Origin of the sequence: Streptomyces sp. NPDC089424 (assembly GCF_044749345.1) — a bacterium.
GTDB lineage: Bacteria > Actinomycetota > Actinomycetes > Streptomycetales > Streptomycetaceae > Streptomyces.
The window spans coordinates 571,181-623,335 of sequence record NZ_JBIVHU010000004.1; the positions used below are offsets into that span (position 1 = coordinate 571,181).

A 52,155-nucleotide genomic window follows, 5' to 3' on the forward strand; every position below is an offset into this window, starting at 1 on the left:
GAACTGTGCAACATCGTCGCGCTGGTCGAGGCGTACGCCGACGGCGCGTGCGAGCGCCGTGCCGCCTACCTGTCCACCCTGCTGCGGCTGCTCTCCCCCTGCCTCCACCGCGGCGGCCGCATCCCCGAGATGGAACTGCTCGGGCGGGCCGCGCTCCAACTGGCGCGGCGGTTCGGGGACGCGGCGGCGGAGGCGACCGCGCTGGTCGACCTCGCCGGGATGCACTTCCTCACCGGCCGGCACAGCGAGGCGCTCGCGCTGAACGACGAGGCGCTGGGCATCTGGCGTCGCCTCGAAGCCGTCTCCTGGGTCCGGCGCTGCCTCAACAACCGGGGGCTGCTGCTCGAAGGCCTGGGACGGTACGCGGAGTCGGAGGACGCGTTGCGCCAGAGCCTCGGGTACTCACGCCGGCTGGACGATCCCTACGGCGAGGCCGTGACGTACAGCCATCTCGGCAACCTGCACGAGCACACCGACCCTCGCGTCGCCGTCGAGCACCACCGCCGTTCGCTCGCCCTCGGCGTCGCGATCGGCGCCGTCATCGTGCAGCACACGGCGCACTGCAACATCGGCTACGCCCGTCTCACCCTCGGAGAACCGGCCGCCGCCGCCGAGCACTTCGAGGAGAGCCTGCGCATCCTCGGCGGGCACGGCGACTGGCACGGCGAGTCGCAGAGCCGGCTCGGCCTGGTCCGCGCGCTGCGGCAGCTGGGCCGTGCCGGGCGCGCCGAGCGTGAGTGCGCGGAGCTGCTGCGCCGCGCGGACGCCCGCTCCGACCGCTACACCGGGGGACTCGGCCGTCACCAGCACGGGCTGCTGCTGCGCGACCAGGGCCGCGAGGACGAGGCGCACCAGGCGTGGCGCACCGCACTCGCCGACCTGGACGGCACGGACGAGCGGGCGGTCGTCACGGAACTCCGGTCCCTGATCCCGCGCTCCTCCTGATCACTTCGCGTCGGCGTAGCAATCGACCACGGCCGTCGAGAACGGGAACCGCACCGGTGTCTGGCCGAACGTCAGCCGGGCCGCCAGCGCCCCCGCCTCCCGGATCGCGGCCACGACCGTCTCGGCCTCCTCCTGCGGACAGTGCACGATCACCTCGTCGTGCTGGAAGAAGACCAGTTCGGCGGCGAGGTCCGCGCAGGTGCGGCGCAGCGCGGCGAGCAGCAGCAGGGCCCAGTCGGCGGCGCTGCCCTGGACGACGAAGTTGCGGGCGAAACGGCCGCGGGCGCGGGCGTTGGTGGAGGCGTAACCCGGCACCCACTGCGGGGAGTCCGGCTCGTCCTCCGTCGCGGTGACGGGGATGCCGGCCTCCTCCGCCGCGTCCTCGCCCGCCCCGGCGGCCGGGGGACAGGTGCGACCCAGCCACGTCCGCACCAGGCGCCCCTCCTCACCGGCGCGGGCCGCGTCGTCGACGTACGCCACCGCCTTGGGGAAGCGGCGTCTGAGGGCGGCGAGGTTCTTCAGCCCGTCGCCGGAGGTCTGCCCGTAGACCGCGCCGAGCACGGCGAGTTTGGCCTGGGCGCGGTCGCCGGAGAAGGCGCGGTCGGAGACGGACTGGTACAGGTCGCTCTCCCGGCCGGCGACCTCCATCAGACCCGGGTCGCGGGAGATCGCCGCCAGCACGCGCGGCTCCATCTGGTCGGCGTCGGCGACGACCAGCCGCCAGCCCGGGTCGGCGACCACGGCACGCCGGATGACCTTGGGGATCTGCAGGGCGCCGCCGCCGTTGGTCACCCAGCGGCCGGTGACCGTGCCGCCGGCCAGGAACTCCGGCCGGAACCGCCCGTCCCGCACCCAGTCCTGGAGCCAGGACCAGCCGTGCGCGACCCGGATGCGGTACAGCTTCTTGTACTCCACCAGCGGCTTCACCGCCGGATGGTCCAGGCTCTCGATCTCCCAGCGCCGGGTGGAGCCGACCTTGATGCCGGCCTGCGCGAAGGCCTTGATCACGTCGGCCGGCAGATCGGGCCGCACCCGGCGCCCGAACGCGGCGGACACCTCGTCCGCGAGCTCGGCCAGGCGGCGTGGCTCGCCACCGCCCGCGTACCGCTCGCCGAGCAGTTCGTGCAGGACCTCGCGGTGCGCCTCGGCGCTCCAGGGCACCCCGGAGCGGTTCATCTCGGCCGCCACCAGCATCCCCGCCGACTCGGCGGCCGTCAGCAACCGCATCCGGTCGGGGTGCGCGGCCCGGTCGTGCCGCCGCTGCTGCTCGGCGTAGACGGCGAGCAGGTCGTCGAGGGGTACGTGCCTGCTCCGGGGCTCGAACAGCGGGGACTGGGCGCCCGGTTCCGCGGCGCGCTGCGGGGGATCGGGGGGTACGGGCCCACCGCGCAGGCGGGCGAGTGCGGCGGCCGCCGAGCGGGGTTCGCCGTACCGCCCCTCGTGGCCGAGGAGGAGGGTCTCGGCGTCCTCGATGTCGTAGCACCGCTCCACCCGCACCCCCGCGGCGAGCAGGCGGGGATAGATCTCGGCGGTCGACCGCCACACCCACCGCGTGACCTGCGGCCGGCTGCGCACGGCGGCCGCCGGGTCCTGCTCCCGCAGCACCGGCCCGGCGGGCAGCCCGTCGGGACCGAGGGGGGCGACGTCCACGCCACCGTCCTCGGCCGGAGCGAGCGCCCACCGGTCGGCCACGCCTGCGAGTGTCGCACCAGGGTCTGACAACACCGCCCCACGCCGACCCCCGGCCTTCGCGCGAAGCGCCCCCGCACGACGCCGGGCATTGCCCCCCGCCTGGACGTCCGCGGGTACGGATTCCCGGGCACCGACTACCGGTCACGGCCTCCCGGTCACGGCCACTCGGCACGGAGCTCTCCGCGGACGGCCCCCGGCACGGACGTCGGGCCTGGCTCTCCTTGCGGGGGGCGCCTCCCGGGTACGGATGCCCGGGCATGGACTCCCGGGCACGGTCCACCGGGCATGGACCCTCCACGGGTGCGGACTTCCGGGCGTGGGCCCAGCAGGGACTCCCGGGCAGGGTCCACCGGGCATGGACCCCTGACGGGTGCGGACTTCCGGGCGTGGGCCCCGCATGGACTCCCGGGCAGGGTCCACCGGGTATGGACCCCTGACGGGTGCGGACTTCCGGGCGTGGGCCCCGCATGGACTCCCGGGCACGGTCCGCCGGGCATGGACCCCCACGGGTACGGACCCCGGGCATGCCCTCCCGGCACGGGCTCCCGGGTCGGCCACTCCGGCACGTCTCTGTCACAGGGCTCGCCCAGCACGGACCCCCGCCACGGAGCCCGCCCGGACCAGAGCCTCACCGCACAGACCCCCCGCACGGATACCCCGCACAGACCCCCCGCACAGACCCCCCCCGCACGGAGCCCCCCGGCAGGGACCCCCGCGCACACCCCCCTCAGCTCCCCCCAGCAGCCTCCCCCGTCCCCCCCTCGTCCGCGTCCGCGCCCTCGCCCTCCCGCTCGCGCATCAACTCCTCCAGCGCCTCCGTGACGTACTGCTCCACGCCCGCCTTCGTGATGCCGAGTCCGTACAGCAGGCCCGCGCCGTTCTCGAACTCCAGGAGGGCCAGCAGGATGTGCTCCGTGCCGACGTAGTTGTGGCCGAGGCGGAGGGCCTCGCGGAAGGTGAGTTCCAGGACCTTCTTGGAGTCCGAGGCGTACGGGACGAGTTCCGGCCCCTCCTCCGCGGCCGGCGGGAGCGCCGCGGTGGCCGCCTCGCGGACCGCGTCCAGGGTGACGCCCTGTGCCGTGACGGCCCGTGCGGCGAGCGCCTCGGGTTCCGTGAGCAGCCCGAGCACGAGGTGTGCGGGCAGCCCCTCGGCGTGGTGCGCCGCCTTGGCCGCGTCGTGCGAGGCGACGACCACCTTCCGCGCGCGGGGGGTGTAGCGGCTGAAGCCCTGGCTCGGGTCCAGGTCCATGGACTCCTTCGGCACGAACCGCTTCTGAGCGGCCTGCCGGGTGACGCCCATGCTCTTGCCGATGTCGCTCCAGGAGGCGCCGGAGCGCCGGGCCTGGTCCACGAAGTGGCCGATCAGGTGGTCCGCCACGTCCCCCAGGTGCTCGCCGGCGAGGACCGCGTCCTGCAGCTGGTCGAGGGGTTCGTTGTGGACCTTCTTGATGGCCGCGATGAGGTCGTCGAGACGGATGGATGACGTGAAGTCGGGGTTCTTCGTCATGCGTCAACCGTAGGTTGACACCCCCTGGGCGTCAACCCTGAGTTGACAGTCGCCCGCATGGCACGATCCCCCCGTGGACACCAGCACCGTCGACCGGGCCTTCCAGGCCGCTCTCTACGCCCCCGCCGACGACCACGCCGCCCTCGACACCGGCGCCTCCCTCCTCGCGGCCGACCCGGCGGCCGACCCGGAGGTCACCCGACGGGGCGTCGAGTTCGTCGCCGGTGCCTGGCGCCGCGGCTGGCAGCCCGCCGACGTCGTACGGATCGTCCGCCGTGACCTCGACGACGTGCACGAACGCCTCGTGGCGGCCCTGATCCTCGACCAGGCGCCGGACGACCGCCCCCGCGGGCCCCGCTGGGCCGCTCAGCTCGCACAGCTCGCCGAGGAGGCTCCCGCCACCTCCGCCCGCAGCGACCGCTTCACGCACGCCACCGCCGTCCTGGAGCTGTACCGCCTCCTGCTGCGCCTCCCCACCCTCGAAGACCTCGACGAGCCCCCGACCAGGACGGGCGCGCGCCCCCGGACGGAGACCGGCGCGCCGGCACCGTCCCCCGAGTCCCGGATGCTGACCCGCATCCGTGCCCTGCTCGCGAAGGCCGAGGCCACCGGCTTCCCGGAGGAGGCAGAGGCCCTCAGCGCGAAGGCGCAGGAGCTGATGGCGCGGCACAGCATCGACGCGGCGCTGCTCGCGGGCCGGACGCCGCACGGGACGGGCCCGACCGCCTGGCGGATCGGCGTCGACCAGCCGTACGAGCAGGCCAAGGCCGTGCTGCTGGACGCGGTCGCCACCGCCAACCACTGCCGCGCGGTGTGGAACGAACCCCTCGGCTTCTCCACCGTCGTCGGTTTCGCACCCGACCTGGAGGTGGTCGAACTCCTGCACACCTCGCTCCTCGTGCAGGCCACGACCGCGATGACCAAGGCCGAGGCCGCCCAGCGCGCGGGCGGGCGCCGACGCACCAAGACCTTCCGGCAGTCCTTCCTCGCGGCCTACGCGCACCGCATCGGCGTCCGTCTCGCCTCCGCCGCCGAGGAGACCGCGAGGCATGCGGCCGAGGAGGCCCAGGGCGAGGCCGCCGGACGCGACGGCGGCGAGGGCGCCGCGGCCGGCGGGCTGCTCCCGGTCCTGGCCTCGCGCGAGGCCGCGGTCACCGAGCACGCGGAGCAGATGTTCCCGGAGACGACCACGACCCGGCTCCGCGCGGTCACCGACGCGGCGGGCTGGACGGAGGGCGCACGCGCCGCGGACCGGGCCGAGGTCCGATCCCGTCGCCGGCTCGACTGATCCTCAGTCGCCCGCCTGCTGGAACGCCCCGACCGAGGCGTCCGGCACGCCCCCCGCGCCGAGCGCGACAGGGCCGTACGACCAGGCGAAGCCCCGCGTCTCCGACGCTCCGGGCAGACCGATCTTCACCCTGGTGGCATCGAGGCTGCCGCCGACACCTGCCTCACCCCGGACGTACGTGATCGTGAACGTCGCCGCCGTGCCCTCGGCGAGCGTCAGCCTCTGCGGCCGGGCCGCCTCGTCCTCCGTAACGGTCGCGGAGGTGGCGTCGGCCTGGAGGCCGACCGTGGGGAAGCCGTCCAGCGTGCACGCGGCGCCCTGGTTGGTGACGGTGACGGGGATGTTGCCGGTGTCCCCGGCGAGGGGCGCGGCGTTGGCGGGGCCGACCTCCACGCCGACCTCGTCGAGTACGCAGGCGGAGGTGTCCTGGCCCTCGTCCTCGCCCTCACCGTCGCCACCGCCCCCGCAGGCGGTCAGCAGCAGGGCGGCGGCGAGTGCGGCGGAGCCGACGGTGAGAGAAGTAGCGCGCATGAGTGGGTCCCCTGGGTTCGTGTCGATGCCCCTGGATCATCACGTACGCCGGCTCCGCACGGTCACCCGGCCCGCCTCACCGGCGTCACCTCACGAGCCGGTCCCCGTGGTGGGCAGCCCCGTGGTCGGCAGCCCCGGGGGCAGTTCCCCGCCCTCGGACCTGGTGAACGTCTCCTCGCCGAGACCGCCGTCCCACGTCACCTTCAGGCTCGTGGCGCCGACGGAGCCGACGGTGCCGGTGCCGCGCTCGTCCTTGCCGTTCGAGCAGGTGAGCCGGATCGTCCGGGTGCCCGACGCCTCGCCCACGCGCCCGCTGCATACGGTCCCGCCGGTCGCGAACAGCCCGGCGGTGTCGCCGGTGACGACGAGCGCGACCGCCTCACCCCCGCTGGTGGCGAGCCAACTGCCGTCCAGTTCCCCGGCGGCCGCCCCGGACGGCGAACCGTCGTCCCCGCCGGTCGCCGCCGACGACGTGACCGGGCTGGGAACGGCACCGGCCGAGGAGCGGTCCGGATCCGAGTCCGAGCCACCGTCTCCACTGCAGGCGGTCAGCGCGACCGCCCCCACCACGGCCAGGGCCGCGATCCGCACCCGCCCGCGCAACGCACCGCGCGCGTGCGCCACCGAAGTCGTCGCCGAAGTCACTGCATGCCCCCAGGGGTGAGCCGGTAGCCGATGGGCCACGCGAGCCGCGTGGCCGTACGGGCGGACAGTCGCACAGCGGTACAGCCGTACCGACGGATGACAGCACAGCCGGACCGTCCGACAACAGCACAGCCGGACAACAGCACAGGCGGACGATCACAGGGAACTACGACCTGACAGCCCGACAACCGCATGGCCGGACGGTCGCACCGCCCTACGACCGGAATGTCGTAGGGCCCTACGAGCGGGACGTCGTACGGTCCCACGACCCCACAGCAGTACTGCCCGACGACCCGAAAGCCGTACAGCCCGACCACCCGACAGGCCTACGGCCCTACAGCCGGACGATCCGACGGGCCTACGGCCTGAAAGCCGCACAGTCCCACCGCATGACAGCCCGACGACCCGACAGTCCCACAGCACTACGGACCGACAGCACTACGGACCGACAGCACTACGGCCCTACGAACGCGGCAAGCCGCCCCCCGTGCCCCGCCTACCACGAGGACTTCCGCACCCCCGGCAGATGCCCCGCGTGCGCGTGCTCCCGCAGACCCACCCGCGACAGCCCGAACGCCCGGAAGTACCCGCGCGGCCGTCCGTCCACCTGGTCCCGGTTGCGTACGCGCGTGGCGCTCGCGTCCCGCGGCTGCCGGCGCAGCTCCCGCTGGGCGGCGAGGCGTTCGGCCTCCGTCGACGACGGCCGCCGGACGATCTCCTTCAACTCGGCCCGCCGGGCGGCGTACCGCGCGACGACCTCCCGCCGCTTCGCGTTCTTCGCGATCTTGCTCTTCTTGGCCATCAGACCTTCACCCCCCGCGCGCGGACGCGGGCCACCGCCGCCTCGACGCCGATCACGTCGACCGTCTTGATCCCCTTGGCGCTCAACCGCAGCCGGACGTACCGGTTCTCGCCGGGCAGCCAGTAGCGCCTGGTCTGGATGTTGGGGTCGAAACGGCGTGAGGTGCGGTGGTGGGAGTGGGAGATGCGGTTGCCGAAGCCCGGCCGGGCGCCGGTCAGCATGCAGTGGGCGGACATGGGTGACGTACCTCTCCGTAGGCGTTGTCGTAAATGGAATTCATTTTCAGTAAGGTACCAGCATGGCACGCAACGAACTCCGCCCCGTCATCAAGCTCCGGTCCACGGCCGGTACCGGATACACGTACGTCACCCGCAAGAACCGTCGTAACGACCCGGACCGCGTGACCCTGCGCAAGTACGACCCGGTCGCCGGCCGCCACGTCGAGTTCCGAGAGGAGCGCTGAGCCACCGCCATGCGCAAGGGAATCCACCCGCACTACGGTCCCGTCGTCTTCCGCGACCGGGCCGCGAACTACGCGTTCCTCACCCGCTCCACGCTCACCGGCACGCTCACCGGCGAGAAGACGGTCGTATGGGAGGACGGCGCCACCTACCCGGTCGTCGACGTCGAGATCTCCCACGTCAGCCACCCCTTCTACACCGGCACGGCACGCGTCCTGGACACGGCCGGCCGCGTCGAGCGCTTCGAGCGCCGGTACGGGAAGCGGGGCTAGTCCATGCCCGAGCTCCCCGTCGTGGTCGTCGGCGGACTGCACGCCGACGCCCGCAAGGCCGCCGTCGGGCATCTGCTCGCCGAGGTGCCCGGCAGCGTCGTACTGCACCACGACCTGTCCACCGCCGCAGGCGGCACGGTCGTACGCACCGTCCGGGACGCCGGCGGACTCCGGGACGCCGGCGAGACACCGCTCGTCAACGACTGCGCGTGCTGTGCGCTGCGCGCGGACCTGGTCCCCGAGCTGCGGCGGCTCGCGGACGCCGGTGACACCCCGCTCGCGGTCGTCGAGCTGTGGGACTCCGTGGAGCCGAAGGCGATGACGGAGGTGATCGCCTCCGGCGGGCTCACGGTCACGGGCGTGATCACCGCAGTCGACCCCGCGCTGCTGCTGCCTTACCTCGGCAACGGCGACGACCTCGCCGAGCGCGGCCTCGCCGCGGCCGCCACCGATCAACGGACCGTCGCGGACACCTTCGCGCGGCAGCTGGAGTACGCCCCGGTCCTCGCCGTCCTGGACTCCCCGGACGCCGACGACGAGGACCGTGAGCTGCTCGCGCAGCTGCATCCGACGGCACGTCAGGTCCCCGTCCACCGCGCCGGTCCCGCGGACGCCCGGACCGCCCGTCCGGACCGGCGGATCCGGATGGACAACGAGGTCCGGATGGACAAGGCGGCCCAGGTGGACAAGGCGGCCCGGTCCGACAACGAGGTCCGGGCGGGCCGGGGGATCAGGGCGGGTCGAGGGGTCCCGGGCGCGGCGGGAGTGCCCGACGCGCACTCGCCCCTCGCCCACGCCGCACTGGCGGGCTTCGACGTGGAAGCGGCCGCCGCGGCCCAGCATCCCGCGTGTGCGCTGCTGCCCACCGAGGCGGACGCGCACGGGGTCACGACGCTCGTCTGGCACCGGCGCCGCCCCTTCCATCCCGAGCGGCTCTTTCAGGCGCTGGAGGATCTGACCTGCGCGGCGGCCCGCAGCCGGGGCCGGTTCTGGCTCGCCGACCGGCCGGACACGCTGCTGCACTGGGACGCCGCCGGCGGTGCCCTGTGCGTGGAGAGCGCCGGCCCCTGGCTCGCCTCGCTGCCGGACGCGGCGTGGGACCTGGTGCCGCCGGTGCGCCGCGCCGCCGCCGCGCTGGACTGGCACCCGGAGCACGGCGACCGCGGTCAGCACCTCGTGTTCACGTCCCCCGGCCTGGACCGGGAGGGGCTCGCGCACCTGCTGGAGTCCTGCCTGCTCACCGACGCCGAGTACGCCGCCGGGCGCGCCGCCTGGAAGCGGCTGCCGCCTGCCTTCGACGCCTTCCTGGAGGTCTGATCCCGTCATGCCCCGCAAGCCCGATCGCAAGCCCGTCCGGAGCCGGCCCAATCCGCTGGACCGGGCCGGGATCACGTACATCGACTACAAGGACACCGACCTGCTGCGGACGTTCGTCTCCGACCGCGGCAAGATCCGCGGCCGCCGGGTCACCCGGGTCTCGGCCCGGCAGCAGCGGCAGCTGGCGCGCGCGATCAAGAACGCCCGGGAGATGGCCCTGATGCCGTACTCCGGCCGGTGACGGCCTCCGGCTGACAGGTAGGCGTTTCCCTACGTTTGACGCGTAGGGAAACGCCTACCTATTCTGTGCCTCATGAACATCACCCACGCCTCCTTCGTCACCCTCCCGGTCGCCGACCAGGACCGGGCCCTGCGCTTCTACACCGAGGTGCTCGGCTTCGAGGTCACCGCCGACCTCCAGATGCCGCCCGGGCGCTGGCTCCAGGTCGCCCCGCGCGGCGCGCAGACCACGTTCACGCTGTCCGGGCCCCGGATGGGCGGTTTCACACCCGGCTCCACGCGGGGGATCATGTTGGTCACGACCGATGTCGACGCGGACTGCGCCCGGCTCACCGAAGCGGGCGTCGAGGTGCAGGGGCCGGACGACCACCCCTGGGGGCGCATGGCCGCCTTCCGCGACCCCGACGGCAACGGTCTGATGCTGCTGACGGAGAAGGAAGGCTTCTGACGACGCCATGACCAGCACCGGGGCCGGGGCGCGTGCCGCCGACACCGCCGAGGCCGCCGACCGCGTGTTCGCCGCCCTCGCCAACGCCACCCGCCGCGAGGTGCTGCGGCTGCTGCGCGACGGCGGCCCGCAGCCCGTCCAGGCCCTGGCCGACCACTTCGACATGCGCCGGCCCAGCCTCTCGGAGCATCTGAAGGTGCTCCGGGACGCCGGGCTGGTCTCCGAGCAGCGCTCCGGACGGCAGCGCATCTACCGTCTGGAGGCGGCCCCGCTCGCCGACGTACAGGACTGGCTCCATCCGTACGAGCGGTTCTGGCGCGAGCGGCTGAGCGGCCTCGGTGATCTGCTCGACCGCATGCCCGACGACGAACCGACATGAGCACCTCACCCGGCGCCGCGGACGACGACCTCACCGCGATCCGCGTCGACCAGTTCTTCCCGCATCCGCCCGCGAAGGTCTGGCGGGCGCTGACCGACCCCGAGCTGCTGGCGCAGTGGCAGATGCCGGGCTCCGAGGACTTCCGCCTGGAGGTCGGCCACCGCTACCGGATGACCTCCGTGCCGCGCCCCAACACCGGCTTCTCCGGTGTCGTCGAGGTGTCGGTGCTCGGCTACGAGGCGGAGCGGATGCTGCGCGTCCGGTGGGCGGACGCCGCTCGCGCCGGCGCGGCGGACTGGACCATCACGTGGACCCTGGAACAGGAAGGGCGCGGAACGCGTCTGTTCCTAGTGCACGAGGGATTCGATCCGGACGATCCGGCGCAGTCGATGGCGCGGAGGATCATGGACGGGGGCTGGCGGTCGCATGTCATGCGGGCCCTGGGGCAGACGCTGGAACGACTTCGGTAGCGCGGCCGTCCAAGCTGTAACCGCAGGAACACCCCCCGTGCACGTGCATCTGCCCATGCATCTGCACATGAACAAGGTTATGATCCGCCTCAGTTGACCACTGCATCCATGGCCATAGCAGCCAGTGCACCACCGGGGAGCGACCTGTGGATCACGACGTGTACGACGGTGACGTGTACGACGGTGACGTGCACCACGGCGCCGGCGCGTCCGGCGTGTACAACGGCATGGCCGCCACGAACCTGTGCGGGGTGGCCTGGCAGAAGAGCCGGCACAGCAACTCGCAGGGGTCCTGCGTGGAGTTCGCGCGATTGCCGGGCGGGAGAGTGGCGGTACGCAACTCGAACTTCCCGGACGGGCCGGCGCTGGTCTACACGCGCGCGGAGATCGAGGCGATGCTCGCCGGTGTGAAGGACGGCGAGTTCGACCATCTGATCGCTGGCTGAACCCGCGGGGCGCGCGACGGCGGGTGAGCCTGTGCTGACTCGCGGTGACGCGCGTAGAACCTCGGCACCAGGAGGTGCCGAGGTTCCTCAGCCTTCGGGCTGGAGCCGGAACATGGCCCAGACGACCTTGCCGCTGAGCGTGCCGGCCAGCGGGTGCCACCCCCAGCTGTCGCAGAAGGAGTCGACGAGGAACAGCCCGCGACCGGACTCCGCCGCGAAGTCGTCGGCCTCGCGCGCGACCGGACTGTCGTTGCTGGGATCGCGTACCGCGCACACCAGCCGCTCGGTCCAGCGCATCAGGTGCAGTCGCACCTGGGGCGGGGTGTGGTCGCCGTCCCGGGCCGGCGGGCGCGGGGCGACGGACGGCAGGCCGTGCCGCAGCGCGTTGGTGACCAGTTCGGAGACCACCAGGCAGACGTCGTCGAAGCGGTGGCCGACATCCCACTGGTCCAGCGTTCTGCGGGTGAACTGCCGCGCCTCACGCACCGCTTCGTAGCGGGCCGGCAGGGCGCAGGAGGCGGCGTTGGACACGGCCGTGGGGTCCAGCGGCGGAAGGCCCTGCCGTAAAGGCTCGAGCATGGTCGATCCATTCGTCCCCATGCGAGGCACTCCCCCGGGAATTCGCGGTCGTGGCGATGCAGCGGTGGCGCGGGACCATGGTTTCGGATGCGTACAGCAGATGCAAGGGCAGATGCACGTGCACGCGACCGAATTGGACCCTCCCGTACCACTTGTTGGCCATTTTTTCCGCCATCTTCACGCCGTCTCCTGGCCTTCTCCTTCCCCCGGCGTTCCCCGACGGATCCGGAATCTTTGGCTTCTTTCCATCTGTGTAATCGGACGAGTACAGCTCGGAGTGTTTTAGTGGCAGACTGCGGGCCCTGAAGACGGTTGGGGAGGCTGGAACGTGAGCGCGGGAGAGCCCGGATCGGTGGTGCGGCGGATGCTGCTCGGCTCGCAACTCAGGAGACTGCGAGAGGCACGGGGCATCACGCGCGAGGCGGCGGGTTATCACATCCGCGCCTCCGAGTCGAAGATCAGCCGGATGGAGCTGGGCCGGGTGAGCTTCAAGACGAGAGACGTGGAAGACCTGCTGACCCTGTACGGAATCGTGGACGAGACGGAGCGGACGTCGCTGGTGTCCCTCGCCCGGGAAGCCAACGTCGCGGGCTGGTGGCACAGTTACTCGGACGTCCTGCCGAGCTGGTTCCCCACCTATGTGGGCCTGGAGGGCGCGGCGTCCCTGATCCGCGCCTACGAGGTGCAGTTCGTGCACGGCCTGCTCCAGACCGAGGCGTACGCGCGTGCCGTCGTGCGGCGCGGGATGAAGGGGGCCGGCGAGGCGGACGTCGAGAAGCGGGTGGCGCTGCGCCTGGAGCGGCAGAAGCACCTCGTCTCCGAGAACGCCCCCGACTTCCACATCGTGCTCGACGAGGCCGCCCTGCGCCGGCCCTACGGCGACCGTGAGGTGATGCGCGGCCAGCTCCAGCACCTGATCGAGTTCTCCGAGCGGCCCAACGTACGGCTCCAGATCATGCCGTTCGGCTTCGGCGGGCACTCCGGCGAGTCCGGCGCCTTCACCATCCTCGGCTTCCCGGAGTCCGACCTGTCGGACGTGGTGTACCTGGAGCAGCTCACCAGCGCGCTCTACCTGGACAAGTCGGAGGACGTCGCCCAGTACGAGAAGGCGCTGGGGGAGCTCCAGCGGGACAGCCCGGGGCCCGACGAGAGCCGGGACCTGCTGCGGGGGCTGCTCCAGCTCTCCTGAAGGGTTCCCGGAGAGTTACTCCAACTCTGTTGCATCACAAGTACGATGACGTGTGATCAGGCACTGCTTCACCGGCAGGGATTGAGGAGTCGCATGTCGTCCTACTTCACCGACCTGGCACAGCAGTACATCGACGGCGAGTGGCGTCCGGGCACGGGTTCCTGGGACATCATCGACTTCAACCCGTACGACGGTGAGAAGCTGGCCGCGATCACCATAGCCACGGTCGACGAGATAGATCAGGCCTACCGCGCCGCCGCCCGCGCCCAGCGGGACTGGGCCGAGGCCGGGTCCCACGCCCGTCGCGCCGTGCTGGAGAAGGCGCTGCGGCTGGTCGAGGAGCGCGAGCCCGAGCTCACCGAGGCGATCGTCGCCGAGCTGGGCGGCACGCACGTGAAGGCCGGCTTCGAACTGCACCTCGCCAAGGAGTTCCTGCGTGAGGCCGTGAGCCTCACGACGCGCGGCGAGCACCGGCTGATCCCCTCGCCGGACCCCGGCAAGGAGAACCGCCTCTACCGCGTCCCGGTCGGCGTCGTCGGCGTGATCAGCCCCTTCAACTTCCCCTTCCTGCTGTCCCTGAAGTCGGTCGCCCCGGCCCTCGCCCTGGGCAACGCCGTCGTCCTCAAGCCCCACCAGGACACCCCCGTCATGGGCGGCACGGCCCTCGCGCGGCTCTTCGAGGACGCGGGACTGCCCGCCGGTGTGCTCAACGTCGTCGTCACCGACATCGCGGAGATCAACGACGCCTTCCTGGAGCACCCGGTCCCCAAGGTCATCTCCTTCACCGGCTCCGACAAGGTGGGCCGGCACGTCGCCACCGTCTGCGCCGGGCACTTCAAGCGCGCGATCCTCGAACTCGGCGGCAACAGCGCCCTGGTGGTCCTCGACGACGCCGACCTCGACTACGCGGTCGACGCGGCCGTCTTCAGCCGGTACGTGCACCAGGGCCAGGTCTGCATGGCCGCCAACCGCATCCTGGTGGACCGCTCGGTCGCCGACGCCTTCACCGAGAAGTTCGTCGCCAAGGTGCGCGGCCTGAAGGCCGGTGACCCGAGCGACCCGGAGACGGTCATCGGCCCGCTGATCAACTCCTCGCAGTCGGAGGCGATCACGTCGGTCGTCGACCAGGCGGTCGCCGAGGGCGCCACCGCGCTGCTGCGCGGCGCCACGCGCGGCAACCTGGTCGAGCCGTCCGTCCTGACCGACGTGCCGGCGGACTCGGGGCTGCTGCGCCAGGAGATCTTCGGCCCGGTCGCGCTCCTCGTCCCCTTCGACGGCGAGGAGGAGGCAGTGCGCCTCGTCAACGACACCCCGTTCGGCCTGAGCGGCGCCGTGCACACCGCCGACGTCGAGCGCGGCGTCCGCTTCGCCCGGCGCATCGACACCGGCATGTTCCACGTCAACGACGGCACCGTGCACGACGAGCCGCTCGTGCCGTTCGGCGGCGAGAAGGACTCGGGCCTCGGCCGGCTGAACGGCGAGACCACGCTGGACGCCTTCACGACACTGAAGTGGATCTCGGTACAGCACGGCCGCAGCACGTTCCCCTTCTGAGGCCTCGGGGTCCGTGGACGGGCCCCCCGGGGTGGTCCCGGGCGGGCCGCCGCCGCGGCCTAACCTGGACGGCATGTCAGCGATCCGTCTCCTGGTGCTGGGTGCCGTCCGCCAGCACGGGCGGGCCCACGGGTACCAGGTGCGCAACGACCTGGAGTACTGGGGCGCCCACGAGTGGTCCCACGCCAAACCCGGCTCGATCTACCACGCCCTGAAGCAGATGGCCAAGCAGGGCCTGCTGCACGCGCACGAGGTCGCCCCGTCCACCGCGGGCGGACCGCCGCGCACCGAGTACGAGATCACGCCGGCGGGCGACGAGGAGTACTTCGCCCTCCTGCGCGACGCGCTGACCTCCTACGACCAGAAGGTCGACGTCAAATCGGCGGCCATCGGCTTCATGGTCGACCTGCCGAGGGCCGAGGCGGTGGCGCTGCTGGAGGAGCGTATCCGGCGCATCGAGGAGTGGCGCGCCGCCGTCACCGACCACTACGTGCCCGAGGAGGGCCCGGCGCAACTGGGCCACATCGGCGAGATCATGAACCTCTGGATCCACACCGCCGACGCCGAGGCCGAGTGGGCCAGGGGTGTGATCGGCCGTATCGAGGGCGGCGCCTACACCTTCTCCGGCGAGGGCGAGCCCTTCGTCGGCGTACTCGCCGAGGGCGAGGAGAACCCGTACGCGACGCCGCGGCGGCATCCGGGCGACAGCCGTTAATCAAGTTTGACTAATCGCCGCGCCGGGTACTAGCGTCCCGCCAGTAATCAAGTTTGATTAGCGAGGGGGCTCAGTGGGCGACACGGCGATCACCGTCGTAGGAGCACGCAAGAAGTACGCCAACGGAAAAGACGTCAAGCACGCGCTCGACGGGCTCGACCTCTCGGTCGCGCGCGGCGCCGTGCACGGAGTGCTCGGGCCGAACGGCTCGGGCAAGACCACCCTGGTCCGGATCCTGTCCACCCTGCTGCGCCCAGATGCCGGCCGCGTGGAGGTGGCCGGGCACGACGTCGTGCGGGCGGCGTACGAGGTGCGGGTGCGGATCGGGCTGCTCGGCCAGCACGCGGCCGTGGACGAGGGGCTGAGCGGCTACCAGAACCTGGAGATGTTCGGCCGCCTCCACCACCTGGGCACCCGCCGCGCGCGCGTACGCGCCGGTGAACTCCTGGAGCGCTTCGGCCTCGAGGACACCGGCCGCAAGGCCGTCAAGCAGTACAGCGGTGGCATGCGGCGCCGCCTCGACCTCGCCGCGTCACTGATCACCGAACCGGAGGTGCTGTTCCTGGACGAACCCACCACCGGCCTCGACCCGCGCGGCCGCGCCGAGGTGTGGGCGTCGGTCCGCACCCTGGCAGGCGGCGGTACGACGGTCCTCCTCACCACGCAGTACCTGGAGGAGGCCGATCAGCTCGCCGACCGGATCTCCGTCGTCGACCACGGCCGGGTCGTCGCCGAGGGCACCTCGGACGAGCTGAAGGCCCTGACCGGCGGCGACCGCATCGACGTCGTCCTGCGCGACGCCGGCCAACTGGGCACCGCCGTCGCGCTGCTGCCCGTGGCGAAGGACGGCATCACCGTCGACGCCGACCGACGGCTGCTCAGCGCGCCGGTGACCGACCGGATGGCCGCGCTCGCCGGGGTCGTACGGGCGCTGGAGGAGGCCGGGATCGAGGCCGAGGACGTGGCACTGCGCCGCCCCACGCTGGACGAGGCGTTCCTGCACCTGACCGCCGACCGCGCGAAGGAGGCCGTATGACCACCCACGCCCTGACCGACTCCTGGACCATGACCCGCCGTGAGCTCTCCCACTGGGCCCGGCAACCCGTCCAGGTGGCCGTCAACGTCGCCTTCCCCGTGATGCTGCTGGTGATGTTCGGCTACCTGATCGGCGGCGGCCGGGCCGTCGACGGCGCTTACATCGACTACCTGCTGCCCGGGATGCTCGCGCTCACCATGGCCTTCGGCCTGGAGGGCACGATGATCGCCGTCACCGAGGACCTCAACAAGGGGGTGATCGACCGCTTCCGGTCGATGCCCATGACCAACGGCGCGGTCCTGGTGGGCCGTTCGGCCGCCGACATGCTCCAGTCGGCGCTCGCGCTGGTCGTCCTCGTCGCCGTCGGCCTCGCCCTCGGCTGGCGCGCGCACGGCGGGTTCATGGCCTTTCTCGGTGGCGTCGGGCTGTTGCTGCTGTTCCGGTTCGCGATGCTGTGGATCGGCATCCACCTGGCGATGGTCGCCGGGAAACCGGAGCTGGTGCAGGCCGTGCAGATCCTGGTCTGGCCGATCGGTTTCCTGTCCAACGCGTTCGCGACACCGCAGGCCATGCCCGGCTGGCTCGGCACGGTCGTCCAGTGGAACCCGATGTCCCAGACCGCGACGGCCGTACGCGACCTGTTCGGCAACCCGGGAGGTGAGCCCGGACACGTGTGGGCCGCGATCGTCTGGCCGCTGGTACTGCTCGCGGTCTTCTTCCCGCTGGCGGTACGCCGTTTCGCCCGCCTGAGCCGATGAGGCCGTCGCACGCGGCTTGCACCTGACGTGGCGTGAGGGCTCAGCGTGGAGGCGTACCGAGAGAAGGAGCGGAAGTGAGCTACTCCGTGGGACAGGTCGCCGGGTACGCCGGAGTCACGGTGCGCACCCTGCACCACTACGACGGCATCGGCCTGCTCGCACCCAGCGAGCGCAGCCACGCGGGCCACCGGCGTTACAGCGACGCCGACCTCGACCGGCTGCAGCAGATCCTGTTCTACCGCGAGCTCGGCTTCCCGCTCGAAGAGGTCGCCGCACTGCTCGACGACCCGGCCGCGGACCCGCGTGCGCACCTGCGCCGCCGGCACGAACTGCTGACCGCCCGGATCGAGAAGCTGCAGAAGATGGCGGCGGCCGTGGAGCACGCCATGGAGGCACGCGCGATGGGCATCGATCTCACGCCCGAGGAGAAGTTCGAGGTGTTCGGGGACCACGACCCGGACCAGTACGAGGACGAGGTGCGCGAACGCTGGGGCGGCACGGACGCCTACCGCCAGTCGCGCGAGCGCACCTCCTCCTACACCAAGGAGGACTGGAAGCGCGCCACCGAGGAGTTCGACGCGATCCACCGGCGCATGGCCGACCTCATGGCCGCCGGCACCCCGGCCGACTCCGAGGCGGCCACCGACACCGCCGAGGAGCACCGCCTGTTCATCACACGGTCGTACTACGACTGCTCCCACGAGATGCACAGCTGCCTCGGCGAGATGTACGTCTCCGACCCGCGGTTCACGGCGACGTACGAGAAGATCCGCCCCGGTCTCGCGGTCTACCTGCGTGACGCGATCAAGGCCAACGAGGCCCGGCGGACCTCCTAGGGCCTTCTAGGACCCTGGCCCGGGAGCCCGCTCCCGGGCCAGGACCGCCGCCGCCCACCGACCCCACGGTTCTGGGCGGTGCGCGCACAGTGCATCCTGGGAACCCCGGTGGAACCCGGGCCGGACACTTTCCGTTGATAGCTTTGTCCGGCCGTATTGGACGCCGTACTTCCCGACCTCTCAGGAGCCCGGAACCGTGACGACGCTTGCCCTCGGACCGAGCTGGCTGGATCCGAACTATCTGCTGGACAGCTTCGGAATCTGGGGCCTGCTCCTCATCGTGTTCGCCGAGTCGGGGCTGCTCATCGGCTTCTTCCTGCCGGGCGACTCGCTGCTCTTCACGGCCGGCCTGCTGATCACGTCCAACCAGCTGGACTTCCCGCTGTGGGCGGCCGTCGTGCTGATCTGCCTCGCCGCGATCCTCGGTGACCAGGCGGGTTACATGTTCGGCAAGAAGGTGGGCCCCTCGCTGTTCACCCGCCCCGACTCCCGCCTGTTCAAGCAGGAGAACGTCACCAAGGCCCACGAGTTCTTCGAGAAGTACGGCCCGAAGTCCCTGGTCCTGGCCCGCTTCGTGCCCATCGTGCGCACGTTCACGCCGATCATCGCGGGCGTCAGCGGCATGCGGTACCGCTCGTTCCTGGTCTGGAACGTCATCGGCGGCATCCTGTGGGGCGCGGGCGTGACCATGCTCGGCGCCTGGCTGGGCAACATCGGCTTCGTCAAGGAGAACATCGAGGCGATCCTGATCCTGATCGTCCTCGTCTCGGTCCTGCCGATCATCCTCGAGTTCTGGCGCGCCCGCTCGAAGAACAAGAAGAACCAGTCCCAGCAGTCCCAGCAGCCGCAGCAGCCGCAGGACGGGCAGCCCCGGTTCCAGCAGCAGCCCGTGATGGACGACGCCACGACCCAGCTCCGCCGCATCGAGCCGGACCACCCCGCCGACCGGGGCTACGGACAGCAGCAGGGCTACGGCAACCAGGGCTACCCGCAGCAGCAGGGACACGGCCGCCAGGGCAACGGCCGACAGGACCACGGACAGCAGCAGGGGTACGGACAGCAGGGCTACGGGCAGCACGGGTACGGACAGCAGCAGGACTACGGGCAGCAGGGGCACGGGCAGCAGCAGGGCCACCCGCAGCAACAGGGCTACGGCAACCAGGGCCACCCGCAGCAGTACCCGCCGCAGCAGCAGCCGTACCCCCAGCAGCAGGAGCCCTACGACCCCTACCGGCAGTACTGACCCGCCCCGGCGGACGTGAGGGCGGGCTAGGGGAACGGGGGCGGCCTCAGAACCCGCGCGTCCGCTTCGCGGCCCGCCGCCCGCCGGTCGCGGCGCCCGGCAGCCGCAGGAACAGCCGGGAGATCTCCGACCCCAGGTTGACCCCGATCGCGATGGCCATCGCCAGCGCCGCCGCCTTGCTCAACGAGCCGAGCCCGGAATCCACGTCGTTCCCCGCGATCGACAACAGCCCGAAGTACGTCGCGGAACCCGGCAGCAGCGGCCCGATCGCCGCCGTCGTGTACGGCAGCGCCGACGCGTACCGGTAGCGCGACAGCAACTGCCCGAACAGCCCCACCAGTCCCGCGGCCGCCGCCGTGGAGGCGACCGGCGAGATGTTCCCGGCGTAGTGCATCGCGCCGTAGACGATCCACGCGACACCGCCGTTCAGCGTCACCGCGAGCACCGTGGACCGCTCCTGCTGCAACAGCACCGCGAACGTCAGCGAGAGCAGCATCGACGCGGCGATCTGGAGCAGCGGCCGCTCGGCGATGTACAGGGCCGCCTCGGGGTCGAGCTGGGCGCCGAGCTGGACGCCGAACCACAGCACCACGAGCACCCCGACGACGATGCCCACGAAGAAGTACATGACCTCCAGCAGCCGTGCAGCGGCGGTGATGTAGAAGCCGGTCAGCCCGTCCTGCACGCCCGCCACCAGTGCCCGCCCGGGCAGCAGCGCGAACAGCCCACCGGTGATGACCGCCGACGCCTTCACGTCGACGTGCAGCAGCGTGAGCGCGACCCCCATCGCGGCCGGCGGCATCGCGGCCACCGTGAACTGGTAGAACTCCGGCAGCCCGCGCCCCGCGCACAGCCAGGCCAGCCGGTCGCCGAGCATCGCGCCCAGCGCGGCCGCGACGAACACGATCAGATCACCGCCGACGAGCACCGAGGCCGCACCGGCGAGCAGCCCGCTCGCGGAGGTCAGCACCCACGTCGGATACGGGTGCCGGTTGCGGCGGATCTCCGCGAGGCGCCGGTAGGCCTCCTCCAGGGAGATGTGCGTCTCGGGGTCGCTGAGGTCGTCGACGAGCTGGTAGACGGCCGCCAGGCGGGTGTAGTCCGTCCCCCGGCGGCGTACCGTGCGGGACGCCGTGACGGGGTCGTCGACCAGGGACGGCTGGTACGAGATCGACAGCAGGGTGAAGGTGACGGTCGGCTCGCAGCGGTCCAGGCCGTAGGAGCGGCAGACCGCGAACATCGCCGCCTCCACGTCCTCGGCGCCCTCGCCGCCGGCCAGCAGCAGCTCACCGATACGCAGGGTCAGGTCGAGGACGCGCGGGACGGCCGGGCCTGCCTCGTCCTCGTGCTTGTGCACGGGCTCGGGAGCAGGCCGCTCGGCCACCGGCAGCCGCAGCATCGTGCGCATCCGGTCCTGCCAGGGCAGATCCTTGGTGAGCCGGACCACGGGGACCCCGCTCGCCGGCGTGAACGCGGCCGGCGCGCTGCGCGAGCTGTACGTCCGCGGCGGACTGAACGCCGACCCCTCCGGCTCGGCGGCCGACGGCGTCGGGACGTCGAGCCCGTCCGGCAGCGCGAACTCGGACGTCGTCTCCGGCTCGGCCGGCGCCTTGGCCAGGTCCAGCCCCTCGGGGATCGCGAACTCGGATGTGACCTCGGGGTCGAACGTGCCCCTCGCCTCGTCCGACTGCGGCTTGCGGTCCTCCGCGTCCGTCACCTGGCAACGCTCCCTGTACGACACACCCAACAGGCCTCAGTATGCGCACAGACACACGGACGGGCCGCACGCCTGAGCGCGCGGCCCGTCTACCCGGAATATGCGATCTCAGTGACCGCCCTGCTCCTCGAAGCGCTTGTAGGACCGCTCGATCTCGGCCTCGGCCTCGGTACGGCCCACCCAGTTGGCGCCCTCGACGGACTTGCCGGGCTCCAGGTCCTTGTACACCTCGAAGAAGTGCTGGATCTCCAGGCGGTCGAACTCGGACACGTGGTGGATGTCGCGCAGGTGCTCCACCCGCGGGTCGTGCGCGGGCACGCACAGCAGCTTGTCGTCGCCGCCGGCCTCGTCGGTCATCCGGAACATGCCGATCGCACGGCACTGGATGAGGCAGCCCGGGAAGGTCGGCTCGTCCAGGATGACCAGCGCGTCCAGCGGGTCGCCGTCCTCGCCGAGGGTGTTCTCGACGAAGCCGTAGTCGGCCGGGTAGCTGGTCGACGTGAACAGGCGGCGGTCCAGGCGGATCCGACCGGTCTCGTGGTCCACCTCGTACTTGTTCCGCGAACCCTTCGGAATCTCGATCGTGACGTCGAACTCCACCGGTGGCTCCTCCATGATCAGCACGCAGTTCTGGTGATTAAGTGTCCCTCACGCAGCTAAGTGATCGCGAAAGGGGCTGGTGGTCGTGCCCGAGCTGAGGCCTTGGCGGGCCGCGAGACCGCATGTGGCGCGGATCGCGAACGCCGTCCGTCCCCGTCTCGCCCGGGCCCGCGCGGCCGCCGCACCCCGGGTCGCCCGATGGGCTCCGGCCGCGAAACCGCAGGTCGGGAGGGTGATGAAGGCGAGCCCGTGGCCGTACACCGCGGTCGCCGCCACCGCGGGCCTCGCGCTGGCCGCCGGAGTGGTGACGGCTGCGGGGCCCTGGGACTCCTCAGGCCAGCGTACGGCGGAGCGGGAGCGGGCCGCCGCCCACCGGGAGCCGGGTGGCACAGATCACGGCGACGGCCCCGGCATGGCGGGCGCCCCCCGCCCCGCACCGAGCGCGGCCACGGTCCTGACCGGCCTCGGCTCCGCCACGAACGTCGTCAGGTCCTCGCCGAACGGCCGGGCCCTCGCCGCCGTCCTGGACCCCCTGCTCGCCGCTCCCGCGCTCGGCGACCGCCGTACCGCCGTCGTCGTCGACCTGGCCACCGGCAAACGGCTCTACGGCAGCGGCCCCGACGAGGCGCTCACCCCCGCCTCCACCACCAAGATCGCCACCGCGGTCGCCGCGCTGTCCGCCCTCGGGCCCGACCACCGCCTGACCACCCGCGCCGTCTACGAACCCGACACCGAGGAACTCGTCCTCGTCGGCGGCGGCGACCCCACCCTCACCGCACGCAAGGACAGCGCCGGCCTGGCCAGCCTGCGCACCCTCGCCGCCAAGGCCGCGGCCGCCCTGAAGGAACGCAAGGTGCGCGAGGTGACGCTGTCGTACGACACGACCCTGTACGCCGGGCCCGAACGTCACCCCATCGGGGTCAACGACAACCTCGCCCCGGTCACCCCCCTCATGGCCGACGAGGCCCGCGTCGACGCCTCGACCAGCGGGCCGCCGGTGCAGCGGATCGCCGCCCCGGCGGCGGACGCCGCGGGCAAGTTCGCGCGGTTCCTGAACGAGCACGGCATCCGCACGACGTCGCCCGGCCCCTCCAAGGCGACCAACCGCGCCCAGCCCCTCGCCACGGTCCAGTCGCCGCCCGTGTCCGCCCTGGTCGAGCGGATGATGACCGAGAGCGACAACGACATCGCCGAGGCCCTCGCCCGCCACACCGCCGTCGCGACCGGCAAGCGCGCCGACTTCGCCGGGGCCGCACGCGCGATCGAGGCCCAGCTGAAGAAGCTCGGCCTGCCGCTCAAGGGCGCCCGCATCAAGGACGGCAGTGGCCTCGACCGCAACGGCAGGCTCACCGCGAACCTGCTGACCCGCCTGCTGCTGAAGGCCGCCGACCCGGCCCGTCCCGGACTGCGCCCCGCCCTCACCGGCCTGCCGGTGGCCGGCTTCACCGGCACTCTGACCACCCGGTACGCCGACGGCGCGGCCGGCATCGTGCGCGCCAAGACCGGCAGCCTCAACGGCGTGAACACCCTGGCCGGAACCGCCGTCACCCGGGACGGCCACGTCCTCGGCTTCGCCTTCCTGACGTCGGGCGGGTACGAGGTGACGGCCGCCCGCGCGGCCCTGGACCGGGCGGCGACGGCACTGACGACGACCCGCTGAGCCGGTGCCCGCGGCCGGGGAACCGGCCGCCACCGTCCGCCATGCCCTGCCCGAAGTGGTGCCGCTCACGTACCGTTGACGCATGACGAGCATCGGTGCTTCTTCCGGGATGGTCGACTGGAACCTCGCGGTCGCGACCGCGACCCGGCTCGTACGGCCGGGCCCAGAGGTGAGCCGCGACGAGGCCCGGGCCGTCGTCGCGGAACTCCGCCGGCACGCCAAGGCCTCGGAGGGGCACGTCCGGGGCTTCACCCGGATGGGCACCGAGGAGACCCACGACACCCCCGTCCTCGTCGTCGACCGGCCAGGCTGGGTCCGGGCCAACGTCGCCGGGTTCCGGGAACTGCTCAAGCCGCTGCTCGGCAAGATGCAGGAGCGGCGCGGCAACACCGCCGGAGGCGCGGTCCTCGGCGCCGTCGGCGGCAAGGTCACCGGCGTGGAGCTGGGGATGCTGCTGTCGTTCCTGTCCTCCCGCGTCCTCGGCCAGTACGAGACGTTCGCCCCCGCCACCCGCGAACTCCCGGCCGGCGCGAACGGCGGCGGCAGGCTGCTGCTCGTCGCCCCGAACATCGTCCACGTCGAACGCGAACTCGACGTGGACCCGCACGACTTCCGCCTGTGGGTGTGCCTGCACGAGGAGACCCACCGCACCCAGTTCTCCGCGGTGCCGTGGCTGCGCGACCACCTCGAGGGCGAAATCCAGTCGTTCCTCGCGGAGACCGACGTCGACCCCATGACCGTCCTCGAACGCGTCCGCGAGGCCGCCCAGACGCTCGCCGGGGGCCGCCCGGAGGGCGAGGAGGACGACGGCGGCCGCTCGCTGGTCGAGCTGGTGCAGACCCCCTCCCAGCGGGAGATCCTCGGCCGGCTCACCGCCGTGATGTCCCTGCTGGAGGGCCACGCCGACTTCGTGATGGACGGCGTCGGCCCCGACGTCGTCCAGACCGTCGGGGAGATCCGCGAGAAATTCCAGCAGCGGCGCGCCAAGGGCGCCTCCCGCCTGGACCTCGCGCTGCGCAAGCTGCTCGGCCTGGACGCCAAGCTCAAGCAGTACCGCGACGGCGAGCGCTTCGTACGGGCCGTGGTCGACGAGGTCGGCATGGACGGCTTCAACCGGGTCTGGACCTCGCCGAACACCCTCCCCACCAAGTCGGAGATCGCCAAACCGGCGGACTGGATCACACGGGTGCAGCGCAGGAGCGAGACCTGAACCACGGGTGAGACGTCGTGAACCGGATCCGGCCGACGGCAGGCGAACGCCCCTTCAATCACCCGTCCGAGGGACCGTGAGCCATGGGTAGGCGTGCAATGCTCGGGGAACGGCCCGGTTCTGTCACCATCTACACACTCTGAGTGACCGAGCTCGGGCTCACCCCCCGAAAAACTTCATGAAGGGAACCGGACAATGGGTCCCCATCCTGCGGTCGCGGCGATACGCCTGGCGGTCCGCCGCGTCCTCCACGACATCCTCACCGAGTACAACTCCACCCCCCACCCCGCCCCTCCCCACGAGCGTCCCCCCTCGCCGCTCGTGCTCGTGGCGTGCTCCGGCGGCGCCGACTCCATGGCGCTGGCCTCCGCGCTCGCCTTCGAAGCCCCCAAACTCGGCATGCGCGCGGGCGGCGTCACCGTCGACCACGGCCTCCAGCCCGGCTCCGAGCTGCGCGCCGAGGAGGTCGTGCTGCGGCTGCGCGAACTGGGCCTGGACCCGGTCGAGGCCACCGCCGTGCACGTCGGCCGCGACGGCGGCCCCGAAGCCGCCGCCCGTGACGCCCGCTACGCCGCCCTCGACGCCGCCGCCGTACGCCATCGTGCCGCCGCCGTCCTGCTCGGCCACACCCGCGACGACCAGGCCGAAACCGTCCTGCTCGGCCTCGCCCGCGGCTCCGGCATCCGCTCCCTGTCCGGAATGGCCGCGGTCTCGGGGGCCGGCGGCCGTTACCGGCGCCCCTTCCTCCAGCTCGACCGGCAGACCGCGCGCAAGGCGTGCATGGTCCAGTCCCTGCCGGTCTGGGACGACCCGCACAACGCGGATCCGGCGTACACCAGATCGCGGCTGCGCCACGAAGGACTGCCCGCCCTGGAGAAGGCCCTCGGCAAGGGCGTCGTCGAGGCCCTCGCCCGCACGGCCCAGCTCTCCCGCGACGACGCCGACGCCCTCGACACCTGGGCGAGCCAGGCCGAGGGATCCGTCCGCGACGCCGCCGGCGGCCTGGAGTGCGTCAAGCTGTACGCCCTGCCGCCCGCGGTACGCCGCCGGATCCTGCGCCGGGCCGCCATCGAGGCGGGTGCGCCGCCCGGTTCGCTGTTCGCCCGTCACATCGAGGAAGTCGACCGTCTGATCACCGGCTGGCGCGGCCAGGGAGCCATCAACCTCCCGGGCAAAGTCGTCGTCCGCCGCCAGGGTGGCAGACTGGTGATTCGGCAAGGCTGAATCCGGGACACTCCCACCGGACCGTGCACACGGTTCCGCGCACGCCGCGCACGTGGCAGGGACGTCCGGGACGGCCGGTGGGACGACCGAAAGTGATGCGGGTGGACGCGAACGACATGGGTGCCGACCTTCAGCAGGTACTCATCACCAAGGAAGAGATCGACGCGAAGCTGGCCGAGCTGGCCGCGAAGATCGACGCGGAGTACGCGGGCAAGGACCTGCTGATCGTCGGAGTGCTCAAGGGCGCGGTCATGGTCATGGCCGACCTCGCGCGGGCGCTGTCCACCCCCGTCACCATGGACTGGATGGCCGTGTCCTCGTACGGCGCGGGCACCCAGTCCTCGGGTGTGGTGCGGATCCTCAAGGACCTCGACACCGACATCAAGGGCAGGCACGTCCTGATCGTCGAGGACATCATCGACTCCGGCCTGACGCTGTCCTGGCTGCTGTCCAACCTCGGCTCGCGCGAACCCGCGTCCCTGAAGGTCTGCACCCTGCTGCGCAAGCCCGACGCCGCGAAGGTCGCCATCGACGTCGAGTGGGTCGGCTTCGACATCCCGAACGAGTTCGTCGTGGGCTACGGCCTCGACTACGCCGAGAAGTACCGCAACCTCCCGTTCGTCGGTACGCTCGCGCCCCACGTCTACGGCGGCTGAGCCAGACGGCCCAAGCCTTGTAGGACGATCGGGAACCCCGGCGGGCCTCGCGCCGTTGGAGCATGCAGACGGGTTCGCCAGCCGTCCCGTGCGGCTTCGGGCACCGATGCTGGGGTACCGTCAGAAGAACTGTCTTATCAAACTCACTATGGCAGGAGGGACGGGGCGACACCGCTCCGTATGGATGGACGTGAAGCGATACTTCCGTGGGCCGGTCATGTGGATCGTGCTGGCCGTCCTTGCCGTGGTCGTGTTGATGCAGGTCGTCGGCTCGTCCGGTGGCTACAAGACGGTGGACACCGGCCAGGTCGTCCAGGCGATCAATGACAACAAGGTCGAAGCAGCCAAGCTGACCACCGGCGACGAGCAGACCATCAAGGTCACGCTCAAGGACGGCCAAAAGATCGAGGACAGCTCCAAGATCCAGGCGAGCTACATCGGCGACCAGGGCGCCAACCTCGCCAACACGCTGCAGGACAAGTACCAGAACAAGCAGATCCCCGACGGATACACGGTCTCGCCGACCAAGCAGAACGCGTTCGTCAGCATCCTGCTGTCCCTGCTGCCCTTCGTCCTCATCGTCGTCGTCTTCCTGTTCCTGATGAATCAGATGCAGGGCGGCGGCTCCCGGGTGATGAACTTCGGGAAGTCGAAGGCCAAGCTCATCACCAAGGACACCCCCAAGACGACGTTCACCGACGTCGCGGGCGCCGACGAGGCGGTCGAGGAGCTCCAGGAGATCAAGGAGTTCCTGCAGGAGCCGGCGAAGTTCCAGGCCGTCGGCGCCAAGATCCCCAAGGGCGTGCTGCTGTACGGCCCGCCCGGCACCGGCAAGACGCTGCTCGCGCGCGCCGTCGCCGGCGAGGCGGGCGTGCCCTTCTACTCGATCTCCGGTTCCGACTTCGTCGAGATGTTCGTCGGTGTCGGTGCCTCCCGAGTCCGTGACCTGTTCGAGCAGGCCAAGGCGAACGCCCCGGCGATCGTCTTCGTCGACGAGATCGACGCGGTCGGCCGCCACCGCGGCGCCGGCCTCGGCGGCGGTCACGACGAGCGCGAGCAGACCCTGAACCAGCTGCTCGTCGAGATGGACGGCTTCGACGTCAAGGGCGGCGTGATCCTCATCGCCGCGACGAACCGGCCCGACATCCTCGACCCGGCGCTGCTGCGTCCCGGCCGCTTCGACCGGCAGATCGCCGTCGACCGCCCGGACATGCAGGGCCGTCTGGAGATCCTCAAGGTCCACCAGAAGGGCAAGCCGGTCGCGCCCGACGTCGACCTGTCGGCCGTCGCCCGCCGTACGCCGGGCATGACCGGCGCCGACCTGGCGAACGTGCTGAACGAGGCCGCCCTGCTGACGGCGCGCAGCGACCAGAAGCTGGTCGACAACAAGATGCTCGACGAGGCCATCGACCGCGTCGTGGCGGGCCCGCAGAAGCGGACCCGGATCATGTCGGACAAGGAGAAGAAGATCACCGCGTACCACGAGGGCGGACACGCCCTGGTCGCGGCGGCCTCCCCCAACTCCGACCCGGTCCACAAGATCACGATCCTGTCCCGCGGCCGCGCCCTCGGCTACACGATGGTGCTGCCGGACGAGGACAAGTACTCGACCACGCGCAACGAGATGCTCGACCAGCTCGCGTACATGCTGGGCGGCCGCGCGGCCGAGGAGCTGGTCTTCCACGACCCGACCACCGGTGCCGCCAACGACATCGAGAAGGCCACCAACCTGGCCCGCGCGATGGTCACGCAGTACGGCATGACGGAGCGGCTGGGCGCGATCAAGTTCGGTGGCGACAACAGCGAGCCGTTCCTCGGCCGTGAGATGTCCCACCAGCGCGACTACTCCGAGGAAGTCGCGGCGCTCGTCGACGAAGAGGTCAAGAAGCTCATCGAGACCGCGCACAACGAGGCGTGGGAGATGCTCGTCGAGAACCGCGACGTCCTCGACAACCTCGTCCTGGCGCTCCTCGAGAAGGAGACCCTGGGCAAGGAGGAGATCGCCGAGATCTTCGCCCCGATCGTCAAGCGGCCGCCGCGTCCCGCGTGGACCGGCTCCTCCCGCCGTACGCCGTCCACCCGTCCGCCGGTGCTCTCCCCGAAGGAGCTCGCACTGACGAACGGCGCCAACGGCGCGACGGCGGCGATCACCGCGAAGAGCACGGCGGCGGAGCCCGCCCCCGCCGCCGAGCCGGCCGCCCCGGAGGATCGCCCCGAAGCCTGACCCCCAGGGCCGCCCCCGCGGTCCCGACAGGCCCGGAATGGATGCCGCGCCACCCAGGTTCTAGCCTGGGTGGCGCGGCATCGACGTATGCGCACAGTTGGGACGCGTCCAGGTACGCGTCAGGCACAGGAACGAGGCACCACATGACCGACCCCGTGACGCTGGACGGCGAGGGCACGATCGGCGAGTTCGACGAGAAGCGCGCCGAGAACGCCGTACGCGAACTCCTGATCGCGGTCGGCGAGGACCCGGACCGCGAGGGCCTCAGGGAGACACCGGCGCGGGTGGCGCGGGCGTACCGCGAACTCTTGGCCGGACACACCCAGGAGCCCGAGGACGTCCTGACGACCACCTTCGATCTCGGGCACGACGAGATGGTCCTCGTCAAGGACATCGAGATCGTGAGCCTGTGCGAGCATCACATGTTGCCCTTCCACGGCGTGGCCCACGTGGGGTACATCCCCGCGGAGTCGGGCAAGATCACGGGCCTGTCGAAGCTGGCGCGCCTGGTCGAGGTGTTTGCCCGCCGTCTGCAGGTGCAGGAACGTCTCACCACGCAGATCGCCGACTCGCTCATGCGCATCCTCGAGGCCCGGGGAGTGATCGTGGTCATCGAGGCGGAGCACATGTGCATGTCGGTGCGCGGTATTCGCAAGCCGGGTGCCAAGACCACGACGTCGGCGGTGCGTGGCCAGCTGCGTGACTCCACGACCCGGGCCGAGGCCATGAGCCTGATACTCGCGCGCTGACCCCGACTGTCGGTGCCTCCCGATATCGTCCCGATAAGTGAGTCGATCGCTGATCGGGGGGTGTCGGCGTGTACGGGCTGCCCAGCAGCCAGACGGTGAACGCCGTCGGTGGGCGCCTCCGGGCGGGGGGCGTTCGAGCGGGGTGCCGGTTGTGGACGCTCGACGGGGAGCGCACCGTGCACACCACGGTCACGTCGGTGACGACGTCCGAGGTGCGTGAGGTGGTGGACGCGGTCACCGATCGGATGACCGTGGCGCCCGACCAGATGCTGGGCACTCCCGATGGATGGGTGCACGCGAGGGACGTCGAGGGCACCGTCCTCGCGTGGACCCATGCGAGGAAGCTGTGCCGCGAACGGCAGACCATCACATCGGGCTACGACTTCGGCTACATGATCGGTGCCACCTGCTCGGACGGAACAGTGCGCACGAACTATGTGTCGCTGGTGGTGAACGACAAGGGATTCGCCGCCCGCTTCGCCGCCTGTCTCACAAAGGCGACGGGGTTGCCGGCCCGCTTGGAATCGGTGACCCGGCCGTCCGGATATCTGGCGCGAGACGCGCCCGGCTTCCGCGTGCGCGTGGTCTCGTCCTACCTGGCCGACCTGATGAGGCAGTACGTGGGTGGGGACGCGCACCACATGCGCCAGCGTTTCCCGCGCGTCGTTCTCCGCGACAGGGACACGTTCGAGGGCTTTCTGGACGGCTACGTGGACGGCGACGGGTACCGCCCCAAGACCTGGTCCGGCCGGTTGCTGGTCAGTGCCAACGTGACGTTCCTGGCAGAGCTGGCACAGGTGCTCGGCGCGAGATTTACGCCTCGGACGGGCGGACGTGCGTCACACCTGGTCGTGGCGGACAGCTGGCCCTCACGCGGAACCTTCACACCGGAGCGTCACGCACTGCAGCTCAGCGAGAGGAGCTGGACCCAGGTGCACGAGGTCCGGCGGCGTACCACGGAGAACAAGCCCTACACCCTCTACACCTACCGCCTCGACCCCGTACCCGGCTTTCTGATCAACGGGCACCTGACTCGTCAGCCCTGGTGAAGAAGAGCGCGTTTCAGGCAGCCGGGGCTGTGCCCGGGCCGTTTTGGTCTTCGTCCTCCGGGAGTTTGCAGATCTTTTCCAGGAAGATCGCGGCCGCTATGACGGCGATGCCGGCGGCGACCGAGCAGCCGGCGTAGATGGCCTGGTCGCGGCGGGCCGGGATGTCCAGGGACTCCAGCAGGAAGACGCCCGTGCCGCCGTACATTCCGGCGACCAGGGCCGCCACCAGGGCGCTGGCCTGGCCGAAGACGACCGCGCGGGCCGCCGTCAGCGGGTCGACACCCTTTGCGCCGGGACGGCGCTCGCGCTGGGCCCTGAGCCGGGCGCGCAGCGAGAGCGCCGTGGCGAGCAGCACCGCGGCGATCAGGGCCAGGACGACGGGGGCGGCGAGGGGGACGCTCGGGAGCGTGCCGATCGAGTTCCAGAGGCGGGCGCCCGCCCAGGACAGGATGCCTGCGACGACGAAGACGCCGGCCAGCACCCTGATGCGCAGCTCTCTCACGGTGTCCCTTCGGTTCCCCGGATCCCCCGGACTGTGGTCGTCTCGACCTTAACGACTACTCGGGCAGCCGGAGTTCCAGGTCCGCGCGGGCGGCCACCCCGTCCTGGGTGACGACGCCGAGCAGTTCGACGACGGGGCCGCGGCCGGGCAGCTGGGCGTCGGGTTCCACGTCGTGCCAGGGGGCGAGGACGAAGGCGCGTTCATGGGCGCGGGGGTGGGGGAGGGTGAGCAGCGGGTCGTCGGAGACGACCTCGGCGTAGGACACGATGTCGACGTCGAGCGTGCGCGGGCCCCAGTGTTCGTCGCGGACCCGGCGGAAGGCCTCCTCGACCGCGTGCGCCCGCTCCAGGAGCGAGGACGGGGGCAGGGTGGTCTTCAGGACCACGACCGCGTTGAAGTACGCGGGCTGGCTGCCGGGCTCGACGCCCCACGGCTCGGTCTCGTAGACGGGGGAGACGGCCTTGACGCGCACGCCCGGGGTGTCCTCCAGGGCGTCGATGGCGCCCTGGAGGGTCTCCAGGCGGTTGCCGAGGTTGGAGCCGATGGAGATCACGACCCGTTTGGGGTTCTGCAGGGTGGTGTCGGCGGCGTCGACCTGCTCCACGACGGAGGCGGGTACCGGCTGTACGGTCGGGTCGCTGTGACCCTCGGTGAACGAGGCAGTCATACTCGGCTCCGGATGATGGTGACGGTCACGTCGTCGAAGGGGACCGTGATCGGCGCGTCCGGCTTGTGGACGTTGACCTCGACCTCCTTGACCCCCTCGTGCTTCAGGCAGACCTGGGCGATGCGCTCGGCGAGCGTCTCGATGAGGTTGACGGGCTCGCCCTCGACGACGGCCACGACCTCCTCCGCCACGACGCCGTAGTGCACGGTCTTCGCCAGGTCGTCGTCGGCCGCGGCCGGCCGGGTGTCCAGGCCGAGGACGAGGTCCACGATGAAGGTCTGGCCCTCCTCGCGTTCCCTGGGGAACACACCGTGGTGCCCGCGGGCCTTCAAGCCGCGCAGCGCGACACGATCCACGCGAATCACTCCTGCAATCGTCGGGTGCGGCCGGTGCGTACCGTGTGCGGGCGGCACACCGGCCTCGAACGAATCTACCTGCGGACACCGACAGCCCCGGGACACGGGGGCGGGGGCCCCGGTGGGGGCCGGGAGGTTTCATCGGGTGTTTCCCCTGGGGAATCCGGCGGCTCACGGGTTGGTAGCCGCCCATACCCCGGGTCCGTGATTCCAACCACTTCTTGGTCCCTTCGGGGCCGGGCGCCCGCCCGCTCACGCGGGCGGCTCGTCCTCCTCGTCCTCGCCGTTCTCGGTCAGCACGGGTGAGGCGTGGTGCGACCAGAGCTTCCAGCCGTCGGGGGTACGCCGGAACACGTTGGTGGCGACCACCAGCTGGCCGACGAGCGGTCCCGGGCCGTCGCCGTCCTCGGGGGCGGGGCCGCCGCTGAGGATGTTCTCCGTGCAGTTCACCAGGGCGGTGTCGCCGGTGACGGAGACGTGCACATCGGTAAGGAAGAACTGGATGTACTCGGTGTTCGCCATGATCAGGGCGTACGACCGCAGGACCTCGCCGCGGCCGGTGAGCACGGGCCAGCCGGGGTGCACGCAGGAGATCACGCCGCTGTCCGCCGGGTCGTGGTACGTCTCGTCGACGCCCAGGTCGGAGGGGGTGAGCCAGAGGGTGGACAGTTCCTCGAAGTCGCCCCTCTCCAGCGTCTCGTAGAAGGCCGTGTTGGCGAGTTCGACCTCTTCGACGTCGGTGTGCGGGGCGGTCACCGGGCTCCTTCCACGGCGCGGGCGACGCGGACCGCGTCCGCGGTGGCGCGGACCTCGTGGACGCGTACGGCCCACGCGCCGGCGTGCGCCGCCAGCGCGGAGACGGCGGCCGTCGCCGCGTCGCGTTCCCTCGCGGGCGGCGGGGCGCCCTGCGGACCCGCCAGTACGCGGCCGAGGAAGCGCTTGCGGGAGGCGGCGACGAGCAGCGGGTGGCCGAGCGTGCGCAGGCGGTCGAGGTGGGCGAGCAGGGTGAGGTCGTGCTCGGCCCCCTTGGAGAAGCCGAGACCGGGGTCGATCACGATCCGGTCGGGGGCGACGCCGCCCTCCAGGACGGCCTCCACGCGCGCGTGCAGCTCTTCGGCGACCTCGGTGACGACGTCGTCGTACACGCCCTGGATGTTGCCGCCCTCCAGGAAGCCGCGCCAGTGCATGACGACGAAGGGGGCGCCCGTCCGCGCCACCACGGGGATCATCGCGGGGTCGGCGAGGCCGCCGCTGACGTCGTTGACGAGGGTGGCGCCGGCGGCGAGGGCCTGCTCGGCGACGGACGCGCGCATGGTGTCGACGGAGACGGTGACGCCTTCGGAGGCGAGGCCACGGACGACCGGGACCACCCGGCGCAGTTCCTCGGCCTCGTCGACCCTGGAGGCGCCGGGGCGGGTGGACTCGCCGCCGACGTCGACCAGGTCGGCGCCCTCGGCGACCAGGTCGAGGCCGTGCTTGACGGCGGCGGTGGTGTCGAACCAGCGGCCGCCGTCGGAGAAGGAGTCGGGGGTGACGTTCACGACTCCCATGACCGCGCAGCGGTCCCATTCCGGTAGGCCCGCGATCCGCCCGCGCCCGCTGTGATTGCTCATACGTTCAGCGTAGGCCCAGGGTGGGGCCGGGCTCCTCACCTGGGCGGGCCTGGTGGGGGACCGTCCGGATCAGGCCGGGCGGGCGTCCCGCTCCGCGACGGCGTGCGCGCCGGGGGGCGCGGTGGTCTCGGAGCGCCGCATCAGTTGGTCCCCCGAGGCGCGGTGGACGGCGCGGCCCCGCTCCGGGAGGTCCTCGGCGCTCAGGGCGTGGAGGCCGGTCTCGCGGAGCCACACCTCGCCGCCCGTCCCCGAGCAGCCCGTGACGGCGGGCGTCCACGAGTGGGCGCGTGCCACGTCCATGAACCGTTCGATGGCCCCGGGCCAGGCCTCGACCTCGCCGAGGGGATCCCCGTCGGCGAGCATCACCCCGTGGATCACCCGGTAGGTCACCGCCGCCTTGCCGCTGGGGGAGAAGACGACGGCCCGGGCGCGGCGCGGGGCGAGGTGTCCGGGCGGGTCGCCGCCGCCGTGCCGCTCCAGGAGGGTGCGCAGCCTGGCTTCGTCGTCCTCGGTGAGCCGGTCGGCCGGGTGCCCGGGACGCAGGGCGAGGTGGACCGTGGTGACGGCGGTGAGCAGGCCGAGGGCGCCCAGGCAGACGGTGACCGTCCGGGAGGTGGGGCCCGTCCAGGCGACCGGGCCTTGGAAGCCGAACAGCCCGTAGAGGACATGGGTGATGCGGTCCGCCAGGGACGGGTCGCCGACGAGGCTGTGCGGGTGCGCGCTGACGACGACCAGGCCCAGGGCGAGCGAACCGGCGCCCATGAGAACGGCGTTGGCCAGCGCCCGCCATCGGCTGTGCGGGTCGGGCGGGGCCGCGAACCGGTCGCGGTGCCGCAGCAGCGGCGCGAGGAGCGCGAGCGAGAGGATCACGCCGGTCACGGAGTGCCGGTACGTGAACTGCCCGAGCGCACCCACCGGGAGCAGGACGAGAGCGGCCCGCCAGGCCCGCCTCATGCCGCGCCCGAGGCCGTGGGCGAGCAGCACCAGCAGGACGCCCGCGACGAGCGAGATCGCGGCCGCGAACGGGCCGAGCGCGGCGGGCGGCACCTCGGCGAGCGCGTGCAGGCGGCTGTGCCGGAAGGGCGGGAGGACGCTCGCGGCGATGTCGGCGAGGCCCACGAGGGCACAGGCCCCGCCGACGAGAGGCGCAACGGTCCCGTCCCGCGGAGGTTTCCCGACTTCGCTGACAGACATCGCATCCCGAGGTTCTGCGCGAGGGTTCCGCGCGCGTTCCGCGCGAGAGTCACGCGCAAGAGGTGGAATCCGGTGCCGATTCGGGCATCCGGCGACATTGCGCCCTCTAGGACGGCGGGAGGTGACGGGAGGTTCACTCCGCTTCGCAAAGCCCTTTCCAAGGGCACGGAGTCGCCGTCCGCCCCGGGGGACCGGGCCGCACCGTTTCAAGGCCCCGTAGTGGCTGTGTTTTTACCGCCTGGGGCACCATGATTCGCCTACGCGCGGTAAGTTTCTGGCCATGCCACGTGGACGTCACCGCCATTCACCGCCTCTGCACAGGCTGCTGCCTCCGTCGGCGATCGCAGGCGTCTCCCTCGTCTGCGCTCTCGGCCCCTGGGTGTTCACGGAACAGACGCTGCTCCGTGGGCTGGCCGCCGCCGCCGCGGTGACGGCTGCCGCCGGTGCGGTCGTCATGCGCCGTTGGGACATTCAGGCCGGCAAGCAGGTGGCCGACCTCACGCGCGCGCGGGAGAGCGACGAGTGGCGGCACGAGGAACGCGTCGCCGAACTGGAGACCGACCTGGAGGAGTCGCGCGAGCTGCGCGGCAAGCTCGAACAGCGCCTCCGGGCCAAGCGCACCGAACTCGCCGGGCTGCGCAACGAGCACGCGGCGCTGCTGCGCCGGTACGCCAACGCCGAGACCGAGCGGGCGAGCGCCCTGGAGGGCCGCCGCCAACTGGAGATCGAGGCCGCGGTTCCCTCGCGGGCCCTGCCGCCCGCGCCGGTCGCGCAGGGTGGCGCCGAGGACGGGACCGGCCCCCGGGCCGACGCCCACGACGAGGTCTCCGCGGACGCCGACGCCGATCTCGACGACGACATCGACACGGACATCGACACCGAGGCCGACGCCGGCCCGGACGCCACGGACGCCACGGACGGCGCCGCCGACCCCACCACCGACGGGACGGCAGGCGAGGAGCCCGAGGGCCCGAAGCTGTTCTCCCCGGAGGGGTCCCGGCTGTTCCTGCGGGCGCAGGCCGCACTGGGCCGTTTCGACGCCGACCGGCAGGCCGAGCCCGAACAGGACCCGGGCGACGGGGCGGAGACCGCCGTCAAGGAGCCCGTCCCGGCGGACGCCGAGCGCGGCGCCGGCGCGGAGGCCGCGCAGGAGGACGAGGCGCGGGGGAAGACCGAGGCGGCCGACGTGCACGAGCACGCGGCCGCCACCACCCCCTGGGCCCCGTTGCAGCAGCCTGCCGGCCACTTCACCGTGCCCACCGCGGTGGCCGTGGTGCCGGGGTCCACGCCGGTGCGCAGGCCCCGGGTGGAGGGCGGGTTCGACTTCTTCGGCACGAAGGCGGACGGCGAGGGCTTCGCGTCGCTGGAGGCCGTGCAGAACGAGGACCTCGCCGACGTGGTCGGCCAGGAGGCGCTCGATCTGCACAAGGCCGAGGCCGAGGCGGAGTTCAAGCCCGCGACCGCCCAGTCGCGGGGCGTCGGCCAGGTGATCGACCTGACGGCGCACGACGAGACCGAGCAGATCGACATGCAGGGGCTGCGCAGCGCGGCCTCCTGAGCCCGCGCATCCGGAACCCCGTTCGCACGCCATCCGCCGGACGGCTCCGGCGCGACGCCGTGCCGGGCGCATCAGCGCCGGGCACGGCGTTTCTCATGTCATCCAGCGGTCGGGCCGGGCGTCCCGGCGTCCCGTCCTGGACCGCTCGGCCTGCGCGCGCAGCAGCCGCGCCGCCTCCTCGGCGTCCCGCAGCCGGGCCGTCACCGTCTTGCCGGCCCCGGTGTCCACATGGACGTCCGCGAGGCGCCACAGCCGCATCCAGGGACCTTGCTCCTGCCGGACGCTCTGCACCTTGGCGTGCGGGACGAGCGCGAGGGTGCGCCGGAGCAGTCCGTGCCGGGCCACGAACACCGTGTCGGTGACGGTGTGGCCGTAGCCGCGCCACCACAGCGGAACGCACCGGCCCGCGCGCCGCGGTGGACGGGACAGGGACGGGGCGGGCGGTACGGTCACGCCGGGCAGCACGCGGGTGACGAGGGACTCCGCGATCTCGCGCGGGGCGACCGGCAGGAGCAGGGAGTTGGACGAACCGGCCACGTCCAGTTCCACCCGCACCCAGCCGCGCCGCCGCCACAGCAGCGGTTCCACGATCCGCACGGTCTGCACCCGTCCCGGCGGCACCGTCTCGTGCGCGCGGTCGAGGAGTCCGCGGTCGATCCGGATGCCGTCCGGCGACTCCGCCACCGTCCAGTCGTACTCCGCGACGAACCTGCCGACGCTGCTCGCGCCCGCCGCGCCGATCAGCGGCACGGCGGTCGCGACCACCGTCCACAGGTTGTGGGTGACGAGCCACAGCACGGTGGGTACGACGACCGCGGCGGCCAGCGTGGCCCAGGTGGCGCCGGTCAGCAGCAGCGAGACGGCGAGCACGCCGCCCGGCACGTGCAGCAGCCGGTGTTCGGGCGCCTCGCCCACCTCGTGGGCGGTCTCGGGAGCGAAACCGGCGGCACGCGCGAGGAGTTCGGCCCGCAGCGCGCGGGCGTCCGCCTCGCCGAGATAGGCGAGTTCGTCCTTCTTGTCGGTGCCTATGACGTCGAGCCTGAGCTTGGCGACACCCGCCACGCGCGCGAGCAGCGGCCTGGTGACGTCGACGGCCTGGATGCGCTCCAGGCGGATGTGCGCGGTGCGCCGGAACAGCAGGCCGGTACGGATGCGCAGTTCGGTCCCGGTCACCGCGAAGTGCGTGAACCACCAGCTGAGGAAGCCGTACAGCGCGGCAGCCGGTATGACGACGGCGAGGGCTATGAGGATCGTGGTCGTGGTGAGCCGGCTCAGCTGGCGGTGCGCCCCGTCCGGGTCGTGCAGCGCCCACCCGATGAGCACGGCGACCGGCGCCCACGCCCGCCGGAACGGTGTGACCGGGTGCAGCCGCCGCTCGGTGGGGTCCTCCGCACCGCGCACCTCGCCGGCCGTGCCCTGCTCCTCGGTGCCCGGCGTGGTCACAGCCCCGCCGATCGTGCCTGGCCCAGTTCGGTGAGCCGGTCGCGCAGCCGTTCCGCCTCGGCCGGGTCCAGGCCGGGGATCGTCGCGTCGGTCGCGGCGGCGGCCGTGTGGAGCTGCACGCTGGCCAGCCCGAAGTGCCGCTCGACGGGCCCTGAGGTCACCTCGACCAACTGCATCCGGCCGTACGGCACCACCGTCACGGTGTGCCACAGCACGCCCCGGCTGATCAGCAGGTCGTCGGCGCGCTCGGCGTACCGCCAGGACCGCCAGTTGCGGCCGATCAGCCACCAGCCCCACACCATGAGGGCCAGCGGCAGCAGGGCGAACGCGGCCCACGCGGCGCCCGCCAGCAGCCCCGGCAGCAGGCCCGTGGCGAGCGTCAGCAGCCCCATCCACACCACGAGCAGCAGCCGTCGCATGCGCAGCAGGCCGGGCGGCAGCGCCGTCCAGGCCGGTTCGGCCTCCGCCGTCACCACGCCGCCCTCCGGACCTGCCGTTCCGTCGCCCTGCGGGCTCCCCGTCTCCATACGGCCAGCCTACGTAGGACAGACTGTGTCCATGACTCCTACGACGGAGACCACGGTCGGAATCGGCGGTGCCGCGGAGAGCACCGACATGGTGCTCAACATCGGCCCGCAGCATCCGTCCACGCACGGCGTGCTGCGCCTGCGGCTGCTCCTCGACGGCGAGCGCATCACGAGCGCGGAGCCGGTGATCGGCTACATGCACCGGGGCGCGGAGAAGCTGTTCGAGGCGCGGGACTACCGCCAGATCATCATGCTCGCCAACCGGCACGACTGGCTGTCGGCCTTCTCCAACGAGCTGGGCGTCGTCCTCGCCGTGGAGCGCATGCTCGGCATGGAGGTGCCCACGCGCGCGGTGTGGACGCGCACGCTCCTCGCCGAGCTCAACCGGGTGCTCAACCACCTGATGTTCCTGGGCTCGTACCCGCTGGAGCTGGGCGGCATCACGCCCGTCTTCTACGCCTTCCGGGAGCGCGAGGTCCTGCAGAACGTCATGGAGGAGGTCTCCGGCGGGCGGATGCACTACATGTTCAACCGCGTCGGCGGCCTCAAGGAGGACCTGCCGGCCGGCTGGACCGCACGCGCGCGTGCCGCGGTCGCGGGGGTGCGCTCGCGCATGGACCGGTTCGACGACCTGGTCCTCGGCAACGAGATCTTCCGCGGCCGCACGCGCGGCGTCGGCAGGCTCACGCCGGAGGCCGTCCACGCGTACGGCGTGAGCGGCCCGATCGCGCGGGGCTCGGGCGTCGACTTCGACCTGCGTCGCGACGAGCCCTACCTCGCCTACGGGGAGCTCCAGGACACTCTGCAGGTCGTGACGCGCTCCGAGGGCGACTGCCTGGCCCGCTTCGAGTGCCTGCTGGAGCAGACGCACAACGCGCTCGCCCTCGCCGACGCCTGCCTCGACCGGATCGCCGAGCTGCCGCCGGGGCCGATCAACCAGCGGCTCCCCAAGGTGCTGAAGGCGCCCGAGGGGCACACCTACGCCTGGACCGAGAACCCGCTCGGCATCAACGGCTACTACCTCGTCAGCAAGGGCGACAAGACGCCGTACCGGCTCAAGCTGCGCTCGGCCTCGTACAACAACATCCAGGCGCTGACCGAGCTGCTGCCGGGGACGCTGGTGGCGGACATGGTGGCGATCCTGGGGTCGATGTTCTTCGTGGTGGGGGACATCGACAAGTAGGCGGCCGGCGGGCGGTGGTCCCCCGGGCCGTGGTCGCGCGGGCGGTGGTCCTGCGGGCCGGTGGTCCCACGGGAGGTGCTCCCGCCGGAGTTCGTCCGGCGGCTCAGGCGGTGAGCGGGTCCGGGATCCCGACCGGCTGCACCAGCCACCCGAAGTCGCCCAGCCCGCCCGGCGCCGTCAGCTCGGCGGCCTCGCCGGCTCCGGTGAGGGCGCGCAGATAGGCCCTGGGGTCGGTGGTGGCCAGCGTGAGCGGGGGCCGTGCGCCCGCCACCCCCAGGAGGTGCAACGCCTCCCGCTGGGTCAGCGTGCGCCCGCCCGGGAGCATGCACGCGTCCAGCGCCACGTGCGCCGTGATGTCGCAGGACCCGTCCGGCACGGGTGCCGTTCCGCGCCCCTCGCGGAAGCCGCCGAGGGTGCCGAAGGGCGGGCGGGCCTCCGCCGTGTGCGCGTAGTCCACGGCGACGGCCAACCCCCGCTCGACGCGGCCGACGACCGATGCCCACTCCGTGTCCCTCGGCAGCCCGATCTCCGCCCGCAGCCCTTCCTCGGCCGGCCCAGGCCACCAGCGCGCGAGCCACTCGGCGGCCGTGCCGGACACCGGCTCCCCGAGCCGCTCGGTGCCGTCCTCCCGTACCAGCACCCGCCGCCACACCCTCGCGGCGTCGGCCTCGGCGACCTCCAGGGGCACGTTGTCCAGCCACTCGTTGGCGAAGACCAGACCCGAGACGCCCCGCGGGCACTCGGCGCGCCACTCGATGCGGTGATCCAGACCGGCCGGGCGGTCCGCGATCTCCACGGCGTACGCGCGCGTGCGGGCGGCCAGTGCGGGGGGCAGCGCGGCCAGCACCCCGGTGACCAGTTCGCCCCGGCCCGCCGCCATGTCGACGAAGTCGAGGGAGGCCGGGCTGCCCAGCGCCTCGTCGACCCGGCCCAGCAGCCGTGCCACCGCGTCGGCGAACAGCGACGAGGCGTGCACGGACGTACGGAAGTGCCCCGCGGGCCCCTCGGGCCGACGGTAGAAGCCGCCGGGGCCGTACAGCGCCGCCTCCATGGCCGCGCGCCACCCCCGCCACTGCTGCCCCTCGGCCCCCTGACCGTCCCTTGCGTCACCCGCCGCACCCCTGTTCACAGGGCAAGGCTAGGCGTACAGAAAAGCGGAACCTCCACCTTGCGGAGTACACGTATCGCGTCCGGATCGGTCCTCCGGTTGACTCCCGCACGCACCGCGCTTCCCTACGCTGGGTTACGTGCAGCGCCTCTACGACTTCCTCCGCCGACACCCGACATGGGTCGACGGCTTCTGGGCCTTCGTCCTGTTCGGGATCTCGGTCGTGGGCGGGTCGGCCACCGAGGAGAGCAGCCGGAGCGCTGAGCCGGCCTTCTTCGTGCCCCTCACGCTGGTCCTGTGCCTGGTGCTGGCGCTGCGCCGGCGCATGCCGGAGAAGATGCTGGTGCTCGCGGCCGTCGTGGGCGTGGCGCAGCTCGCCCTGGACGCGGGGCCGCTGCCCGCGAACTTCGCCATGCTGGTGATCGTCTACACCGTGGCCGCGGTCGGGGAGCGCTGGGCCTCCCGGTTCGCCCTGGTCGGTGGTCTGTGCGCGGCCCCCCTGGCGCAGATCCGCTGGCCGGAGCCCCAGACGAGCGTCGCGGGCAACATCGCGCTGGGGATCTTCCTGACGGTGCCGTTCGCCCTCGCCTGGGTGCTCGGTGACTCCATCCGCACCCGCCGCGCCTACTTCGCGCAGTTGGAGGAGCGGGCCGCCCGGCTGGAGAAGGAGCGCGAGGCGCAGTCCAAGGTCGCGGTCGCCGCCGAGCGTGCCCGGATCGCCCGCGAGCTGCACGACGTGGTCGCGCACAACGTGTCCGTCATGGTGGTGCAGGCCGACGGCGCCGCGTACGTCCTCGACGCCGCGCCGGACCAGGCCAAGAAGGCGCTGGAGACGATCTCCTCCACCGGCCGCCAGGCCCTCGCCGAGATGCGCCGCCTGCTCGGCGTGCTGCGCACCGGCGAGCACCAGGAGGGCGGCGAATACGTCCCGCAGCCCGACGTCCAGCAGATCGAGGACCTGGTCGAGCAGTGCCGGGCCTCCGGACTGCCCGTCGACTTCAAGATCGAGGGCACGCCGCGCCCGCTGCCCAGCGGCGTCGAGCTGACCGCCTACCGCATCGTGCAGGAGGCGCTCACCAACACGCGCAAGCACGGCGGGCCCAATGCCGGCGCCAGCGTGCGCCTGGTCTACTTCGACGACGGGCTCGGCCTGCTCGTCGAGGACGACGGCAAGGGAGCCCCGCACGAGCTGTACGAGGAGGGCGGGCTCGACGGCCAGGGCCACGGCCTGATCGGCATGCGCGAGCGCATCGGCATGGTCGGCGGCACCCTGGACGCGGGCCCCCGCCCCGGCGGAGGATTCCGCATCAGTGCGCTGCTGCCGCTCAAACCGGCGCACTGACGCATACGCACGCCGTCCGTTGACACCTGTCACGCCCCCCCGACGCACTCCCTGATACGGAAGAGGACCCCATGACGATCCGCGTGATGCTCGTCGACGACCAGGTGCTGCTGCGCACCGGGTTCCGGATGGTGCTGGCCGCGCAACCGGACATGGAGGTCGTGGCCGAGGCGGGCGACGGCGTCGAGGCCCTCCAGGTGGTGCGCTCGACCGAGGTCGACGTGGTGCTGATGGACGTGCGCATGCCGAAGCTGGACGGCGTGGAGGCCACCCGCCGGATCTGTGCGGACCCGAACCCGCCCAAGGTGCTCATCCTGACCACCTTCGACCTGGACGAGTACGCCTTCTCCGGGCTGAAGGCCGGCGCCTCCGGTTTCATGCTCAAGGACGTGCCGCCCGGCGAACTGCTCGCCGCGATCCGGTCCGTGCACAGCGGCGACGCGGTGGTCGCCCCGTCGACCACCCGGCGCCTCCTGGACCGGTTCGCGCCGATGCTGCCCAGCGCCGGCAAGGAGCCCCAGCACAAGGAGCTGGAGCGGCTCACCGAGCGGGAGCGCGAGGTGATGGTGCTGGTCGCCCAGGGGCTGTCCAACGGGGAGATCGCGGCCCGGCTGGTGCTGTCGGAGGCGACCGTGAAGACGCACGTCGGCCGCATCCTCACCAAGCTGGGGCTGCGGGACCGGGTGCAGGTGGTCGTCCTGGCGTACGAGACGGGGCTCGTGCGGGCCGGCGGCCACGGCTGACCGACCGCCACGGCTGACCGGCGGGCGCGGCTGCCGGTGGCGCGCGGGCGTCGGTAGGGTCTGCGCATGCTCCTGTGGATCAACGGCCCCTTCGGGGGCGGCAAGACACAGACCGCACACGAGATACGGCGCCGGCTGCCCGGCAGCGTCCTCTGCGACCCGGAGCACGTGGGCTTCGGTCTGCACCGCATGCTCCCGCCCGCGCTGCGGGGCGACTTCCAGGACCTGCTCTCCTGGCGGCAGGGCGTCGTCGAGGTCCTCGACCTCGTCCTCACGCGGCACGAGGGTGTCGTCATCGCCCCGATGACGGTCACCGACTCCGGCCACTTCGGGGAGACCGTCGGACGGCTGCGGGAACTCGGCCACGACGTACGGCACTTCACGCTCCTCGCCGAACGGGGGACCGTGCTGAGGAGGCTGCGGGAGCGGAAGCTGGGGCACCAGCTCCAGCACGTCGCCCAGCGGAACCCCGGACCGCGCGAGGAGAGTTGGGCGGAGCGGCAGCTCGACCACTGTCTGGAACGGCTGAGCGAACCGGAGTTCGCCGAGCATCTGTGGACCGACCGCACGACCGTGCCGAGGACGGCGGACCGGATCGCCGTCCTCGCCGGACTGACCCTCCGGCCCAACGACGAGGGCCCGCTGCGCACCCGCCTGCGGCAGGCGCGCGTCGGGATCCGGCACATCCGCCTCGACTGACGCGGCCCGCTCCGGGGCGCGTGGGGCCGGGTCCGGACGCCCTCAAGGCGCTATCGGAGGAGCCCTTCCAGGAAGTCGCTGCCGAGCCGCGCGACCACCGTGACGTCCAGTTGGTGCAGGACGTACCGCCCGCGGCGCCGCGTGGTGATCAGGCCCGCCTTCTTCAGCACGCCCAGGTGCCGGGATATCTCCGGAGCCGTCACGCCGTACGCCGTGGCCAGCTCGCCGGTGGTGAAGGCGCTGCGGGCCAGATGGCGGCAGATACGCATCCGCAGGGGGTGGGACAGGGCCGTCATGCGCAGGGTGAGCTGCTCGACCGACGGCGGTGAGGCGAGCTCCGAGGAGCCCACCGGGTAGTGCAGCACCGGCTGCCAGCCGTACCGGTGCAGCACCATCAGGTGGGGCCGGCCAAGGCTCGTCGGCACCAGCAGCAGACCGCGCTCGTCGGTCGCCGTGCGCCCCTCGCCCAGCTTGTCGACGACGATCCGGTCGCCGTCCTCGTCCAGCGTCACCGCCGAGGACACTGCGGCCAGCGCCTCGCCGAGGCCTCTGCGCCGCAGCAGCTCCGTCTTGTGCCGCGCGTCCGCGGCGAGCGCGTGGCGCACCCTGGCCCAGACGTCGCCGAAGAACGCCTCGTCGCATTCCTCCAGGAACTGCCGCAGCCAGGCACGCACGCGGGGCGGGTCGTCGAGGAGCCGCTCGGCGAACCGCGCCTGCCGCGGCCCGCGTGACTCCGCCAGGTCCAGGGCGCGGCGGCGCAGCGCGGGGTCGGTGAGGACGCCTCCGCCCGGCACGTCGTGGTCGGGCGCGCAGGTGAACTCCAGCGCCGCGTCGACGAACTGCTCGTCCGACAGCTTGTCCTGCAGGTCGATGTCCTCGGCGAGCGTCGCCCCGGGGAGGGCGCCCTGGCCCGGGACGCCCGCGAACGGCGTGAAGAGGTCCGAGAACGTCGTCCGCCACAGGAAGTCGGCCTCGCACATCCGGTCGGCCAGGTGTGGGTCGAGGCCGGCCGTCACCCCGGTCACCCAGCCCTGGAGGCCGGGATGGTGCCCCGGCTCGGACAGCGCGTGCAGCGCCATGCCGAGCTCGGCGATGGGGGAGGGCACGACCGTGACCCTCTCCGGCCGCAGCCCCGTGATGTCGATGCGCACGCTCATGACGCCATGGTGCACCTCGGCACCGACAACGCAGCTCCCGATTGACGGCGGACGTCAATCGGGGCGCCCACCGCAATCGGGGCGCCCACCCCGGACCCACCGGACGCGGCGCCGGCCGGACGCGCGACACCGGCGGCCGGGCTACCGGAACCCGCCGGTCAGCCGCGCCACGAACTGCGTGACCGCGGTCCGCACGTCCTGCTCCGTCCACTCCAGGCCCGCCGAGCGCACCTCGACCTCGGTGACGGCGAGGCCCGGACCGGGCGTGGCCCAGCCCCGGGTGAAGAGCATCGTGTCCGTCTCCTCCGCCTGCCGCACCGCCGCCCAGGCGGCGTCCACCGCGTCGCACGGCAGCCGGACCTGGAACTGGTGGGTGTGCGGCGTCCCGGGCAGCAACCGCGCCCCCGGTACGCCCGCCGACGCGAACCCCTGCCGCATCGCCTCGGCCACCACGCGCGCGTGGCGGACGTAGTCCGGCAGCCGGGGCAGCTCCTTCTCCAGCCCCGCGAGCGCCGCCAGCACGGTCGGGAACTGCTGGAAGAGCAGGCCCCCGTACCGGTGCCGCCAGGCCTTGGCCTCGGCGATCAGCGACTTCGGGCCTGCCAGGGCGGCGCCGCTGTAGCCGTCGAGGGACTTGTAGAACGAGACGTACACGCTGTCGGCGAGACCCGCTATCCGGTCCAGGGGCCGGCCGAAGTGGAGGGTGGTCTCCCACAGGCGCGCGCCGTCGAAGTGCACCACCGCGCCGCGCTCGCGCGCCGCCTGCACGACCTCCGTGAGTTCCTCCCAGGTGGGCAGCACGAACCCGGCGTCCCGGAGGGGGAGTTCCAGCATCAGCGCACCGAAGGGCTCGTCGAAGTCGCGCACCTCTGCCGCCGTCGGCAGGCGCGCCGCCGTCGTGAGCCGCACCGGGCGCAGACCGCTGACCTGGCTCAGCGCGCCTCGCTCATGCACCTCGGGATGCGCGAGCGCGTGCAGGGCGACCGTCGGGTCGCCCTGGCGGCCCGCCCAGCAGCGCAGGGCCACCTGCTGGGCCATCGTGCCGGTCGGGAAGAAGGCGGCGGCCTCCATGCCGAGCAGTGAGGCGACCTTCTCCTCCAGGGCGGCGACGACACCGTCCCCGTAGAGATCGGCCGGCTGGTCCAGGTCGTACACGTCGCCTGCCGCCTCCAGCAGCGCGAGGCGCTCCCGCAGCGTGGCGTGGATGCCCACGCGCGCGAGCACCCGCGCGGCGCTCCGGTAGGCGTGGACGCGCTGGTCCCGGCTCGGTGGTGTGCGTCGCTCTGCCTCTGACGTGAACCGCGTTGCATCACTCATGGCGCAGATCATGCCGGGCGCCCCGCACGGCACCGCCCCGGGCATGGGCTCCGCCCGAAGCCCGTTGTCGCCGACAACATGTTCCGTCGCCAGGACCTGTTCCGTCGCCCACAGCCTGTGGACGACCGAACGCCGCTCGAACCAATCGCGTTAACATGACGAGAAATCGTCCGGTACCCCGAGCGGACTGGAACGGGAAGGCCGTCGTCGCGTGAGTACAAGCCAACAGCCAGACCCCAGGGACCGCCCCGCGCGGCTCACCGTCGGCGTCGTCGGCGCCGGTCGGGTGGGCCCCGCCCTGGCCGCGTCCCTCCAGCTCGCCGGGCACCGTCCGGTGGCCGTGTCCGCGGTCTCCGACGCCTCCCGCAGGCGGGCCGCGGAGCTGCTGCCCGAGGTGCCGGTGGTCCCGCCCGCCGAGGTGCTGGAGCGCGCCGACCTCGTCCTGCTGACGGTCCCCGACGACACCCTGCCCGGCCTCGTGGACGGCCTCGCCGGGACCGGGGCGGTACGGCCGGGGCAGCTGCTCGTGCACACCTCCGGGCGGTACGGGGCGAACGTCCTGGAGCCCGCTCTGCGGGCCGGCGGGCTGCCGCTGGCCCTGCACCCCGCCATGACGTTCACGGGGACGCCGGTGGACGTCCAGCGCCTCGCAGGGTGCTCCTTCGGGGTCACCGCCCCAGAGGAGCTGCGGCTGGCCGCCGAGGCCCTCGTCATCGAGATGGGCGGCGAGCCCGAGTGGATCGCCGAGGAGAACCGGCCGCTCTACCACGCGGCGCTCGCCCTCGGCGCCAACCACCTGGTCACGCTGGTCGCCCAGTCCCTGGAGCTGCTGCGCGCCGCCGGCGTCGAGGCCCCCGACCGGATGCTCGGCCCGCTGCTCGGCGCCGCCCTGGACAACGCCCTGCGCTCCGGTGACGCGGCCCTGACAGGCCCCGTCGCGCGCGGGGACGCCGGCACGGTCGCCGCGCACGTCACGGAGCTGCGCCGGCACGCCCCGCAGGCCGTCGCCGGCTATCTGGCGATGGCCCGCGCCACCGCCGACCGCGCGCTCGCGCACGGCCTGCTGAAGCCCGAACTCGCGGAGGACCTGCTCGGGGTACTCGCAGCGGAGCCGACCCTGCCCGAGAACGGGGAAGACCGATGAGCCGCCGGAGCTTCGAACTCGTCCCCGCACCGGACGACCTGGCGCGGGTGCGGGCGCGGCACACCGTGCCCGGCCGCACCGCCGTGGTGATGACGATGGGCGCCCTGCACGACGGCCACGCCACCCTCGTCCGCACCGCGCGCGGGCACGTCGGTCCGGACGGCTTCGTCGTCGTCACGGTCTTCGTCAACCCGCTGCAGTTCGGCAAGGGCGAGGACCTCGACCGCTACCCGCGCACCCTGGAGGCAGACCTCAAGGTCGCCGAGCACGCCGGCGCGGACGTCGTGTTCGCCCCCGCCGTGGACGAGGTCTACCCCGGCGGCGCGCCACAGGTCCGCATCAGCGCGGGTGCCATGGGGGAGCGCCTGGAGGGCGCCTCCCGGCCCGGCCACTTCGACGGCATGCTCACGGTCGTCGCCAAGCTGCTCCACCTCACCCGCCCCGACGTGGCGTTCTTCGGGCAGAAGGACGCACAGCAGCTCGCCCTGATCCGCCGGATGGCACGGGACCTGAACTTCGGCGTCGAGATCGTCGGCGTACCGACCGTGCGCGAGGACGACGGACTGGCCCTGTCCAGCCGCAACCGCTACCTCTCGCCCAAGGAGCGCCGCACGGCGCTCGCGCTGTCCCGCGCGCTGTTCGCCGGCCGCGACCGGCACGCGGCCCAGGAGGCACTGCGCGCGCGGGCACGTGAGGTGCCCGCCACGCGCGCGCGTGCCGAGGCCCTGAGCGCCATCGGTGAGTCCCGCGCCGCCGCCGACGCGCACGCCGTCGCCAAGGCGGTCCCCGGCGGCCCGTCCGCCGTCCGCGCCGCCGCCCGCCTGGTCCTCGACGACGCCGTCCGCCTCGACCCGCCCCTGGTGCTGGACTACCTGGCCCTGGTGGACCCCGAGGACTTCACCGAGATCGGGGACGACTTCACGGGGGAGGCCGTCCTCGCGGTCGCCGCGAAGGTCGGTACGACCCGGCTGATCGACAACATCCCCCTCACCTTCGGAGCCGCCTCGTGACCAGCACAGGCATACGACTGCACGCCCCCGCTCCGGGCTGGTCCATCGCGGCCGACGTCGTGGTCGTCGGCTCCGGCGTCGCGGGTCTGACGGCCGCGCTGCGCTGCGAGGCCGCCGGACTGCGCACGGTGGTCGTCACCAAGGCCCGCCTCGACGACGGCTCCACCCGCTGGGCGCAGGGCGGCATCGCTGCCGCCCTGGGCGAGGGCGACAGCCCCGAACAGCACCTGGACGACACCCTGGTGGCCGGCGCCGGGCTGTGCGACGTGGACGCGGTGCGGATCCTCGTCACCGAGGGCCCGGACGCCGTACGCCGCCTGATCGAGACCGGCGCGCACTTCGACGAGTCCACCGAGGGCGAACTGGCGCTCACCCGCGAGGGCGGCCACCACCGCCGCCGTATCGCCCACGCGGGCGGCGACGCGACCGGCGCGGAGATCTCCCGCGCCCTCGTGGAGGCGGTACGCGCGCGTGGCCTGCGCACCATCGAGAACGCCCTGGTCCTGGACCTCCTCACGGACGCCGACGGCCGCACCGCGGGCGTCACCCTGCACGTCATGGGCGAGGGCCAGCACGACGGTGTGGGCGCGGTGCACGCGCCGGCGGTGGTGCTCGCGACCGGCGGCATGGGCCAGGTCTTCTCGGCGACGACCAATCCCTCGGTCTCCACCGGCGACGGCGTGGCCCTCGCCCTGCGCGCGGGCGCCGAGGTCAGCGACCTCGAGTTCGTCCAGTTCCACCCCACGGTGCTGTTCCTGGGCCCGGACGCGGAGGGCCAGCAGCCCCTGGTCTCCGAGGCGGTCCGGGGCGAGGGCGCGCACCTGGTGGACGCCGACGGCGTGCGCTTCATGGTGGGACAGCACGAACTCGCCGAACTCGCCCCCCGCGACATCGTCGCCAAGGGCATCATGCGGCGGATGCAGGAGCAGGACGCCGAGCACATGTTCCTCGACGCCCGGCACTTCGGCGCCGACATGTGGGAGCACCGCTTCCCCACGATCCTCGCCGCCTGCCGCGCCCACGGCATCGACCCGGTCCACGAACCCATCCCGATCGCCCCGGCCGCCCACTACGCCTCCGGAGGCGTGCGCACCGACTCCCAGGGCCGCACCACGGTCCCAGGCCTCTACGCGTGCGGCGAGGTCGCCTGCACGGGCGTGCACGGCGCCAACCGGCTCGCCTCCAACAGCCTCCTGGAGGGCCTGGTCTACGCCGAGCGCATCGCCCACGACATCGCGGTGACCCACCGCCGGGACGGCCTGCACGCGCGCGTACCCGCCCCGCTCCCGCACCCGGAGCAGCCCGCGCACCCCCTGCTCGCCCCCGAGGACCGCTTCACGATCCAGCGGATCATGACCGAGGGCGCCGGGGTGCTGCGCTCCGCCGACTCCCTCTCCAAGGCGGCCGAGCAGATCCAGCGCCTGCACGCCGACGCCCGCGACGCCCTGCACGAGAACGGCAAGACGGCCGAGCCCGGCGTCGACACCTGGGAGGCCACCAACCTCCTGTGCGTGGCGCGCGTCCTGGTGGCCGCCGCGCGGCTGCGCGAGGAGACCCGGGGCTGCCACTGGCGCGAGGACCGCCCCGACCGCGACGACACCGCATGGCACCGCCACATCGTGGTGAGGCTGAATCCGGACCGCACACTCGCCGTACGCACCACCGATACCGCAGACTTCCCCCCAACCGGGCAGCACCACCCGGCGCAACGTCCCCAGGAGCAGTGACAGCAGTGAGCACCCCCGACCTTCCCCTCGTCCCCTCCGACGGCTGCGGTGACGGCTGCGCCTGCGGAGCCGACGAGGAATACCTGGAGTGCGGCCTCGACCCCGCCCTCGCCCAGCTCCTGGCCGACGCCGGACTCGACCCCGTGGAGGTCGAGGACATCGCCAACATGGCCATCCAGGAGGACCTCGCGGGCGGCGTCGACGTGACGACGGTCGCGACGATCCCCGAGGACGCCGTGGCGACGGCCGACTTCGTGGCACGCGAGGCGGGCGTCGTCGCGGGCCTGCGGGTCGCCGAGGCCGTGATGTCGATCGTCTGCGAGGACGAGTTCGAGGTCGAGCGGCACGTCGAGGACGGCGACCGCGTGACGGAGGGCCAGAAGCTCCTGTCCCTCACGACCCGCACCCGGGACCTCCTGACCGCCGAGCGCAGCGCGCTCAACCTCCTGTGCCGCCTGTCGGGCATCGCGACCGCCACCCGCGCGTGGGCGGACGTGCTCGACGGCACGACGGCGAAGGTCCGCGACACCCGCAAGACCACGCCGGGCCTGCGGTCCCTGGAGAAGTTCGCCGTCCGCTGCGGCGGCGGCGTCAACCACCGTATGTCGCTCTCCGACGCGGCCCTGGTCAAGGACAACCACGTGGTCGCCGCGGGCGGCGTCGCCCAGGCCTTCAAGGCCGTACGGGAGACCTTCCCGGACGTCCCGATCGAGGTCGAGGTCGACACCCTGCACCAGCTCCGCGAGGTCGTGGACGCCGGCGCCGACCTGATCCTGCTGGACAACTTCACGCCCGGCGAGTGCGAGGAAGCGGTCGCCCTTGTGCACGGCCGCGCGGCCCTGGAGGCGTCGGGCCGCCTCACCCTCGCCAACGCCAAGGCGTACGCCGACACCGGCGTCGACTACCTGGCCGTGGGCGCCCTGACCCACTCCGCGCCGATCCTGGACATCGGCCTGGATCTGCGAGCGGCGGAGTAGGGAGCGGGAACCGACCATGCTGCTGACGATCGACGTAGGCAACACCCACACCGTCCTCGGCCTGTTCGACGGCGACGACATCGTCGAACACTGGCGCATCTCCACCGACGCCCGCCGCACCGCGGACGAGCTTGCGGTGCTCCTCCAAGGCCTGATGGGCATGCACCCGCTCCTCGGCGACGACCTGGGCGACGGCATCGACGGCATCGCCATCTGCGCCACCGTCCCCTCCGTCCTCCACGAACTCCGTGAGGTGACGCGCCGCTACTACGGCGACGTCCCCGCCGTCCTGGTCGAACCGGGCGTCAAGACCGGTGTCCCGATCCTCACCGACAACCCCAAGGAAGTCGGCGCCGACCGCATCATCAACGCCGTGGCCGCGGTCGAGCTCTTCGGCGGCCCGGCCATCGTGGTCGACTTCGGCACGGCGACGACGTTTGACGCGGTGAGCGCACGCGGGGAGTACGTCGGTGGCGTCATCGCCCCCGGCATCGAGATCTCCGTCGAGGCCCTCGGCGTCAGGGGCGCCCAGCTCCGCAAGATCGAGGTGGCCCGCCCCCGCAGCGTGATCGGCAAGAACACCGTCGAGGCGATGCAGTCCGGCATCATCTACGGCTTCGCCGGCCAGGTCGACGGCGTCGTCAACCGCATGGCCCGCGAACTCGCCACCGACCCCGACGACGTCACGGTGATCGCGACGGGCGGCCTGGCCCCCATGGTCCTCGGCGAATCCTCGGTCATCGACGAACACGAACCCTGGCTGACCCTGATAGGCCTCCGCCTCGTCTACGAACGCAACGTCTCCCGCATGTAACCCCCAGCAGGGGCCCCTACACGCGCGGCGGAACCACACGGCTCTCGGCGCAAAGGAGGAGCCGCCGCCTGCCCCGGGCATCGGACGCGCGGCGGGGCGCAGGTGCCCTTGGGCCTCTGGGCGCCTCTGGTTTCGCGCCTTGGGCACACGGTGCCGCGGGCGTCCGGGCGGAAGTCACCGGCCGCGCGCCGGAGCCGCACCCGCCCCCGGCGGGAGCGGGCTGTTTCGCGCCTACGGCGCAAGGCGCCGCAGTCGCCCGCGGCGCGAAGCGGCCAGCTCGCTCGGGCGTCAGTCGTATGGCGCCGCAGTCGCCCGCGGCGCGAGGGGACCGGCTTGCTGCGGCGTCCGTCGTACGGCGCGGCACCCGCCCGCAGCGCGAGGGGACCGGCTTGCTGCGGCGTCTGTCGTACGGCGCGGCAGCCGCCCGCGGCGGGAAGGAACCGGCTCGCTCTGGCGTCAGTCACACGGCGCCGCAGTCGCCCGCGGCGGGAAGGAACCGGCTCGCTCTGGCGTCAGTCACACGGCGCCGCACCCGCCCGCGGCGGGAAGGGGGTGGGTCGGGGGGTGTCCGCCCGCAGCGGTTGGCGCGTCAACACGGGTGCGTCGGTGAGTGACCGATTTCGCGCCGTTCC

General features: G+C 72.4%; 53 protein-coding genes and 1 pseudogene (1 of these 54 running past the window's edge). 34 read left to right on the forward strand and 20 right to left on the reverse strand.

Annotated elements, in window-relative coordinates; all coding sequences use genetic code 11:
• Positions 1 to 945, forward strand: the 3' end of a protein-coding gene (locus ACIP2X_RS22280; RefSeq protein WP_401675842.1) for a BTAD domain-containing putative transcriptional regulator. 2,328 nt of this gene lie to the left of the window's left edge; only the last 945 of its 3,273 coding nucleotides appear in the window; its start codon lies off the left edge, out of view; the stop codon is at positions 943 to 945.
• Here the strand turns inward: ACIP2X_RS22280 and ACIP2X_RS22285 are convergent, their stop codons facing one another.
• Entirely contained in the window at positions 946 to 2,637 is a 1,692-nt protein-coding gene (locus ACIP2X_RS22285; RefSeq protein ID WP_401675703.1) for a bifunctional 3'-5' exonuclease/DNA polymerase, read from the reverse strand. It lies immediately after the preceding gene.
• Positions 2,638 to 3,364: 727 nt separating this feature from the next.
• A complete protein-coding gene (locus tag ACIP2X_RS22290; RefSeq protein WP_401675705.1) occupies positions 3,365 to 4,144 on the reverse strand; it encodes a Clp protease N-terminal domain-containing protein in 780 nt (259 codons plus the stop codon).
• 73 nt (positions 4,145 to 4,217) lie between these two features.
• Between ACIP2X_RS22290 and ACIP2X_RS22295 the strand changes: the two genes are divergently transcribed.
• Entirely contained in the window at positions 4,218 to 5,432 is a 1,215-nt protein-coding gene (locus tag ACIP2X_RS22295; RefSeq protein ID WP_401675707.1) for a DUF2786 domain-containing protein, read from the forward strand.
• A gap of 3 nt (positions 5,433 to 5,435) precedes the next feature.
• Here the strand turns inward: ACIP2X_RS22295 and ACIP2X_RS22300 are convergent, their stop codons facing one another.
• The 4 genes from ACIP2X_RS22300 to rpmB all read right to left on the reverse strand — a co-directional run bounded on the left by ACIP2X_RS22300 (position 5,436) and on the right by rpmB (position 7,646).
• On the reverse strand, positions 5,436 to 5,963 hold the full coding sequence (locus tag ACIP2X_RS22300) for a DUF4232 domain-containing protein (RefSeq protein WP_401675709.1): 528 nt from the start codon (positions 5,961 to 5,963) through the stop codon (positions 5,436 to 5,438).
• A gap of 90 nt (positions 5,964 to 6,053) precedes the next feature.
• Positions 6,054 to 6,608, reverse strand: coding sequence for a hypothetical protein (locus ACIP2X_RS22305; protein WP_401675711.1), 555 nt, complete (start codon positions 6,606 to 6,608; stop codon positions 6,054 to 6,056).
• Positions 6,609 to 7,104: 496 nt separating this feature from the next.
• Positions 7,105 to 7,410 (reverse strand): 30S ribosomal protein S14, encoded by a 306-nt coding sequence (gene rpsN / locus ACIP2X_RS22310; protein ID WP_401675713.1) that lies wholly within the window; start codon positions 7,408 to 7,410, stop codon positions 7,105 to 7,107.
• The gene (gene rpmB / locus ACIP2X_RS22315) at positions 7,410 to 7,646 is read right to left on the reverse strand and encodes a 50S ribosomal protein L28 (RefSeq protein WP_401675716.1); all 237 of its coding nucleotides are present in this window, start codon (positions 7,644 to 7,646) and stop codon (positions 7,410 to 7,412) included. The genes rpsN and rpmB overlap by 1 nt, the downstream gene beginning before the upstream one ends.
• A 62-nt stretch (positions 7,647 to 7,708) precedes the next feature.
• Here rpmB and rpmG point away from each other — a divergent pair, with 62 nt between their 5' ends.
• From rpmG to ACIP2X_RS22355, 8 genes are all read left to right on the forward strand, one after another.
• On the forward strand, positions 7,709 to 7,873 hold the full coding sequence (gene rpmG, locus ACIP2X_RS22320; RefSeq protein WP_401675718.1) for a 50S ribosomal protein L33: 165 nt from the start codon (positions 7,709 to 7,711) through the stop codon (positions 7,871 to 7,873).
• A gap of 9 nt (positions 7,874 to 7,882) precedes the next feature.
• Positions 7,883 to 8,143, forward strand: a complete 261-nt coding sequence (locus tag ACIP2X_RS22325) for a type B 50S ribosomal protein L31 (protein ID WP_401675720.1) — start codon at positions 7,883 to 7,885, stop codon at positions 8,141 to 8,143.
• A 3-nt stretch (positions 8,144 to 8,146) separates the two neighbouring features.
• The gene (locus ACIP2X_RS22330) at positions 8,147 to 9,460 is read left to right on the forward strand and encodes a GTP-binding protein (RefSeq protein ID WP_401675722.1); all 1,314 of its coding nucleotides are present in this window, start codon (positions 8,147 to 8,149) and stop codon (positions 9,458 to 9,460) included.
• A gap of 7 nt (positions 9,461 to 9,467) precedes the next feature.
• A complete protein-coding gene (gene rpsR / locus ACIP2X_RS22335) occupies positions 9,468 to 9,701 on the forward strand; it encodes a 30S ribosomal protein S18 (protein WP_401675724.1) in 234 nt (77 codons plus the stop codon).
• 72 nt (positions 9,702 to 9,773) lie between these two features.
• On the forward strand, positions 9,774 to 10,148 hold the full coding sequence (locus ACIP2X_RS22340) for a VOC family protein (protein ID WP_401675726.1): 375 nt from the start codon (positions 9,774 to 9,776) through the stop codon (positions 10,146 to 10,148).
• Between the two features lie 7 nt (positions 10,149 to 10,155).
• Positions 10,156 to 10,527 (forward strand): ArsR/SmtB family transcription factor, encoded by a 372-nt coding sequence (locus ACIP2X_RS22345; RefSeq protein ID WP_401675728.1) that lies wholly within the window; start codon positions 10,156 to 10,158, stop codon positions 10,525 to 10,527.
• Positions 10,524 to 10,997 carry an SRPBCC domain-containing protein gene (locus tag ACIP2X_RS22350; RefSeq protein WP_401675730.1) on the forward strand — a complete coding sequence of 158 codons (474 nt, stop codon included), beginning with the start codon at positions 10,524 to 10,526 and terminating at the stop codon, positions 10,995 to 10,997. Before ACIP2X_RS22345 ends, ACIP2X_RS22350 begins: the two co-directional genes overlap by 4 nt.
• Before the next feature lie 146 nt (positions 10,998 to 11,143).
• Complete coding sequence (locus tag ACIP2X_RS22355) at positions 11,144 to 11,443, forward strand: DUF397 domain-containing protein (RefSeq protein ID WP_401675732.1); 300 nt, start codon at positions 11,144 to 11,146, stop codon at positions 11,441 to 11,443.
• Positions 11,444 to 11,530: 87 nt separating this feature from the next.
• Here the strand turns inward: ACIP2X_RS22355 and ACIP2X_RS22360 are convergent, their stop codons facing one another.
• The gene (locus ACIP2X_RS22360) at positions 11,531 to 12,022 is read right to left on the reverse strand and encodes an ATP-binding protein (RefSeq protein ID WP_401675734.1); all 492 of its coding nucleotides are present in this window, start codon (positions 12,020 to 12,022) and stop codon (positions 11,531 to 11,533) included.
• A gap of 364 nt (positions 12,023 to 12,386) precedes the next feature.
• Here ACIP2X_RS22360 and ACIP2X_RS22365 point away from each other — a divergent pair, with 364 nt between their 5' ends.
• The 7 genes from ACIP2X_RS22365 (at position 12,387) to ACIP2X_RS22395 (ending at position 19,353) form a co-directional block, all read left to right on the forward strand.
• Positions 12,387 to 13,211, forward strand: coding sequence for a helix-turn-helix domain-containing protein (locus tag ACIP2X_RS22365; RefSeq protein WP_401675844.1), 825 nt, complete (start codon positions 12,387 to 12,389; stop codon positions 13,209 to 13,211).
• A gap of 93 nt (positions 13,212 to 13,304) precedes the next feature.
• Positions 13,305 to 14,765 (forward strand): aldehyde dehydrogenase family protein, encoded by a 1,461-nt coding sequence (locus ACIP2X_RS22370; protein ID WP_401675736.1) that lies wholly within the window; start codon positions 13,305 to 13,307, stop codon positions 14,763 to 14,765.
• 73 nt (positions 14,766 to 14,838) lie between these two features.
• Positions 14,839 to 15,480 (forward strand): PadR family transcriptional regulator, encoded by a 642-nt coding sequence (locus tag ACIP2X_RS22375; RefSeq protein WP_401675738.1) that lies wholly within the window; start codon positions 14,839 to 14,841, stop codon positions 15,478 to 15,480.
• A gap of 73 nt (positions 15,481 to 15,553) precedes the next feature.
• On the forward strand, positions 15,554 to 16,516 hold the full coding sequence (locus ACIP2X_RS22380) for an ATP-binding cassette domain-containing protein (protein WP_401675740.1): 963 nt from the start codon (positions 15,554 to 15,556) through the stop codon (positions 16,514 to 16,516).
• The gene (locus ACIP2X_RS22385) at positions 16,513 to 17,274 is read left to right on the forward strand and encodes an ABC transporter permease (protein ID WP_401675742.1); all 762 of its coding nucleotides are present in this window, start codon (positions 16,513 to 16,515) and stop codon (positions 17,272 to 17,274) included. Before ACIP2X_RS22380 ends, ACIP2X_RS22385 begins: the two co-directional genes overlap by 4 nt.
• Before the next feature lie 74 nt (positions 17,275 to 17,348).
• The gene (locus tag ACIP2X_RS22390; protein ID WP_401675744.1) at positions 17,349 to 18,110 is read left to right on the forward strand and encodes a MerR family transcriptional regulator; all 762 of its coding nucleotides are present in this window, start codon (positions 17,349 to 17,351) and stop codon (positions 18,108 to 18,110) included.
• A gap of 196 nt (positions 18,111 to 18,306) precedes the next feature.
• Complete coding sequence (locus tag ACIP2X_RS22395) at positions 18,307 to 19,353, forward strand: DedA family protein (protein WP_401675747.1); 1,047 nt, start codon at positions 18,307 to 18,309, stop codon at positions 19,351 to 19,353.
• Positions 19,354 to 19,399: 46 nt separating this feature from the next.
• On the opposite strand, the gene ACIP2X_RS22400 is transcribed toward ACIP2X_RS22395, so the two are convergent.
• Together ACIP2X_RS22400 and ACIP2X_RS22405 are read right to left on the reverse strand one after the other, a co-directional pair.
• Entirely contained in the window at positions 19,400 to 21,070 is a 1,671-nt protein-coding gene (locus ACIP2X_RS22400) for a threonine/serine exporter ThrE family protein (RefSeq protein WP_401675749.1), read from the reverse strand.
• Between the two features lie 108 nt (positions 21,071 to 21,178).
• Positions 21,179 to 21,670, reverse strand: coding sequence for an inorganic diphosphatase (locus ACIP2X_RS22405; RefSeq protein WP_196460818.1), 492 nt, complete (start codon positions 21,668 to 21,670; stop codon positions 21,179 to 21,181).
• Between the two features lie 79 nt (positions 21,671 to 21,749).
• Between ACIP2X_RS22405 and dacB the strand changes: the two genes are divergently transcribed.
• The 7 genes from dacB to ACIP2X_RS22440 all read left to right on the forward strand — a co-directional run bounded on the left by dacB (position 21,750) and on the right by ACIP2X_RS22440 (position 30,442).
• A complete protein-coding gene (dacB, locus tag ACIP2X_RS22410) occupies positions 21,750 to 23,330 on the forward strand; it encodes a D-alanyl-D-alanine carboxypeptidase/D-alanyl-D-alanine-endopeptidase (RefSeq protein ID WP_401675752.1) in 1,581 nt (526 codons plus the stop codon).
• A gap of 82 nt (positions 23,331 to 23,412) precedes the next feature.
• Positions 23,413 to 24,540 carry a zinc-dependent metalloprotease gene (locus tag ACIP2X_RS22415; protein ID WP_401675754.1) on the forward strand — a complete coding sequence of 376 codons (1,128 nt, stop codon included), beginning with the start codon at positions 23,413 to 23,415 and terminating at the stop codon, positions 24,538 to 24,540.
• 195 nt (positions 24,541 to 24,735) lie between these two features.
• Positions 24,736 to 25,764, forward strand: a complete 1,029-nt coding sequence (gene tilS / locus ACIP2X_RS22420; RefSeq protein WP_401675756.1) for a tRNA lysidine(34) synthetase TilS — start codon at positions 24,736 to 24,738, stop codon at positions 25,762 to 25,764.
• Between the two features lie 95 nt (positions 25,765 to 25,859).
• On the forward strand, positions 25,860 to 26,420 hold the full coding sequence (hpt, locus tag ACIP2X_RS22425) for a hypoxanthine phosphoribosyltransferase (protein WP_164585775.1): 561 nt from the start codon (positions 25,860 to 25,862) through the stop codon (positions 26,418 to 26,420).
• Between the two features lie 184 nt (positions 26,421 to 26,604).
• The gene (gene ftsH, locus ACIP2X_RS22430; RefSeq protein ID WP_401675758.1) at positions 26,605 to 28,644 is read left to right on the forward strand and encodes an ATP-dependent zinc metalloprotease FtsH; all 2,040 of its coding nucleotides are present in this window, start codon (positions 26,605 to 26,607) and stop codon (positions 28,642 to 28,644) included.
• Between the two features lie 143 nt (positions 28,645 to 28,787).
• Positions 28,788 to 29,393 (forward strand): GTP cyclohydrolase I FolE, encoded by a 606-nt coding sequence (gene folE / locus ACIP2X_RS22435; protein WP_401675760.1) that lies wholly within the window; start codon positions 28,788 to 28,790, stop codon positions 29,391 to 29,393.
• Positions 29,394 to 29,569: 176 nt separating this feature from the next.
• The gene (locus tag ACIP2X_RS22440) at positions 29,570 to 30,442 is read left to right on the forward strand and encodes a hypothetical protein (protein WP_401675762.1); all 873 of its coding nucleotides are present in this window, start codon (positions 29,570 to 29,572) and stop codon (positions 30,440 to 30,442) included.
• A gap of 13 nt (positions 30,443 to 30,455) precedes the next feature.
• On the opposite strand, the gene ACIP2X_RS22445 is transcribed toward ACIP2X_RS22440, so the two are convergent.
• From ACIP2X_RS22445 to ACIP2X_RS22470, 6 genes and pseudogenes are all read right to left on the reverse strand, one after another.
• Entirely contained in the window at positions 30,456 to 30,944 is a 489-nt protein-coding gene (locus ACIP2X_RS22445) for a DUF3180 domain-containing protein (RefSeq protein WP_401675764.1), read from the reverse strand.
• Between the two features lie 55 nt (positions 30,945 to 30,999).
• Positions 31,000 to 31,611 carry a 2-amino-4-hydroxy-6-hydroxymethyldihydropteridine diphosphokinase gene (gene folK / locus ACIP2X_RS22450; protein WP_401675766.1) on the reverse strand — a complete coding sequence of 204 codons (612 nt, stop codon included), beginning with the start codon at positions 31,609 to 31,611 and terminating at the stop codon, positions 31,000 to 31,002.
• Positions 31,608 to 31,967: a dihydroneopterin aldolase gene (gene folB, locus ACIP2X_RS22455; protein ID WP_401675768.1), complete on the reverse strand. Its 360-nt coding sequence runs from the start codon at positions 31,965 to 31,967 to the stop codon at positions 31,608 to 31,610. Before folB ends, folK begins: the two co-directional genes overlap by 4 nt.
• 252 nt (positions 31,968 to 32,219) lie before the next feature.
• Positions 32,220 to 32,723: a nuclear transport factor 2 family protein gene (locus ACIP2X_RS22460; RefSeq protein ID WP_401675770.1), complete on the reverse strand. Its 504-nt coding sequence runs from the start codon at positions 32,721 to 32,723 to the stop codon at positions 32,220 to 32,222.
• Complete coding sequence (gene folP, locus ACIP2X_RS22465) at positions 32,720 to 33,580, reverse strand: dihydropteroate synthase (RefSeq protein WP_401675772.1); 861 nt, start codon at positions 33,578 to 33,580, stop codon at positions 32,720 to 32,722. Before folP ends, ACIP2X_RS22460 begins: the two co-directional genes overlap by 4 nt.
• Before the next feature lie 189 nt (positions 33,581 to 33,769).
• Positions 33,770 to 34,774 (reverse strand): annotated as a pseudogene (locus ACIP2X_RS22470) (phosphatidylglycerol lysyltransferase domain-containing protein); the annotation flags it as partial.
• A 280-nt stretch (positions 34,775 to 35,054) separates the two neighbouring features.
• On the opposite strand from ACIP2X_RS22470, the gene ACIP2X_RS22475 reads away from it, so the two are divergent.
• Positions 35,055 to 36,332 carry a hypothetical protein gene (locus ACIP2X_RS22475; RefSeq protein ID WP_401675774.1) on the forward strand — a complete coding sequence of 426 codons (1,278 nt, stop codon included), beginning with the start codon at positions 35,055 to 35,057 and terminating at the stop codon, positions 36,330 to 36,332.
• 93 nt (positions 36,333 to 36,425) lie between these two features.
• Here ACIP2X_RS22475 and ACIP2X_RS22480 read toward each other — a convergent pair whose 3' ends face one another.
• Together ACIP2X_RS22480 and ACIP2X_RS22485 are read right to left on the reverse strand one after the other, a co-directional pair.
• A complete protein-coding gene (locus ACIP2X_RS22480; RefSeq protein ID WP_401675776.1) occupies positions 36,426 to 37,775 on the reverse strand; it encodes a PH domain-containing protein in 1,350 nt (449 codons plus the stop codon).
• Complete coding sequence (locus ACIP2X_RS22485; RefSeq protein ID WP_401675778.1) at positions 37,772 to 38,302, reverse strand: PH domain-containing protein; 531 nt, start codon at positions 38,300 to 38,302, stop codon at positions 37,772 to 37,774. The genes ACIP2X_RS22480 and ACIP2X_RS22485 overlap by 4 nt, the downstream gene beginning before the upstream one ends.
• Positions 38,303 to 38,333: 31 nt before the next feature.
• Between ACIP2X_RS22485 and ACIP2X_RS22490 the strand changes: the two genes are divergently transcribed.
• The gene (locus ACIP2X_RS22490) at positions 38,334 to 39,485 is read left to right on the forward strand and encodes an NADH-quinone oxidoreductase subunit D (protein ID WP_401675780.1); all 1,152 of its coding nucleotides are present in this window, start codon (positions 38,334 to 38,336) and stop codon (positions 39,483 to 39,485) included.
• A 103-nt stretch (positions 39,486 to 39,588) separates the two neighbouring features.
• Here the strand turns inward: ACIP2X_RS22490 and ACIP2X_RS22495 are convergent, their stop codons facing one another.
• On the reverse strand, positions 39,589 to 40,536 hold the full coding sequence (locus ACIP2X_RS22495; protein ID WP_401675847.1) for an SAM-dependent methyltransferase: 948 nt from the start codon (positions 40,534 to 40,536) through the stop codon (positions 39,589 to 39,591).
• Between the two features lie 196 nt (positions 40,537 to 40,732).
• Between ACIP2X_RS22495 and ACIP2X_RS22500 the strand changes: the two genes are divergently transcribed.
• From ACIP2X_RS22500 to ACIP2X_RS22510, 3 genes are all read left to right on the forward strand, one after another.
• The gene (locus tag ACIP2X_RS22500; RefSeq protein ID WP_401675782.1) at positions 40,733 to 41,935 is read left to right on the forward strand and encodes a sensor histidine kinase; all 1,203 of its coding nucleotides are present in this window, start codon (positions 40,733 to 40,735) and stop codon (positions 41,933 to 41,935) included.
• A 71-nt stretch (positions 41,936 to 42,006) separates the two neighbouring features.
• Positions 42,007 to 42,678, forward strand: a complete 672-nt coding sequence (locus ACIP2X_RS22505) for a response regulator (RefSeq protein ID WP_401675784.1) — start codon at positions 42,007 to 42,009, stop codon at positions 42,676 to 42,678.
• A 66-nt stretch (positions 42,679 to 42,744) separates the two neighbouring features.
• Entirely contained in the window at positions 42,745 to 43,377 is a 633-nt protein-coding gene (locus ACIP2X_RS22510) for an AAA family ATPase (protein ID WP_401675786.1), read from the forward strand.
• A gap of 50 nt (positions 43,378 to 43,427) precedes the next feature.
• On the opposite strand, the gene ACIP2X_RS22515 is transcribed toward ACIP2X_RS22510, so the two are convergent.
• Both ACIP2X_RS22515 and ACIP2X_RS22520 read right to left on the reverse strand, forming a co-directional pair.
• Positions 43,428 to 44,534 (reverse strand): DUF5937 family protein, encoded by a 1,107-nt coding sequence (locus ACIP2X_RS22515; protein ID WP_401675788.1) that lies wholly within the window; start codon positions 44,532 to 44,534, stop codon positions 43,428 to 43,430.
• A gap of 141 nt (positions 44,535 to 44,675) precedes the next feature.
• Complete coding sequence (locus tag ACIP2X_RS22520; RefSeq protein WP_401675790.1) at positions 44,676 to 45,851, reverse strand: threonine aldolase family protein; 1,176 nt, start codon at positions 45,849 to 45,851, stop codon at positions 44,676 to 44,678.
• Positions 45,852 to 46,062: 211 nt separating this feature from the next.
• On the opposite strand from ACIP2X_RS22520, the gene ACIP2X_RS22525 reads away from it, so the two are divergent.
• Genes ACIP2X_RS22525 through ACIP2X_RS22545 form a run of 5 tightly spaced genes read left to right on the forward strand, consistent with a single transcriptional unit; the run spans position 46,063 to position 51,523 of the window.
• The gene (locus tag ACIP2X_RS22525; RefSeq protein WP_401675792.1) at positions 46,063 to 46,995 is read left to right on the forward strand and encodes a Rossmann-like and DUF2520 domain-containing protein; all 933 of its coding nucleotides are present in this window, start codon (positions 46,063 to 46,065) and stop codon (positions 46,993 to 46,995) included.
• Complete coding sequence (panC, locus tag ACIP2X_RS22530) at positions 46,992 to 48,005, forward strand: pantoate--beta-alanine ligase (protein WP_401675794.1); 1,014 nt, start codon at positions 46,992 to 46,994, stop codon at positions 48,003 to 48,005. The genes ACIP2X_RS22525 and panC overlap by 4 nt, the downstream gene beginning before the upstream one ends.
• The gene (locus tag ACIP2X_RS22535) at positions 48,002 to 49,732 is read left to right on the forward strand and encodes an L-aspartate oxidase (protein ID WP_401675796.1); all 1,731 of its coding nucleotides are present in this window, start codon (positions 48,002 to 48,004) and stop codon (positions 49,730 to 49,732) included. Before panC ends, ACIP2X_RS22535 begins: the two co-directional genes overlap by 4 nt.
• 5 nt (positions 49,733 to 49,737) lie before the next feature.
• Positions 49,738 to 50,709, forward strand: a complete 972-nt coding sequence (nadC, locus tag ACIP2X_RS22540) for a carboxylating nicotinate-nucleotide diphosphorylase (RefSeq protein ID WP_401675798.1) — start codon at positions 49,738 to 49,740, stop codon at positions 50,707 to 50,709.
• A gap of 16 nt (positions 50,710 to 50,725) precedes the next feature.
• Positions 50,726 to 51,523, forward strand: a complete 798-nt coding sequence (locus ACIP2X_RS22545; RefSeq protein WP_401675800.1) for a type III pantothenate kinase — start codon at positions 50,726 to 50,728, stop codon at positions 51,521 to 51,523.
• Positions 51,524 to 52,155: the final 632 nt, after the last annotated feature.

What these genes read in the sequence shown, in the direction of transcription:
- ACIP2X_RS22290 (WP_401675705.1), bottom strand. Translation starts at nt 4,144, where the DNA reads ATGACGAAGAACCCCGACTTCACGTCATCCATCCGTCTCGACGACCTC.
- ACIP2X_RS22300 (WP_401675709.1), bottom strand. Translation starts at nt 5,963, where the DNA reads ATGCGCGCTACTTCTCTCACCGTCGGCTCCGCCGCACTCGCCGCCGCC.
- rpsN (WP_401675713.1), bottom strand. Translation starts at nt 7,410, where the DNA reads ATGGCCAAGAAGAGCAAGATCGCGAAGAACGCGAAGCGGCGGGAGGTC.
- rpmB (WP_401675716.1), bottom strand. Translation starts at nt 7,646, where the DNA reads ATGTCCGCCCACTGCATGCTGACCGGCGCCCGGCCGGGCTTCGGCAAC.
- rpmG (WP_401675718.1), top strand. Translation starts at nt 7,709, where the DNA reads ATGGCACGCAACGAACTCCGCCCCGTCATCAAGCTCCGGTCCACGGCC.
- ACIP2X_RS22325 (WP_401675720.1), top strand. Translation starts at nt 7,883, where the DNA reads ATGCGCAAGGGAATCCACCCGCACTACGGTCCCGTCGTCTTCCGCGAC.
- ACIP2X_RS22330 (WP_401675722.1), top strand. Translation starts at nt 8,147, where the DNA reads ATGCCCGAGCTCCCCGTCGTGGTCGTCGGCGGACTGCACGCCGACGCC.
- rpsR (WP_401675724.1), top strand. Translation starts at nt 9,468, where the DNA reads ATGCCCCGCAAGCCCGATCGCAAGCCCGTCCGGAGCCGGCCCAATCCG.
- ACIP2X_RS22340 (WP_401675726.1), top strand. Translation starts at nt 9,774, where the DNA reads ATGAACATCACCCACGCCTCCTTCGTCACCCTCCCGGTCGCCGACCAG.
- ACIP2X_RS22345 (WP_401675728.1), top strand. Translation starts at nt 10,156, where the DNA reads ATGACCAGCACCGGGGCCGGGGCGCGTGCCGCCGACACCGCCGAGGCC.
- ACIP2X_RS22350 (WP_401675730.1), top strand. Translation starts at nt 10,524, where the DNA reads ATGAGCACCTCACCCGGCGCCGCGGACGACGACCTCACCGCGATCCGC.
- ACIP2X_RS22360 (WP_401675734.1), bottom strand. Translation starts at nt 12,022, where the DNA reads ATGCTCGAGCCTTTACGGCAGGGCCTTCCGCCGCTGGACCCCACGGCC.
- ACIP2X_RS22365 (WP_401675844.1), top strand. Translation starts at nt 12,387, where the DNA reads ATGCTGCTCGGCTCGCAACTCAGGAGACTGCGAGAGGCACGGGGCATC.
- ACIP2X_RS22370 (WP_401675736.1), top strand. Translation starts at nt 13,305, where the DNA reads ATGTCGTCCTACTTCACCGACCTGGCACAGCAGTACATCGACGGCGAG.
- ACIP2X_RS22375 (WP_401675738.1), top strand. Translation starts at nt 14,839, where the DNA reads ATGTCAGCGATCCGTCTCCTGGTGCTGGGTGCCGTCCGCCAGCACGGG.
- ACIP2X_RS22385 (WP_401675742.1), top strand. Translation starts at nt 16,513, where the DNA reads ATGACCACCCACGCCCTGACCGACTCCTGGACCATGACCCGCCGTGAG.
- ACIP2X_RS22415 (WP_401675754.1), top strand. Translation starts at nt 23,413, where the DNA reads ATGACGAGCATCGGTGCTTCTTCCGGGATGGTCGACTGGAACCTCGCG.
- tilS (WP_401675756.1), top strand. Translation starts at nt 24,736, where the DNA reads ATGGGTCCCCATCCTGCGGTCGCGGCGATACGCCTGGCGGTCCGCCGC.
- hpt (WP_164585775.1), top strand. Translation starts at nt 25,860, where the DNA reads ATGCGGGTGGACGCGAACGACATGGGTGCCGACCTTCAGCAGGTACTC.
- ftsH (WP_401675758.1), top strand. Translation starts at nt 26,605, where the DNA reads ATGGACGTGAAGCGATACTTCCGTGGGCCGGTCATGTGGATCGTGCTG.
- folE (WP_401675760.1), top strand. Translation starts at nt 28,788, where the DNA reads ATGACCGACCCCGTGACGCTGGACGGCGAGGGCACGATCGGCGAGTTC.
- folK (WP_401675766.1), bottom strand. Translation starts at nt 31,611, where the DNA reads ATGACTGCCTCGTTCACCGAGGGTCACAGCGACCCGACCGTACAGCCG.
- folP (WP_401675772.1), bottom strand. Translation starts at nt 33,580, where the DNA reads ATGAGCAATCACAGCGGGCGCGGGCGGATCGCGGGCCTACCGGAATGG.
- ACIP2X_RS22475 (WP_401675774.1), top strand. Translation starts at nt 35,055, where the DNA reads ATGCCACGTGGACGTCACCGCCATTCACCGCCTCTGCACAGGCTGCTG.
- ACIP2X_RS22485 (WP_401675778.1), bottom strand. Translation starts at nt 38,302, where the DNA reads ATGGAGACGGGGAGCCCGCAGGGCGACGGAACGGCAGGTCCGGAGGGC.
- ACIP2X_RS22490 (WP_401675780.1), top strand. Translation starts at nt 38,334, where the DNA reads ATGACTCCTACGACGGAGACCACGGTCGGAATCGGCGGTGCCGCGGAG.
- ACIP2X_RS22495 (WP_401675847.1), bottom strand. Translation starts at nt 40,536, where the DNA reads ATGGAGGCGGCGCTGTACGGCCCCGGCGGCTTCTACCGTCGGCCCGAG.
- ACIP2X_RS22505 (WP_401675784.1), top strand. Translation starts at nt 42,007, where the DNA reads ATGACGATCCGCGTGATGCTCGTCGACGACCAGGTGCTGCTGCGCACC.
- ACIP2X_RS22510 (WP_401675786.1), top strand. Translation starts at nt 42,745, where the DNA reads ATGCTCCTGTGGATCAACGGCCCCTTCGGGGGCGGCAAGACACAGACC.
- ACIP2X_RS22515 (WP_401675788.1), bottom strand. Translation starts at nt 44,534, where the DNA reads ATGAGCGTGCGCATCGACATCACGGGGCTGCGGCCGGAGAGGGTCACG.
- ACIP2X_RS22520 (WP_401675790.1), bottom strand. Translation starts at nt 45,851, where the DNA reads ATGAGTGATGCAACGCGGTTCACGTCAGAGGCAGAGCGACGCACACCA.
- panC (WP_401675794.1), top strand. Translation starts at nt 46,992, where the DNA reads ATGAGCCGCCGGAGCTTCGAACTCGTCCCCGCACCGGACGACCTGGCG.
- ACIP2X_RS22545 (WP_401675800.1), top strand. Translation starts at nt 50,726, where the DNA reads ATGCTGCTGACGATCGACGTAGGCAACACCCACACCGTCCTCGGCCTG.